The sequence below is a fragment of the Microbacterium sp. JB110 genome, assembly GCF_003335195.1.
Lineage (GTDB): Bacteria > Actinomycetota > Actinomycetes > Actinomycetales > Microbacteriaceae > Microbacterium.
The window spans coordinates 56,149-112,404 of the sequence record NZ_QPGM01000009.1 but is presented as its reverse complement, the minus strand read 5'-3'; the positions used below and the strand labels follow the sequence as shown (position 1 = coordinate 112,404).

Here is a 56,256-nt window from a genome sequence, read left to right as displayed (position 1 = left end):
GCCTTGCGCGGGCTCTTCAGGTTGCGCGAGAGCGCAAGCAGCACGGGGAAGCCGAGGCTCCCGATGAACACGCTGATCATCACCACGGTGAGGAAGTAGAAGTCGTTCGCGAACACGTCGAGACCACCGGCATTCAGCGTGAAGCCCGTGTTGGTGAACGACATCGCCGCGTAGGTCATGGCGTTCCACGTTCCCTCGACCCAGTGCACGTTCTGCGCGAGGGTCGACGGCAGGATGAGCAGTGCGACGACCAGCTCGACGATGAGCGTCGACAGCGCCACGGTGCGCAGCAGCAGGCCGACATCGCCGAGGCGCACCGCCTGCGACTCCGAGACGGCGCCGCCGTGTGCGCGCAGCGGGTTCGTGTCGCCGGCGGCGATCAGCTTGGCGCGCAGGCCCATGCGCTTGGAGATGATCAGCCCCAGCATCGACGCGAGCGTGAGAGCCCCCATGCCGCCGATGTTCACGCCGATGAAGATGACGATCTCGCCGAAGATCGACCAATGCGCGGTCATATCGACGCTGACCAGGCCGGTGACGCAGATCGTCGACACCGCGGTGAACAGTGCATCTGGGAGCGGAGTCGCCGTGCCGTCCGCAGCTGCGACCGGGAGCGCCAGCAGCGTTGTGAACACCAGAATCAGCGCAGCGAACACCAGAATCGCGAAGCGCGCCGGCGATCTGGTGGTGATGACGCGGAACCAGTGCCACATCGCTCGCATGATCGGTCGCATGCGCCCCGCGGCATCGGACGGCGCGGAAGAAGCGCCAGTCGGCATGCGAACCTCCTCGGACGAGAACGTCCTCTCCCTCAGACGAGGACTTCCTCATGGTACTCGGGTCGCGGGGCGGCTAACCTAACCACATGGCGGACATCTTCGACGTGATTGCGGACGGCACCCGACGCGACATCCTGCGGTTCCTGCTGAGCCGTGCGTCGGAGCCTGACGACGGCACCAGCGTGTCGCAGATCGTGGGCGAACTCGGCGTGAGCCAGCCGACCGTCTCGAAGCATCTGAAGGTGCTCCGCGAGAACGATCTCGTGCATGTCAGAGAGGACGGCCAGCGGCGGTTCTACAGCCTTGCGCCGCAGCCGCTCGAGGAGATCGACGACTGGCTCGTGCCGTTCTTCGTCGACGAGTCGGAGATCGCGGATGAGGCGGTCACGATGGCCGTGCCGACCCTGTCGGAGCCCGCAGTGCGCGCCGCCGACTCGATCGGCCGCGCTGCCGCAGGTGCGAGGAACGTGGTGCAGTCCGCCCTCAAACGCCTCGGCGCCTCCTGACTACTGCGCTGGGTCTGAGCACGCGCCTCGCGGCGTTCTCCTTGGTCGACGTGCAAAGCACGCCTCCTTCGTCGGACTTGCGCTGCACGCACTCAGGGCCCTGCGCGTGACGTAGGAAGGTGAGCACGCGCCTCGCGGCGTTCTTCTCGGGCGGCGCGTGACATTTGTCATTCCGGATGGGTGACGTGGGGGGATCGTGGCGGCGGACGCGGCTCCGCGAAGCTTGCGGCATGGAGAATTCATTGCGGGCAGAAGCAGTGCAGACGAAAACTGCGGCGTCGGCGCCGCTCGCCGTGTCGCTGCGCGGCGTCGTGAAGGAGTTCCGGACGGGCGGCGGCACCTTCCGTGCCGTCGACCGGCTCGACCTCGACATCCGGCAGGGGGAGATCGTCGCACTGCTCGGGCCGAACGGGGCGGGAAAGACGACGACGCTCGACATGATGCTCGGGCTCACGGCTCCGACCGACGGCGACATCGCGGTGTTCGGCGAAGCACCCCGACGTGCTGTGGCGGCGGGGCGCGTGTCCGCCGTGCTGCAGTCGGGCGGCCTGCTGCGCGACCTGACGGTGCGCGAGACCGTGACGCTGATCGCCTCGACCTTCCCCGACGCGCTGCCCGTCGACGAAGTGATGGAACGCGCCGACGTGATGGCGATCGGGGCGCGGCGGGTGTCGAAGTGCTCGGGCGGTGAGCAGCAGCGGCTGCGGTTCGCGCTGTCCCTGCTGCCCGACCCCGACCTGCTGATCCTGGATGAGCCCACGGCGGGCATGGACGTGTCGGCTCGCCGGTCGTTCTGGGACACGATGCGCGAGGACGCGCGCAGCGGGCGCACGGTGATCTTCGCGACGCACTACCTCGAGGAAGCCGACCTGTTCGCCCAGCGCATCGTGATGGTGGCAGGCGGTCGCGTCGTCGCTGACGGCACGACCGCCGAGATCAGGGCCGCCGCGACGGGGCGCCGCGTGCAGGCCTACGTCACCCCTGAGCGTCAGGCGGAGGCCGTCGCGGCGGTCGAGGCCCTGTCCGGCGTCTCCGAGGTCACCGCGAATGCCGGGCGCCTCGACATCCGAGCGGCGGACTCCGACGTCGTCGCCAGGGCGCTGCTGACCGAGATCGGCGCCCATGACCTCGAAATAGCTGCGGGAAGCATGGATGACGCGTTCCGCATGATCACGGAACGGGACGCATCATGAACGTCACCTACTTCGGCATCGAGCTCAAGCGCGTCGCGCGCGACTTCGTCACCATGTTCTTCGTGGCGGTGCTGCCCGCGTTCATGTACGTCATCTTCGGTGCGGCGCAGGACTACGGATCCACCGACATCGGCAACGGCAACGTCGCGGCCTACATCATGATCGGCATGGCCGCCTACGGTGCAGTGACCGCAACGGTGGGTGTCGGCGGCGTCGCCGCGGTGGAGCAGATGCAGGGATGGGGGCGCCAGCTCGGACTGACGCCGATGAGCGATGCACAGCGCGTCGTCACGAAGGCCGCTGTCGGGTTCGTGATCGCGATCATCCCCGTGGTGCTGATCTACATCATCGGTGCGGCCACCGGCGCAGAAGCCACCGCCGAGGTGTGGATCGTCAGCGGCCTCGTCGTGCTCCTCGGCGCCGCGATGTTCTCGTTCTTCGGACTGCTGGCTGGGCTGCTGTTCCGCAGCGAGGGCGCGGTCGGCGCGGCGAGCGGTTCGCTCGTCATCCTGGCGTTCCTCGGAAACCTGTTCTTCCCGCTCGAGGGCGTGCTGCTCGACATCGCACGGTTCACGCCGCTGTACGGCCTCGTCGCACTGGCCAGATACCCGCTCACCGACGGATACCTCGCCTCGCTGACGGGCACGGGTGAGCCGCCGCACGACGAACTGTGGGTGCCGATCCTGAACATCGGCGCCTGGGCGATCGTCTTCGTGGTCGCGACGATCCTCATCTCGCGCCGCGGCCGCGCCAGGCAGTAGAGCGGGCACAAGCCGGATCGAGTGCGTTGTATCCCGGGTCGAGATGGGCTGGACTGGCACCATGGGGAGTCGGAGGCTGTGAGGATCGATGGCTGAGACGAGCGAGGTGCCAACCGGTGCGCGCAGTGACGGCGCGCTCGCGCGCGGCGGCGATGCCGTGAGCACGCACGACCAGCGCGAGCCGTGGGCGCGGTTCGCGTGGGTGCTGGGCGCGGTGTGGGTCGTGTTCATGCTGTTCCCGATCAGCGCGGCGTGGGAGGCAGCGGTCTCCGAGCCGCAGCGTCTGATCGCCACGGGGCTGCTGATCGTCTACGCACTCACCTACATCGTCGTGTACATGTGGATGATCCGGTCGGAGAGCTGGGCCATCGCGAGTCGGCGCGGGTACATCGGGCTCGCGGTGATGGTGGCGCTGATGGCGGCAGCCGCAGTGCTCGTCGGGCCGGGAGCGCTCGGGGCCGGGGCGTTCCTGATCTCGATCGCGATGTTCTCCGGTACGCCCAGGCGGGCGATCCTGCTGGCCGTCACGCTGCTGCTCGCGCAGCACCTCCTGCTGACCGTCGTCCTCGCACTCACTCCAGATGGTTTCATCGAGTACGCCGTGCTGTACGTGCCTCCGGCGATCGTGTTCATCTTCACCGGCGTCATCCGGCTGATCAACGCGGCGCAGGAGCAGCACGAGGTCGTGGAACGGCAGACGGCGCTCGTCGCAGAGCGTGAGCGCGTGGCCCGCGACGTGCACGATGTGCTCGGCCACAGCCTGACCATCGTGACCGTCAAATCCGAGCTGGCGGAACGGCTGGTCGACATCGATCCTGAGCGTGCGAAGGCCGAGCTCGCGCAGATCCGGAGTCTGTCGCGCGAGGCGCTCGCCGAGGTGCGTGCGACGGTCTCCGGGCTGAGGGTCGCGCGCCTGGGCGACGAGCTGGCGGCGGCAGACGAGGCGCTGCGCGCTGCCGGAATCGAACCGGATCTCCCGACGGAGGCTGACGCGGTCGACCCCAGGTACCGCATCGTGGTGGCATGGGTGCTGCGCGAGGCGATCACGAACGTCGTCAGGCACTCGCACGCGCGACACTGCACCGTGCGGCTGCATGCCGACGGCATCGTGATCGATGACGATGGGCAGGGCATCCCGCCGGAGGTCGTCGCCGGGGGCATGCGCGGTCTCAGAGAACGCGTCGAAGTCGCAGGTGCCAGTCTCGAAGTGGGCGATGCGTACGACAGCGGTGCCGGGGACGGTCCTGGCACGCGCGTGGAGGTGCACTGGTGATCCGAATCCTTCTGGCGGACGACCAGGCCCTCGTGCGCGGTGCGCTCGCCGCGCTGCTGGGCCTCGAACCCGACATCGAGGTCGCTGCCCAGGTGAGTCGAGGCGATGAGGTGATCGACGCCGCGCGTGAGGCGGACGTCGACGTGTGCCTGCTCGACGTGGAGATGCCGGGCGCCGACGGAATCGAAGCGACGGCCGCACTGCGAACCGCGCTTCCGCACATCCGGAGCATCATCGTCACCACGTTCGGACGGCCGGGCTATGTCCGCAGGGCACTGGAAGCGGGCGCTGGCGGCTTCGTCGTGAAGGACACCCCATCGGGGGAGCTCGCGGAGGCGGTGAGGCGGGTGCACGCCGGTGAGCGGGTGATCGATCCTGCGCTGGCGACCGAGTCGCTGCTCGACGGGGCGAATCCGCTGACCGATCGCGAGCGGGACGTGCTTCTCGCTTCGGTCGACGGGGCACCCGTCGCTCAGGTGGCGGCTGCGGTGCACCTGTCGGCCGGCACAGTGCGCAACTATGCCAGCGCGGCGATCGCGAAGACAGGGGCGGCCACCCGCGTGGAGGCCGCCCGCATCGCCCGCGACCGCGGCTGGCTGTAGTCGCGGTCGCGGGCGGGTGCGCTATGCGGCGTTCGCCGAGCGCGGGGCGCCGATGCCGGGGTCGATCTGCGTCGGGCCGCTCGCCGACGGGCTCACGTCGAAGTCGAAGATCGCCGTCGGAATGTACACGGTCGAGCACGAGTTCGGGATGTCGACGACGCCGGACAGGCGCCCCTCGATCGGTGCGGCCCCGAGCAGCAGGTAGGCCTGCTCGGGGTTGTAGCCGAACTTGGTGAGATAGTCGATCGCGTGCAGGCAGGCCCGCTGGTACGACAGGTGCGAGTCGAGGTACCGCTGCTCACCGTCGAGCGTGACGGAGGTTCCGGAGAACGCGATCCACTCGCTGAAGCGCGGGTCGACGCGGCCCGGCATGAAGATGGCGTTCTCGGTGACGCCGTAGAGCTCCATCCCGTTCGGGATGACGTCGACGTGCAGGTCGATGAACCCGCCCATCTCGATCGCGCCGCAGAACGTGATCTCGCCGTCGCCCTGCGAGAAGTGCAGGTCGCCGAGCGACAGGTTCGCGCCGTCGACGAAGACGGGATAGAACACGCGCGTTCCCTTCGACAGGTTCTTGATGTCCTGGTTGCCGCCGTTCTCGCGCGGGGGAGCGGTGCGGGCGGCCTCGCCGGCGACGCGGTCGTGTTCGGTGCCGGTGAGGGAGCCGAGCAGAGCGCTGATCGGCTGCGGAGGCAGCGCCAGCGGCGGAACACGGTCGGGATCGGTGGCGATCAGGTCGCCCTCCCGCTTGTTCCACTTCGCCAGCAGCTCCGCAGACGGTGCCGTGCCCATCAGGCCGGGGTGGATGAGGCCTTCGAACGAGACGCCCGGAACGTGGCGGGACGAGGCGACCTGGCCATGGAAGTCCCAGATCGCCTTGTACGCGTCGGGGAACTGCTCTGTCAGGAAGCCGCCGCCGTTGTTGCGGGAGAAGATGCCGGTGCAGCCCCAGCCCTGACCGGCGAGCGGGCCGGAATCCTCGCCGGGGATCGGCCCGACGTCGAGGATGTCGACGATGAGCAGGTCGCCAGGCTTCGTCAGCGACGCGCGGACTTGCGGGCGAAGAGCCATCCGCCCCATGCGACGGCGACGATCAGGATGCCGACGCACCACACCAGCGACCACATCGGCTGCATTGCGGGGTCCGAGCTCATCAGCGCGCCCCGGATCGTGTCGCTCACGGGTGTGGCCGGCTGGAACTCGGCCACGGGGCGAAGCCAATCAGGGAGCGTGTTCAGCTGCACGAACCCGCTGGACAGATAGGGCAGGAACAGCAGGATGAACCCGTATCCGGTGGCCGCTTCCGGTGAACCGGCCGCCAGGCCGATCGCGGCGAACAAGTAGGTGATCGCGAGGATCCACAGCGCGATGATGCCGAACGCGGCGAGCCATCCGCCCAGTCCGGCCTCGGGCCGGAAGCCGATCGCCAGCGCGACGAGGATGACCACGGCCGTGGCGAGCAGGTTGCGGATCAGGCTCGCCACCACGTGCCCTGTCAGCACAGCGCTCGCTCTGACCGGCATCGTCCGGAACCTGTCGATGATGCCCCGGCGCATGTCGTTGGCCACGAATGTCGCCGTCGTTGCGGCGCCGAATCCAGCGCACGTCAGAATCGTGCCGGGCACCACGAAGTTCACATAGCCGCCCGTCGGGTCGATGGCGCCGCCGAAGACGTAGGTGAACAGCAGCATCAGCATCACGGGAAGCAGAATCGACATCAGCACCGATTCGGCGTCGCGGAACGAATGCCTCATGGCGCGGCCGATGAACACGAGCTCTGCAGTGAGGCCTGGCGGTCGGTGCCGGATGGAGATCGCCGGTGCGGTCTCGCGGACGGCTTCAGTGGTGAGAGAGGTCATGCGGTCGGCTCCTTCGTGAGGTCGCTGTGGGTGTCGGCGTTGCTGCGGCCTGCGGAGCGTGCATCCGGATCCGTCAGCGCGAGGAAGACGTCGTCGAGCGTGGGCCGGCGCAGGGAGACCGCGGCGTCGGCGAGGTTCGTGTCGGCGGTCGAGTCATCGAGTTCTTCGAGGGCGCGTCGTACGCCCGAGGCCGTGCCGTCGGTCGACAGCTTCTGCAACAGGACGCCGTCGTCGCCGTGGAGCTCGATAGTGGCGCCGCCGACGCGCTGCTTCAGCTCGCGAGCCGTGCCCAGCGCGACGATCGCTCCGTCCGAGAGCACGGCGATCCGGTCGGCGAGTTCGTCGGCCTCCTCGAGGTACTGCGTGGTGAGGAACACGGTGGTGCCGTTCGCGGCGAAAGAGGAGATCATGCCCCACAGCTCGCGACGGCTGCGTGTGTCGAGCCCTGTCGTCGGCTCATCGAGGAACAGCACCTCGGGCTGAACGACGAGGCTCAACGCGAGGTCGAGGCGACGGCGCATGCCGCCGGAGAACGTGGCGACGCGACGTCGAGCGGCATCAGTGAGGCCGAAGTCGACGAGGAGTTCGTCCGCGCGAGCATGGGCTGCGCCGCGGCCGAGGCCGGACAGGCGGCAGAACATGACGAGGTTCTCGTGCGCGCCGAGCGCCTCGTCGACCGCGGCCGACTGCCCAGTCAGCGCGATGCGCGCTCTGACGGCGTCCGGCGAGCGGAGCACGTCGCAGCCGGCGACGAAGGCTGTCCCCGAGTCGGGCTGCGCCAGCGTCGTCAGCACGTTGATCATGGTGGTCTTGCCCGCGCCGTTGGGGCCGAGCAGGGCGAAGATCTCTCCGGGCGCGACGCGCAGGTCGATCCCGTCGAGCACGGTGTGCGGCCCGAAGCCCTTGCGCAGGCCGTGCACATCGATGACGGCGGTCATGAGGATCCTTTCGTTCTGTGTATGCATGAAACTGTTTATGACGGTAACACACTGTTTATAACGTACACAACGTAGGATTCTGAGTATGGATGATTCCGAACCCGTCGAGCTCCCGCGCGGCATCGCGCTCGCGTGGGGCGTGGCAGCGAATCCGCAGCGCGGTCCGAAGCGCGAGATGAGTGTGGAGCGCATCGTCGAGACGGCGGTGGAGCTCGCCGATGCGGAGGGGCTCGGCGCGGTGTCGATGGCCGCGGTGGCCAAGCGGCTCGGGTTCACTCCGATGTCGCTGTACCGCTACGTCAGCGCCAAGGATGATCTCCTGCTGCTGATGCAGGAGGAGGCGACAGGGCCCCCGTCCGGCGACTTTCGCGAGGTCGATGGCTGGCGGGAGAAGCTCCTCGTGCTGTTCCGCGAACAGGTCGGGGTGTTCATCCGGCATCCGTGGCTGCTGTCGCTGCCGATCAGCGGCTCGCCGGTCACGCCGAACGGCTCGTTGTGGGTCGAGGCAGGGCTGACCGCGCTCGAGGGGCTTCCCTTCGAGAGCGACGAGCGCATCGCGATCGTCCTCGCCGTCAGCGGGAGCGCGCGCTGGAACGGCATGGTGGTCGCGGGGTACTCGGATCAGGAGCGGCGCACGGGGCTGTCGGCGCAGGAGATCGCCGAGCGGGAGAGCGCATTGTTCGACGCGGTCATCTCGGCTGACGAATACCCGCGCCTGCGTGCCGCGATCGACGCGGGCGTCTTCGTGTCGGAGCACGATCCGTTCCGCTTCGGGGTCGACAGGCTGCTCGACGGCGTCTCCGCGTACCTCGCCGGCCGCGAGAGCGGTGCTCCGGCCGCGCTCGTTCCCGAATGGGCGGAGCCGGATGATGCGGACGTCGCCGACGACAAGCGCTATCGAACTGCGGTGAAGGCCACGGCTGAGGCGGAGAAGGGCGTGCGTCAGGCGGAGAAGCTGCTGCGCCAGGCGCGCAAGCAGCAACGGCTGGCGCTGCGCGAGGCACGGGAGCGTGCGACGCCGTAGGGCTCGAGGAAGATAACGGTTCGTGATTCACGCTGGTCACTCGGGTTTACATGAGCCGTATTCTGCCCCTAGAGTGAGTGGTTAGATCCCGGGGAGGAATCACTTCAACATGGCTGAGTTGCCCGACGTGCGTTTTCTCACGGTCGCTGAGGTCGCCGACATCATGCGCGTCTCCAAGATGACCGTGTACCGTCTCGTGCACTCAGGCGATCTCCCCGCCGTGCGCTTCGGCCGCAGCTACCGCGTTCCCGAGTCGGCGGTCACTGCCGCTCTCGAATCCCCGCTCGACAACCGCGACAACCTCGCCGGCTGACCCGCACGCGCTCGGCCTCGCACTCCGTTGCCGAGATGCGCACTTCTCGCCGAAATGCACCGTTCTCGACGCGGATTCGTCGAGAACGCGCGCGGTTCGGGATGTGAGCATCCGGATGCGATCGAGCTCGATCTGTGCGGGAACTGCGTCGCACATTCGTGTGCCTGACCGTCCGGTGACAAGTGTGGCGGGTGGATGCGCTAGGATCGTCCGAGGCACTTTTACCTGCCGTGCCCGTTCCCGGACGTCGGCACCTGATGGGTGCCGAGCGTCCAGCCCCTAGACATAGCGAGGTTTCCGTGGGTTCAGTCATCAAGAAGCGCCGCAAGCGCATGGCGAAGAAGAAGCACCGCAAACTGCTTCGTAAGACTCGCCACCAGCGTCGCAACAAGAAGTAACTGCGACGAGTCCAATCACGCCGGTGCCCGTTCGGGCCCGGCGTTTTTGGTGCGCGCGCGTCCGCCTCCGCGTCCGCCTTTTCTTCATTTCTGGCACATCTCCGGGTGGGTGCAGCACCGGAGATGTGCCAGAAATGAAGAGTTGTGCGGGTGCGCGCGCTATGCCGTGGTGAGGATCCGGTGCGTGGTGCGGGCGGCGAAGCGGAGCGCATCGACGGGAACGCGCTCGTCCGCGGCGTGGAACTGGCCGTACACGTCGAAGTCGTCCGGCACGCGCAGCGGGACGAAGCCGTAGCCGCGCACCCCCAGCTTCGCGAAGTGCTTGTTGTCGGTCGACGCGGGCAGCAGGTACGGCACGACCACGCCATCCGGATCCTCCTCGACCAGTGCGCGCGAGATCGTTCCGACGAATTCCGCGTCGATAGGCGAGGAGATCGGCGAGATCGAGATGTCCCAGTCGAGGTCGATGTCCTCGCCGGCGAGGCGGAGGAGCTCGGCGCGCAGCTCGTCCTCGCTGCCAGGCAGTGCCCGCACGTCGAGCTGCGCGTGCGCTGCGGCCGGGATCACGTTGAACTTGCCGCCTGCTCGCAGCACCGTCGGGGCGGCGGTCTGCCGCGCCGAAGCCTGGATCAGTCGGCCGGTGAAGCCGAGTTCGTCGAGCTGAGCGTCGAGGCCATCGTCGGTGAACTGGGCGCCTCGGGCCTCGCCGACGACCCGCAGGAATGCGTCGAGTGCCTGTGTGCGCACGACGGGGAAGCGGTGCTCGCCGATGCGCGCGGCGGCGCCGGCGAGTCGCGTGACGGCGTCGGTGGGCCGCGGCCTCGAGCCGTGACCCGCTTCGCCGTGAGCGGTCAGCCCCACGTGACCCACGCCCTTCTCCGCTGTCGCGAGCAGGTACGCGCGCCGGTCGGGCAGGATCGGCACGGAGAAGCCGCCGACCTCGCTGATCGCATCGCCTGCGCCGTCGAACAGCTCCGGCCGGTTCTCCACGAGCCACTTCGCACCCCAGGTGCCTCCCGCCTCCTCATCGGCGAGGAAGGCGAAGATGAGATCACGCCGGGGCAGTGTGCCTGCGCGAGCGAGGTCGCGCGCGATCGCGAGGATGACGCCGGCGAAGTTCTTCATATCGACAGCGCCGCGACCGTAGAGCATGCCGTCGTGGATCTCCGCGCCGAACGGCGGATGGGTCCAGTTCTCGGCGTCGACGGGAACCACGTCGAGATGGGCGTGCACGATGAGGGCCTCGGCATCCGGATCGCTGCCAAGCATACGTGCGACGACGCTTCCCCGTCCGGGGACCGGTTCGACGAAAGTCGTGGCGATCCCGACCTCCTCGAGCTTCGCCTGCACGAACCGCGCCGCCCGCGTCTCGCCGTCGCCGATCGTGGCCGGGTCGCCCGTGTTGACCGAATCGATCCGGATCAGCTCCCTGACGAAATCGACGGCCTCGTCCTCAACCGAAGTGCGCATCCTTCCACCGTAGAGGCACGCGCGGGCACGGCTTCCCCGCCGGGATGAGTATGACCGTTCGGGTTTCGCCCGGAATCGGTGGAATCGTACTCGTCTCGCCCGGTTGTACTCGTCTCGGGCATCGCGCGCGGGGTGGGCCAGCGCGGACCACGAGATGCGCCGTTGCGGTTCGTCTGATCGACCACAACGGCGCATCTCGGCGATATCGGCGCATCTCGGCAGCGGGGTGCCGAATGTTTCGAGGCTGTAAGGATTGCGGGCGCGCGTAGGCGAGAGCGGTAGTTTCAGGTCATGAACGAGGCGGAGAGCGGCGTGCGGGAGGCACCGGATGCACCAGGGCCGACGCTGCGGGGCGGTAGAGCACGCGCGGGGCGCGCCGTGGTCGCCGGGCTCGTGTCGGTCATCGCCGCGGCCGGGGTCGGCGAGCTGCTCGCCGCGCTGTTCGCCAGTGAGGCGAGCCCGTTCGGCGCGATCGGAGCCGTCGCCGTCGACCTCGCGCCGGCGTGGGCGAAGGATCTCGCGATCGCGCTGTTCTACACCAACGACAAGAACGCGCTCCTCGTCGGCATCGCGATCGTACTGCTCCTGGTCGGCGCGGCGGCGGGCCTCGTCGAGCGACGCGTACCCTTCCTCGGCCGATCGATCGTCGCGCTCCTCGGTGCCGCGGGCATCGCGGCTGCGGCCACTCGCGTGAACGCTCCGGAACTGTTCTGGGCGCCGTCGCTCGTCGCCGGCGCGCTCGCCTTCGTGACACTCGGGCTGCTTCTGCCGCCCCATCAGGCAGGCGAGACGGGCGACCCGCTCTCGCGCCGAGGCTTCCTGATCGGCAGCGCCGCAGCCACCCTCCTCGGTGTGATCGGCACGGCGGTGGCCACGGGGGTCCGGGCGGGCGGCCAAGCCGTGAAGGCGCTGCGCGACGCGGTCACGCTCCCGGCGGCGCAGGCGACGGCCACGATCCCGGATGCCGCTGAGCTGAACATCGACGGGCTCGCCAGAGTCGTCACGCCCAATGCCGACTTCTACCGCATCGACACGGCGATCGTGGTTCCGGAGGTCGACCCGGCCACGTGGTCGCTGCGCATCCACGGCCTCGTCGAGAACGAGATCACCATCACCTGGGACGAGCTTCTCGCCCTGCCGCTCTCCGAAAGCGTCGTCACGCTCTCCTGCGTGTCGAACCAGGTCGGCGGATCGCTCGTCGGCAACGCCGTGTGGCTGGGCCATCCCATCCGGGAGCTGCTCGCGCGTGCGGTGCCGCTGCCCGAGGCGGACATGGTGCTCTCGCGCTCGCACGACGGGTTCACCGCGGGCACGCCGCTCGAGGCGCTCACCGACGACCGCGACGCGCTGCTGGCGGTGGGGATGAACGGCGAGCCGCTGCCTCTGGAGCACGGCTTCCCCGTCCGGATGGTCGTGCCTGGCCTGTACGGCTACGTGTCGGCGACGAAGTGGGTCGTCGAGCTCGAGGTGACGCGCTTCGACAGCGCTCGCGCCTACTGGACGGACCGCGGCTGGTCGGAGCGCGGCCCGATCAAACTGCAGTCCCGCATCGACGTGCCGCGCCAGCGCGATGTCGCCGTGGGTGAGCAGGTCGTCGCCGGAGTCGCCTGGCAGCCGCATACCGGAGTAGCCGGAGTCGAGGTGCAGATCGACGACGGGCCGTGGCAGTCCGCGTCGCTTGCGACCGCGATCTCCGACGACACGTGGGTGCAGTGGTCGCTGCCGTGGACGGCCGAACCCGGAAACCACACCATCCGCTGCCGAGCCACGAGCACCGACGGCGAACGCCAGACCGACGCGGTCGCCCCGCCCGCACCCGACGGTGCGAGCGGCTGGCACAGCGTCGTGGTGCAGGCGAGCTGAGGGCCTTCGGCGCGCTCGCCTGACGCCAGATGTCGGTCACGCGGCGCTCAATCAACATCTGGCGTCAGGTGAGCGGCCCAGCTGTGAGAATCGTCCTATGGGCGCGTTTGAGGAGCTGATCGAGGAGGGACGGGCTGCCGATGTCACCGGATGGGACTTCTCCTGGTTGAACGGCCGAGCTGCCGAGGAACGGCCGGGGTGGGGCTACGCACGTCTGCTCGCCGAACGTCTGCGGAGCGCTTCGGCGTCGCTGGACATCCAGACCGGCGGGGGAGAGGTGCTCGCCGAGGCCGAGAGCTTCCCGCCGGTCGCCGTTGCGACCGAGTCGTGGCCGCCGAACGTCGCGCACGCCACGCGGCTGCTGCATCCGCGCGGAGTCGCGATCGTCGCCGACCCGGATGAGCCGCCGCTGCCTTTCGCCGACGGCGCCTTCGACCTGGTCACCAGCAGGCACCCTGCGACGATCTGGTGGGAGGAGATCGCGCGCGTGCTCCAGACGGACGGCACCTACTTCGCCCAGCATGTCGGTCCCGCCAGTGCGTTCGAACTGATCGAGTTCTTCCTGGGTCCGCAGCCGGAGGCGCGGCAGGGTCGTCGACCCGAGGTCGAGGCCGCCGCAGCACAGGCGGCAGGACTGGAGATCATCGACCTGCGCACCGCGACGCTGCGCATCGAGATCCGCGACATCGCCGCCGTGGTCTACCTGCTGCGCAAGGTGATCTGGTGGGTGCCGGGGTTCACCGTCGACGCGCATCTCGATCGCCTGCGCGACCTGCACCGACGCATCGAGGCCGACGGCCCCTTCATCGCCCACTCCACGCGCCACCTCATCGAGGCGAGGAAGCCGGCTTCCGGCGCGCTCACCTGACGCCACATGCTCCTCGCGCGCCTTGTGACCAACATCCGGCGTCAGGTGAGCGGTTCACCGGCGGGCAGCACCACGGTCATCCGGAAGCCGTCGTCGAGGTTCTCGGCGCCGACTTCGCCGCCGTGCGCCTCGACGATGCCGCGCACGATCGCGAGGCCGAGGCCGGCTCCCGCGGCCTCCTGCTCCGCGGAACGGGCCGTGTTCGCACGCCAGCCGACGTCGAACATCCGGCCGAGGTCCTCGCTGGACACGCCACTGCCATGGTCGAGCACGCTCACGACCAGTCGCTCGTCTCCGAGCGTGTGTGCCGAGACGACGATCTCCGACCTTGCGGGAGCATGCCGCACGCCGTTGGCGAGCAGGTTCCCGATCGCGCGGGTCAGCTCGCGCGGGTCCGCCCAGACCAGATGCGAATCGATGCCGCTCTGACGGATCCGGATGCCGCGCTCGGCCGCGGTGGCCTGCACATCGACGACGGCATCGGAGACGAGATCGAGCAGCACGACCGCCTCACGACTGAGCCGCATCGTGCCGCTTTCGAGCTTGGAGAGCTGGAACAGGTCGTCGACCATCCGGTTCACGGTGTCGACCCTGCTCCGGATGATCCGCACGGACTCGACCGGATCGTCGACCATGCCGTCCTCGAGTGCCTCGGTGACCGCCCGGATGCCCGCCAGGGGCGTGCGCAGGTCGTGCGAGATCCAGGCGAAGAACTGCCGCCTGGATGCGTCGAGGTTCGCGATCTCCTCGCGCGCGGCTGCCAGCCGCTCCGACGTGTCGGCGAGCTGGGCAGACACGTCGTCGAACTCCCGCCATCCTGGCCGGGCGTCGTTCACCACGGCACCATCGCCGACGCGTTGCGCCTTCTCGATCAGCGCGGCGCTGGACGCCTTCGCGGTGCGCCGGATGATGAACCAGGCGGCCGTCAGACTGACGACGGCCGACATCCCGATCACCCAGACCAGCACGGCAAGATCGTGCGTGGAGAAGAACATCTCGGCGACGATCGCGACGGTCGAACCCACGATCGCGAGGATCGCCGCCGCCACCACGATCGTGAACTGCGAGGCGATCGAGCCGCGGCGGTTCACGCGCAGCGCGACCAGCGCGAGCGCCATCACCAGCACGGTGCACGCGAGGGTCGTCAGCGCGATGGTGACGTAGTCGCCTGGCGCGAGCATCATCTCGTCCACGATGCACCTCCCGTGTCGTTCCAATGTGGCGGCCGACGCGGGGCCGGATGATCCGGACCGCTCGTGTCGCCGGATTCCATCGGAGCCAACGCCTGCTCTCCGACATCCGGGTCCCGCTCGTCCTGGGCGTTCGGTCCCTCGCCGCCGTCGTTATCCGGCGTCGCATCGCCGCGCGGCGCGAAGCGGTAGCCCCTGCCCCACTCCGTGCGCAGGAACGCGGGGAAGCGCGGGTCGGGCTCGATCTTCTCGCGCAGTCGGCGAACGTGCACGGTCACCGTCGCGGCATCGCCAGCGCTCCACTGCCACACGTCCCGCAGGATCTCGTCGCGGGTGAGCGGACGATCGGGATGGCGGGCGAGATAGAGGAACAGCTCGTACTCGCGCGTGGTGAGGGCGAGCTCGCGCCCCGAGATCCAGACGCGGCGGTGGGCGGGATCGACGCGGAAGTCGCCCGCCGTGAACACGGCGACGGGATCGGCGGCGCTGCGGCGGCGCAGCAGCGCCTGCACACGCAGCTGCAGCTCGCGCATGGCGAAGGGCTTGGCGAGGTAGTCGTCAGCGCCGTGCTCGAGCCCGTCGATGCGGTCGTCGACAGCACCGAGGGCGGTGAGCATCAGGACGGGCAGATCGGATCGGGCGCGCACATCGCGGGTGATCTCGTCACCGCTGAGGCCCGGCAGCATCCGGTCGACGACGATCGCGTCCGGCAGCTCCTGAGCGAGGGCGCGCTGCGCGCTGAGGCCGTCGGAGTACAGCGAGACATCGAGCCCGGATGCCCGCAGATAGTCGCCGACGACGGTGCGCACCGTCGGGTCGTCCTCGACGACCATGACCCGTGGTGCGCTCTCCATGATCTGAGGCTAGTCCCCGCGTCCGGTCGGGCACCGGTTCCTTACGGGTCTGAAAGAAGTGGGGTCGCTGCTCGCTCCAGTTGGTTCTCTGAGGGGAACGAGCTGCGAGTCGCAGCGAAACGAGAGGAGTGATCCGGATGCGCAAGACGGTCATGATGGGAACGGCACTGCTCGGACTCTCCGTGCTGCTGGCGGCCTGCGTCGGCGCCGATGAGTCGATGGACGACGAGGAGATGGGCGGCACTCCGTCCAGCGAACAGATGGATGAGGAGTCGATGGACTCCGGCGACGAGACGGATGACGAGTCGATGGACGACGAATCCATGGATGAGCCGATGGGCGAGGCGCGCAGCGGAGCATTCGCCGGCGACATGATGGTGGCAGGCTCCGTGGCAGTCGCGGACGGCGAGGTGGTGGTCACGGACTTCTCGGCTGACGGCGAGGGTCTGCACCTGTACCTGGCGGAGGGCGACGACCAGATGGCCGCAGAGGCCGGTCTCGATCTCGGCGAGCTCACCGGCGACGCCGAGCAGACCTTCGAGGTCATGGACGACGCCGCTGACTTCACCCACGTCGTGGTGTACGAGCCCATGGAGGGCGAGGTCCAGGCAGTCGCCGAGCTGATGTAGATCTCCTCTGAGCGCTCCGGTGTTCGGCGGGGCCTGCGACCGTCGATCGACCTCGAATCGCGATCTCACGTCGATTTCCAGCACCGGAGCGGCGTTTGGGGAGGACAATGGTGGCATGCAGGAGATCACGGTTGCCGAACTGAAGGCGCGCGAGAACACACCCCTCATCGACGTGCGGGAGGAGCATGAGTTCGCCGCGGGGCGCGTGCCCGGCGCGATCAACGTGCCGATGTCGCAGATCCCGCAGCGATTCGACGAGCTGCCGCAGGAATTCGACGTCATCTGCCACCTGGGCGGGCGCTCCGCCCAGGTGGCACAGGCGCTCGAGCCGCACGGCTACGAGGCGACGAACGTCGCCGGCGGCACGGACGCGTGGATCTCCGCCGGCTACGAGGTCGAGAGGTGACCGACATCACGATCATCAGCAAACCGGACTGCCACCTCTGCGATGTGGCTCGGGACGTCGTCGAGCACACCATCGCCGACCTGCCTGACGCAGTCGCCGACGGGATCGCCGTCACGGAGCGTTCGATTCTCGACGATGACGAGCTGTACGCACGGTGGTGGGAGAAGATCCCCGTCGTACTGATCGACGGCGAGCTGCACGGGCACTGGCGCGTGTCGCCGGAGCGGTTGCGCGCCGCGCTCACCGGCTGACGAGCGCCGCACGTACGATGGGTGAATCCGCCGCCCCCAGAGTTCCGGAGGAACCCCATGATCCGTCACCTCGCGCTGTTCACGGTCATCGACGAGAAGCAGGCCGAGAAGGATGCACTGATCGCGGAGGCGGCAGTGAGGCTCGCTCCGCTTGTGGGGCAGGTGCCGGGACTGCGGTCGATAGCGGTGCACACGGATGAGCTGGGGGAGGGCAACTACGACTTCACCATCATCGCCGACTTGGACGACCTCGACGCCGTGAAGGTCTACGCCACCCATCCCGCCCACGTCGAGGCCGCGTCGTTCATCGGGACGTTCCGCGGCCAGCGAGCCGTCGTCGACTACGAGATCTGAGACGCCCGCGAACGCACCGATTGCGGCGTCGACCTCAGCCACCCCTGCGGCGGACCTCACGGGAGGGGACTGCCGAATGTCGCAGGCTCGTCCTACTCTGTGATCATGACAGACGAGGCGGTCGATCCGGGCGGAGCGGACCGACGCACAGACGACGCGGCGAGCGAGGAATCACCTGAGCCGCCGCCCGGCGGTATGCGCACGTTCCTGCACATTCTGCTGAACACTGCGCTCGCCAACGTGACGACGAGCTTCCTCTGGTTCGCGCTGACGTTCTGGGTCTACCTCGAGACGAAATCCGTTCTGGCGACCGGTGTGATCGGCGGCGCATACATGCTGCTCGTCGCCGTGTTCAGCATGTTCTTCGGCACGCTCGTCGATCGGTTCCGCAAGCACACGGTCATGCTGTGGGCCACGGCAGGCACGTTCGTGGTGTTCTCCGTCACCGGTGCGATGTACCTCACGCTTCCCGAGGCCGCCCTGCTCGATCTGACCGCACCGTGGTTCTGGTTGTTCGCCACGATCATGCTCACCGGCGCGGTCGTGGAGCAGCTGCGCAACATCGCGCTGTCCACGACAGTGTCACTGCTCGTGCCCGGCCCGCGACGGGCGAACGCGAACGGCCTGGTCGGCACAGCGCAGGGACTGGCATTCATCGTCACCAGTGCGCTGAGCGGGCTCGCGATCGGCTTCATCGGGATGGGCTTCACGATTCTGATCGCCGTGGTGTTCATCGGGCTGACGCTCGTCCACCTGATGCTGCTGCGCATTCCGGAGCCCGTCATCGTGCACGGCGAGGGCGGCACCAGGCTGGTGGACATCCGGGGCGGCTGGCGTGCCGTCCGCTCCGCACCAGGCTTGGTCGCGCTCGTGCTGTTCACGACACTGAACAACCTCGTCGGCGGCGTCTACATGGCGCTGATGGACCCGTACGGGCTCGAGGTGTTCGGCGGCGCGAAGCTGTGGGGCATCGCGCTCGCGATCGCGTCGACCGGCTTCCTCATCGGCGGTGCGCTGGTGGCGAAGTTCGGGCTCGGGCGCAATCCGATTCGCACCATGCTCGCGCTGGCCGCGCTCGTCGGCGTGCTCGGCGGCACCTTCGCGCTGCGGGAATGGTGGTGGCTGTACGGCGTGGGCATCCTGTTGTTCATGGTGACGATGCCCGCGATCGAGGCGGCCGAGCAGACCGTCATCCAGCGAGTCGTGCCGTTCCGTCAGCAGGGGCGCGTGTTCGGCTTCGCGATGACCTTCGAGGCAGCGGCGGCTCCGGTCACCGCCTTCCTGATCTCCCCGCTCGCCGAGTTCTGGGTCATTCCCTACATGCGCACTGACGCCGGTCACGGCACGTGGGGCTGGCTGCTCGGAGACGGCACGGTGCGCGGCATCGCCCTGGTGTTCCTCTTCACCGGGCTGGTCGCCGTCGTACTCGCGCTCGCCGCATTCATGACGAAGCAGTACCGGATGCTCTCGGCCCAGTACGCCGAGGTCGCGGCCGCCGACAAGGCCGCCGACGAAGGGAGCTGAACCGCGCCGCGACCCGGACCGGGCGGCTGGCCGCGTGCGCCGTCGCGCGGACGACCGCGCGAGTGCCTACGAAACACGCGAGTGCCTACGCTGTTGCATAGGCACTCGCGAAGAACGTAGGCAGTCGCGGAGGCGCCGCCGGCGTCGAGGGCTACTCGTCGTCGTCGTCGGGGTCGGCGTCGACGCCGGCTTCGGCGCGCTGGGCCGCGGTGATCGGGGCGGGAGCAGCGGTGAGCGGGTCGAAGCCGTTGCCGGTCTTCGGGAACGCGATCACCTCACGGATCGAGTCGGCGCCGGCGAGCAGGGAGACGACTCGATCCCAGCCGAGCGCGATGCCGCCGTGCGGCGGGGCGCCGAACGCGAACGCGTCGAGCAGGAAGCCGAACTTCTCCTGCGCCTCGGCCTCGCCGATGCCCATCACATCGAAGACGCGCTCCTGGATGTCGCGGCGGTGGATGCGGATGGAGCCGCCGCCGATCTCGTTGCCGTTGCAGACGAGGTCGTACGCGTAGGCGAGCGCCTCTCCCGGGTCGGTGTCGAACGTGTCGAGGTACTCCGGCTTGGGCGATGTGAACGCGTGATGCACAGCCGTCCACGCCGAGTGACCGAGGTCGACGTCGTCGTCCTCACCCGTGGGCTTGAACATCGGTGCGTCGACGACCCACACGAAGGCCCAGTCGCCTTCCGCGATCTGCCCCGTGCGGTGAGCGATCTCGACGCGGGCGGCGCCGAGCAGCGCGCGCGCGTCGCCTGTCGAGCCTGCGGCGAAGAAGACCGCGTCGCCCGGCTGCGCGCCGGTGACCTCGGCGAGGCCCTCCCGCTCCGCATCCGAGAGGTTCTTGGCGACGGGTCCGCCCAGCGTGCCGTCCTCGGCGACCGTGACGTAGGCCAGACCCTTGGCTCCGCGTGAGCGCGCCCAGTCCTGCCACGCGTCGAACTGGCGACGGGGCAGCGAAGCGCCGCCCGGCATCACCACGGATCCGACGTATTCCGATTGGAAGACCCGGAACGGGGTGTCGGAGAAGTACTCCCGCAGCTCGACGATCGCGTTGCCGAACCGCAGGTCGGGCTTGTCCGAACCGTACAGGCGCATCGCGTCGGCGAACGTGATCCGTTCGATCGGAGTCGGAATCTCCACGTCGATCAGCTGCCACAGCGCCGTGGCGAGCTGCTCGCCGAGCGCGATGACGTCCTCCTGGTCGACGAAGCTCATCTCGATGTCGAGCTGCGTGAACTCCGGCTGCCTGTCGGCGCGGAAGTCCTCGTCGCGGTAGCTGCGGGCCAGCTGGTAGTAGCGCTCCATGCCGGCCACCATGAGCAGCTGCTTGAACAGCTGAGGCGACTGCGGCAGGGCATACCACGATCCAGGGTTCAAACGTGCGGGAACCACGAAGTCGCGGGCGCCCTCCGGGGTGGAGCGAGTCAGAGTCGGGGTCTCGATCTCGACGAAGTCGTGCTCGTCGAGCACGCGCCGAGCGGCCTGGTTGGCCTTGGAGCGGAGTCGCATGGCCGCCGCGGGGCCGGGGCGGCGCAGGTCGAGGTAGCGGTGCTTCAGGCGTGCCTCTTCGCCGACCGTCTCCTGGCCGTCGAGCGCGGTCGAGACCTGGAAGGGAAGCGGCGCAGACTCGTTGAGCACCTCGACGTCGGTGGCGATGACCTCGATGTCGCCGGTGGGCAGGTTGGAGTTCGCGTTGCCGTCGGGGCGGGCCGAGACCTCACCTGTGACCTTGAGTACGAACTCGCTGCGCAGCGGGTGCGCGACTTCTTCGTCCCGGATGACCACCTGGGCGATGCCCGACGCGTCGCGAAGGTCGATGAAGGCGACGCCGCCGTGATCGCGTCGGCGATCCACCCACCCCGAAAGGGTGACGGTCTGGCCGATGTGCGAGGCCCTGAGCGAGCCGGCGTCATGAGTGCGGAGCACGGATGTTCCTCCTGGTAAGAACGGGATCGCACCAGTCTATCCTCGGGCCTGGTGCGCCGAGCACTCCCGCGGCCGTGCTCGCTGCGGCCCGAACTGCGGCGCTGACCGCGTGCGCGCGCCTCGGCATCCGGCGCATCCCGCCGTTCTCTCGGGTGCGCTCGATACCCTCGTTGTCGACGTGCGGACCGTCCGGTGCCGTGCGCCCGAGTCGAGACTGAGGCTGATGACTGCACACACCACGCTGACCCGTCCAGCGAAGCCGGTTCACACTCCCATCAACATCGTCCGGGGTTTCCTGGTCGGACTGGCCGAACTCGTGCCAGGCGTCTCCGGCGGCACGATCGCGCTGGTGCTCGGAGTGTACGAGCGGGCGCTGCTGTCGGTCACCGCGCTGGGCCGCGCTGTGAAGGTGCTGGTGCGCGGCCCTTCGCGTGCTGAGGGCTTCCGCACGAACATGCGCGAGGTGGAGTGGTGGCTCGTCGTTCCAGCGCTCGCCGGTATGGCGGCCGCGGTGCTGTTCGCCGCAGGCCCCGTCTCCGCGCTGGTCGAGGCACACCCCGAGAACGCGCGCGGACTCTTCTTCGGCCTCGTCGCGGTGAGCCTGGTGGTCCCCATCCGGATGCTCCCCGCGGGCGGCGGGGGAGCGAGCCGCATCGTCATCGGCGCACTCGCGGTCGTCGTCTCCGCGGTCGTCTCGTTCGTGCTCGTCGGGTTCGCCTCCAACTCCGACATCGAACACCCGCAGTGGTGGTTCGTGCTGCTCGCCGCGGCCGTCGCGGTCTGCGCGCTGGTCGTCCCCGGTGTCTCTGGTTCGTTCTTCCTGCTCGCGGTCGGCCTGTACCACCCGACGCTCGAGGCCGTCGACGGCCGAGACCTCGGGTACATCGGCGTGTTCGCGCTCGGCGCCGTGATCGGCCTGCTCACCGTCGTGCGGGGAATCACGTATCTGCTGTCCACGCACCGGTTCGGCACGCTGCTGGTGATGCTCGGTCTGATGCTCGGTTCGCTGCGTGCACTGTGGCCGTGGCAGGGAGGACCGGGCGGCGCCGACGGCCACGGAACGCTGTTGGCTCCGACCGATCCGGCCGGCCCGATTCTGTGGGCTGTGTTCGGTGCGGTGCTCGTCGGAGCGCTGATCATCGCGGAGTCCGTGGCCGGACGTCGAGCACGCTGACACCGGCCGTCGGGATATCCCCACCGACGATTGACCGGCCCGCCCCGATGTGCGCCGGCCTCCGGATCCATACCTTAGATGTATGACCACGACATCCGTGCCCACCGGGGCCACCCATCCGGTGACGCCTCCCCAGGCCTCGGCGGCGCCCGCCGCGGCCTCACAGCCGAATAGGCGCTCGATCGCCGGCCCGCTGACAGTGCTGCAGGCGATCTGCCACATGGCTCTGCTGGCGGGCTACGGCCTGGCCGTCTTCATCTCGTTGGCTACCCTGCTCGGCACCGGTGTCGGCCTTGCGATCATCATCGTCGGCTTCGCGCTGCTGCTCGCGTTCGTCTACCTGCTCTACGGTGCGGCGTTCATCGAGACCGCACGCGTCGAGGGGCTGTACCGCTTCGGCCTTCCGACGCTGCTGCCGCGGCGTTCGCCGAAGCGCGGCTTCCCCGGGTTCCTGCACACCGTGTGGCTCCAGTTCATCGACGGCGGCACCTGGAGGGCCATCGCGCACCTCGCCATCGGCACTGTGCTCGGCTACGTGGTGTGGTCATTCGCGATGACCTTCGTGTATGCCACGACTGCGGCATTCGCCCCGCTCTGGGGCGGCGAGGTGCGGGTGTTCGGCTTCCACTTCGATGTGCCGCTCGGCTCCCTCGCCGCTGCGATCATCGCCGTGGTCAGCCTCGCAGCGCTGTACGGGGTGGCGCTGCTGCACGGTGCGATGTCGCGCGTGATCGTCGCGCCGATGCGTGAGGCGCAGCTGGCGGCGCAGGCGCGCGAGGCGTCCTACCGCGCCGAGCAGGCAACGGCCCAGGCGTACAGCGCAGCCAGCCAGCGCGCCGACGCGATCCGTGCGGGGGAGCTGGAGCGCACCCGCATCGAGCGCGACCTGCACGACGGCGTGCAGCCCAGGCTGGTCTCCGTCGGCATGACCCTCGGGCTCGCGCAGAACAAGATCGACTCGGACCCGGATCAGGCGAAGGGCCTCGTCGCGGAGGCTCATACCTCCACGAAGGCGGCGATCACGGAACTGCGCCAGCTGGCCAGAGGAATCCACGCATCCGTGCTCGATGACCGCGGCCTCGACGCCGCGCTCTCGGCGCTCGCCGGTCGCTCGCACATCCCGGTGCATCTCGACGTGCGGGTGGAGGGCGATCCGGGCCGCGACGAGCAGGCCGCGATGTACTTCGCGATCGCGGAGAGCCTGACCAATGCGGCTAAGCACTCCCGCGCAACCGAAAGTCGCGTGATCGTCCGTTCGCGTCCGGATGTCGGGCAGCTGTGGGCGAGGATCGAAGACAACGGCGTGGGCGGTGCCCGCATCGTTCCGGGCGGGGGCCTGGATGGAATCCGCAGCCGGATCACGGCGCTGGGCGGAACCGCGCGGCTGGAGAGCCCCAACGGGGGACCGACATCGCTGGAAGTGAGCGTGCCATGCGCATTCTGATCGTCGAAGACTCCGTGCTCCTCCGGGAGGGTCTCACACGGCTGCTCGCCGACGCGGGCCACGAGGTCGTCGCCGCGCTGCCGGACGCGACGGACGTCACCTCGGCGGTCGCCCGTACGGTGCCCGACCTGTGCATCGTCGACGTCCGCCTCCCTCCGACGTTCCGCGATGAGGGCATCCGGGCGGCTCTCGAACTGCGTCGGCGCGACGCGAACCTTGCCGTGCTGGTCTTCTCGCAGTACGTCGAGGAGCAGTACGCGAGTGACCTGATCGCGCAGCAGGGCGGGGCCGTCGGATACCTGCTCAAGGACAGGGTCACCGATGTGGCCGAGTTCCTCGAGTCGATCGACCGGATCGCTGAAGGAGCGACCGTGCTCGACCCGGAGGTCGTGGCGCAGCTGCTGACCAGGCGTTCGCGCGACGAGAAGATGCAGCGCCTCACCGAGCGCGAGCGCACGGTGCTCTCGCTGATCGCGGAGGGCAAGAACAACGCGGGCATCTCGAAGGTGCTGTTCATCAGCGCAGGAGCCGTCGAGAAGCACATCACATCGATCTTCCAGAAACTCGACCTGGATCAGGACGACCAGGGCAACCGCCGCGTGCTGGCGGTGCTCGCACACATCGAGGCGATGGGGGAACCGACCCCCGCGGCACCGCAGGCACCACGCGCCGGAGAACCGCACCAGACGGGAACGAACTCATGACGAATCTCACCCCACCGCCGGCCGACGGCGGAGAACTGCAGAACACCGGACCGGTCGGCGGAGCTCCCGGATCGAACACAGCGGGCCAGGAAACCCAGGGAGCAGCGGGACAGCCCGCTGGAACCTGGCAGTCGGCGGGTGCCGGCGGGCCGGTGCCGCCTGACGCCCCGGCAGGACCGGGTCAGACGGCCGGAGCGGGAGCTCCTGAGCCCGGGCAGAGCGACGCAGCGCGCCTCGGTACGCGAGCGGTTGCGATCACCGCGACCGTGATCGGGGCGGCTTCGCTGCTGTTCGCGGGAACCGGTGCCGCCTTCAGCGCCGTGAACGAGACGCTGTACGTGGCGCAGACCCAGGACCAGGGCGCCGACGGAGTGATTTCGCTCGACGCGAGTGCGGCGGGCGTCACCGATGTCGACATCGACCACTCCTTCGGCAGTATGCGGGTGCGTTTCGACGACGTCACCCGTGCCGAGCTGGAAGCCACCGGAATGAACTCCGAATGGCGCCTCGAGCGCGAGGGCGACACCCTCACGGTGCGTCGGAACGTCGACGGCCTCGGCTGGGGCGACTGGAGCTGGTTCGGCTCGGGCTGGGGCGACGACCGCCGTGCCACGCTGACGCTGCCTGACAGCATCGCCGGGACCGATCTCGACATCACAACCGGTGCGGGAGAAGTGCTGGCCGAGGGCGAGTTCGGCGAAGTGTCCTTCGACATGGGCGCGGGCTCGATCGAGATCGAGGGCACGGCGGACACCGTTGAGGGCGAGATCGGTGCGGGGCAGGCCATCCTGGAGCTTGCCGACGTGCGCCGACTCGGGGTCGACGTCTCGGCAGGGGATCTGCATGCGAGCCTGACGGGAGAAGCGCCGGAGGTCGTGCGCCTCGAGGTGAGCGCGGGTGGTGCGGATGTCACACTTCCCGACGTGCCGTACGACGTGCGGCAGGAGGCGTCCGCCGGAGATATCGATACGCACAATCTGGAGATCGCGAGCCGGTCGGAGAACCTCATCGACGCGCGAGTGTCCGCCGGCGGGATCAACCTCCGCGCGGACTGAGGGCCGGGGTCCGACCCCGCCGTCGGGATGCGCCGCCGTGGTCCGTGAGGATGACCACGGCGGCGCGTTTCGGCGGGAGATGCGCGGTTCGCGGGGCGGACGCAGAGCTCGAAGCTAGGTCGTGTCTGATAATTCGTCGGCTACTGCGCTGGGCGCTGTGCTCGGCGCTTCGCGCCTTCGACGCTCAATCGCTCGTCACGAAAATGCGAGCATTCTCGCTCCTCGCTCAATCGCGTGCACCGGCTCGCGTCGTTCTCGTCGGTCGACGATGGCTCCGCATCGCCTCCCTCCTCGGCCTAGCGATCCAGCACACATCGCCCGGGGCCCACGCCGCCCCGAGAGGCTCCGCGCGATGCGAAGCAGCGCGTGGAGGGGCGGTGGGGACTCGCAACGCCGCGAATTATCAGACACTCCCTAGCCGTTGCGAGCGCGGCGAGCAGTGCGAACCCCCGCGGCGATGAGGCGCCAGCCCACCAGGAGGGCCAGCAGGGTCAGCGTCGCGACGATGACGAACGCCATGGCGGTGCCGCCACCCGTCGCGGCGCGCAGCAGCAGGCCGCCGACGACCGTGACGGCCCACACCGGCAGGCCCGTGCGCACCGGCCCCGACGGTGCCCGCCACGCGAGCGAGACGACCCAGCCGACCACGAGCGCCGCGAGGAACGGCCACGCCACCTCGGCGAGACCGGCGGCCGAGAACCCGCCGTGGTGCTGCATCATGCCGACGGCGGCGAAGGCGGCCACGGCGACGGCGTCTCCGACGAACGCGAGAAGCTTCATGCTCCGAGCGTAGGAGACGAGCTCTGATCATCCGGACCATACACTGGGGCAGGTGACGGCGAAGCGACTCCATCTCGTGCGGCACGGCGAGGTGCACAACCCCGACCGGGTCCTGTACGAACGGATCCCCGGCTACGGGCTCAGCGACGACGGGCGCCGGATGGCTCAGGCCGCCGCTGACCACGTCGCCGGTCTCGGCCGGGAGGTGACCGCACTGGTGCGCTCGCCGCTGCAGCGCACCGCGGAGTCCGCCGAGCCCTTCGAGCGTGCGTTCGGCCTCACGGCGACACCGGATGAGCGGGTCATCGAGCCGTGGAACGCCTTCGCCGGCAAGGTCATGCGCACCGCAGTGCTCAACCCGCTCAACTGGCCCAAGCTCATCCGGCCGTCCGTGCCCAGCTGGGGTGAGCCGTACCGGCAGATCGCCGAGCGGATGCGCGAGGCGCTCGACGATCTGTGGCTGAACACGCCGGACGGCGATGCCGTGATCGTCTCGCACCAGGCGCCGATCTGGATCACTCATCTCGCCACCGCAGGCGAGAAGCTGCCGCACGACCCGCGCACCCGCCGGTGCGCGCTGTCGAGCGTGACGTCGTTCGAGCGCGGCCGCAGGACCTGGCACGAGGTCGACTACGCCGAGCCCGCAGCCACCAGCGGCGCCGTCGACGTGGGCGCGGTCTGACTGACCTTCCGCGGCCCGAGTCCTTCACCGCGCGTCCGGCGACACGATCGCCGTCGATCAGGCACGCTCCGCCCGCGCATGCGCGCAGCATCCCGGGCGCGCAGCATCCTCGCCGGTCCGGATGAGCGCTGTGCATCGACGAGCGGACTCACCGGGCACCCAGGTCGCACCGAACCTGCACTCGTAGGATGGCGGCGTGACTCGTCGCCCCCGGATTGCCGCCGTCGCGGCTGTGCTCGTCGCCGGCACCGTACTCGCCGGGTGCTCCTCGGACCCGGTCGCCGATCAGTACCTCAGCGGCGAGAACAAGGGGTACATCGCCAGCGACTTCCGCGTCGAGGAGATCCCGAGCGACCAGCGCGGTGAGCGGGTCGAGTGGGAGGGCGAGACCGAGCACGGCGATGAGCTTTCCAGTGCGGATACCGCCGGAGACGTCACTGTCGTCAACTTCTGGTACGCCGAGTGCGGGCCGTGCATCGCGGAGGCACCGGATCTCGAACAGGTCTGGCAGGACTACCAGGACGAAGACGTGCAGTTCGTCGGCGTCAACACCTACAACCAGGCGGCGACGGCCGCGAGCTTCGCGCGCGACAACGACGTCAGCTACCCGAGCATCATCGACGTGAACACCGGCGCGGTGAAGCTCGCCTTCGCAGCCGAGACGCCGATCCAGGCGACCCCCACGACGCTGGTCCTCGACCGGGAGGGCCGCATCGCCGCGCGCATCATCGGCCAGCTGAACGGTCCGAGCGTGCTCTCGACCCTCGTCGGCGACGCCCTCGAAGAGCGGTCGTAATGCACCGATCCGGATCGGAGGCCGCCTGATGGACGCGGGAGCACTCGTCTTCGACGGCGCGCTGTGGCTGGCGCTGCCCGTCGCGCTGCTGGCCGGAGTGCTGTCGTTCCTCTCGCCGTGCATCCTGCCGCTCGTCCCCGGCTACCTCGGCTTCATCGCCGGCACCGTCGCGCCGAAGAACCAGGTCTCGGTGCTGCCCAGCGACGGTGCCACCGATGCCCCATCACGGGGTCGGTTGGTCGGCGGGGTGCTGCTGTTCATCGCCGGCTTCACGCTCGTGTTCGTCACGGTGATCGTGCTCGGCGGAGTGGCCGGCGGTGCCATGAGCCAGTTCAACCTGCAGTACGGCGACCTCGTCACGCGCATCCTCGGCGTCGTCGTGATCGCACTCGGACTGGTGTTCCTCGGTCTGTTCGGCTTCGCACAGCGGATCGCACGGCCGCAGATCAAGGGCAACATCGGCCTCGTCGGTGCCCCGCTGCTCGGCATCGCGCTCGGCCTCGGCTGGGCCCCCTGCATCGGTCCGACGCTCGCGGCGATCTTCGCTGTCGCCTACAACACCGAAGACGGCCTGCGTGCCGGGCTGCTCGGCCTGGTCTACTCGCTCGGCCTCGGCATTCCGTTCGTGCTGCTCGCCCTCGGCTTCGGGTGGGCGTCGCGATCTGTCGGCTTCCTCCGCCGCCACGTGCGAGCGATCAACATCATCGGCGGCGCGCTCCTCGTCGCGCTCGGCGTACTGATGGTCAGCGGCGTGTGGACCATGCTCATGCTCCACCTGCAGGGGGTGTTCGCCAGTGTCCCGACCATCCTCTGACGACCCGGAGCAGACCGACGGGATGCGCCGGAACGCGGATGCCCCTGACGAGTCGAAGATGAACCCGGACTCGTCCGACCCCCGTCGCCCCAGCGACCATTTCGAATCTGCCGAGCCATCGGCATCCGGTGCCTCTGCGGCATCCGGAGCCGTGTCTCCCGCACTGGGCGTCGTCGGCTGGGCGCGCTGGGCGTGGCGCCAGCTCACCAGCATGCGCACGGCGCTGGTGCTGCTGCTCCTGCTCGCGGTCGCGGCCGTGCCCGGTTCGCTGTTCCCGCAGCGCTCAGCCGATCCGAACGGCGTCACGCAGTACCAGAGCGACCATCCGGACATCTTCGGGTTCCTCGACGACATCTCGATGTTCGACGTGTATCACTCTCCGTGGTTCTCGGCGATCTACATTCTGCTGTTCGTGTCTCTGATCGGCTGCATCCTGCCGCGCACGAAGCACCACCTGAAGGCACTGCGCTCGCGCCCACCGCGCACACCGGCGCGGCTCGGCAGGCTGGCCGACTTCCGCTCGGAGACGGTCGATGTCGACGCCGACGAAGCGATCGACGCAGCGGCGAAGCAGCTGCGCGGCGCCGGCTACCGCATCGAGCGCTACGACTCCCCGGCCCGCGGCAGGCGCCCCGCGACCAGGAGCGTATCGGCCGAGCGAGGCTACCTGCGCGAGACAGGCAACCTGCTCTTCCACGCGGCCCTTGTCGGTGTGCTCGTCGCCGTCGGCGTCGGCGGAGCGTACAAATACACGGGACAGCGCGTCGTCGTCGAGGGCACGACCTTCGTCAACACGCTGCTCGACTACTCGTCGATGAACCGAGGACAGGCCGTCGCGGAGGACGCGCTCGAGCCGTACGCCATGACGCTCGACAGGTTCGACGTCACCTACCAGCCTCCCGGCAGCAACGCGATGAGCCAGGCGGGCGACTTCGCGGCCAACGTCACGATCCGGCGCCCAGGCGGGGACGAGACATCCGGGGTCGTGAAGGTGAACAGCCCGCTGACGATCGGCGGCGACAGCATCTATCTGCTGGGCAACGGCTACGCCCCCACGATCACGATCCGCGACGCCGACGACGAGATCATCTACCACGATTCCGTGGCCTTCCTCCCGTCGGGCGATGCGCAGATGACGTCGCAGGGAGTGGTGAAGGTCGCAGACGGCCTGCCGGAGCAGCTGGGCCTCGTGGGCTTCTTCTATCCCACCGTCGCAGAGCTGGAGACGGGCGCATACGCCTCGCAGTACGGTGACCTGGTCAACCCGCTGCTCACTCTCGACGTGTACGCAGGCGATCTCGGCATCGACGACGGCACGCCGCGCAACGTGTACGCGCTCGATCCGACCGGGATGGACCAGCTCACCGGCGGCGACACCGGCGTGGAATCGATTGAGCTCGCGCCGGGAGAATCGGCCGAGCTGCCTGACGGTATGGGCTCCATCACGTTCGAGGATGAGACACCGGAAGGTGCTGACTCCGCGCAGGGTTCGACCGAGTCGGTCAAGAGGTTCGCATCGCTGCAGGTGCATCATGACTCCTCAGCTGTGTGGGTGCTCGTCTTCGCGATGCTTGCAGTGCTCGGGCTGCTCGTCGCGCTGTTCGTGCCGCGGCGGCGGATGTGGGTCAAGGCCGTCGAGACGGAATCCGGCGTCGAACTGGAGTACGCCGGCCTCGCCCGCGGCGAGGACCCGACGCTCGCCGCCGCAGTCGATCAACTGGCGGAGAAGCACCTCGCCGGTCTCGGCGTCGCACCGGAGGATCCGGATGCGGTGGTCGAGCCGGAAGAGCCGGATGACACGCACGATGCAGGCGGCCCTGCGGCATTCGATGGAGCGGGCGCCGCGGATGGGACGAGCGCTTCGGCGACTCCTCCGCGACCGGCGTCGGAAACACGGGAAACCTGAGCTTTTCGCCCGTGACGGCTGGGGGCAGGCGGCCGTGTCGATCGTCGACGTCTCGCCCGTCCAGCCGAGCAGGTGGCATTCCTCCCTGCCAGGACGCAGGTGCCGAAGCGTAGGCTTCTGCACATGCCCGACGTCGTCTCCCTCGACACATACTCCGTGATTCTCGTGTGGACCGCGATCGCGATCTACACGCTCGCGTTCATCGTCTATGCGGTCGACCTCTCGAGGCGATCGCAGGAATCGATCGAGCAGCACGACGCGGCAGAGTCGCGTCAGCGCGAGAAGGTGGGCGCGCTGAACGCCGCCTCGGCGTCTCCCGTCGGCGTCGACTCGCGCGCGGCCGACTCGAGCGCGGCTCCCATCGGTGCGGCGAAGGCCCCGCGCCGAGTGTTCAGCCGCATCGGAACAGCCCTCACCGTGCTGGGCTTCCTCATGCACCTCGGCGGGACGCTGCTGCGCGGCATCGCCGCCGAGCGGGTGCCGTGGGCGAACATGTGGGAGTTCGCCATGACGGGCACCCTCCTGATCATGGCGGTGTACCTCGGCGTGCAGTTCTGGAAGGACCTGCGCTTCCTCGGCACGTTCATGACGGGGCTCGTGGTCGTCCTGCTCGGGGCATCGTCGACCTTCTACGTGGCGATCGTGCCTCTGATGGACCCGCTGAAGTCGGTGTGGCTCGTCATCCACGTGTTCGTGGCGTCGCTCAGCACAGCGTTCCTCGCACTCGCCTTCGGCCTCAGTGTGATGCAGCTGCTGCAGGCCCGCCGCGAACGGCTGGCGGTCGTCGCGGCGGAGAACGGCGGCGGACCCAAGCGCAGCTTCCTGCGCACGCTGCCGTCGGCCGAAGCGCTCGAGGGACTCGCGTACCGCCTTGCGATCATCGGCTTCATCCTGTGGACATTCACTCTCATCGCCGGAGCGATCTGGGCGCAGGACGCGTGGGGCCGCTACTGGGGCTTCGACGTGAAGGAAGTGTGGACCTTCATCATCTGGGTGCTCTACGCCGGCTACATCCATGCTCGCGCGACCCGCGGCTGGCGCGGCACCCGCTCCGCCTGGCTCGCGATCGTGGGCTTCGTCGCCGTGATCTTCAACTTCACGATCGTGAACATGTACTTCGACGGACTCCACGCCTACTCGGGATTGTAGAAACGCGTGCGCTCACCCGCGGAATTCAGGAAGATCCGCGTCTTCTCTGATGCCCGCGGGTGGAGCAGTCCTGGCTTCTGCGTGACCTCCTAGTCCTCGTGCGCGGTTCCGGATGTCCGGATGCTGCGGGTGCCGCATCACGGATGCTGAAGGTGCCGATTCGAGGGAAGCGGGGGTTCCATCGTGGGTGAGATTCTGGCATGGTAATTTGTGACAGCGCTGTCACACTCCGTTCACCGGGTGTTCTCATGAAGGTCGTGTGGGGTCCCTAGGTTCGAGGTTCTGGCAGTCGTCTGCCCTGACGCCCGTTTCGCCCCGACCCCTCGGAGACTTCCCTATGCCTTCCCCTGAACCCGTGCGGCGCCGCGGCCGCATCGCTGTGGCCGCCGGTGTGATCGGCGCGCTCGCCGCCGCATCCGTCGTCACCACCGCCCCCGCTGCGATCGCCGCAGAGGACTCGTCGCTGTCGGCCTTCGATGCCGTCGACCAGTTCATCGGAACCGGGATGGATGAGAGCAACAACTCTCGTGGCAACGATCACTACGGCAACACCTTCCCAGGGGCGACCGTGCCGTTCGGCATGGTGCAGTCGAGCCCGACGACCTACCAGTCGGACAACGGCGAGCAGTTCGGCGGCTACAAGTACGAGGCGGACGAGATCCGCGGCTTCGGCATGACGCGCCTGTCGGGAACCGGCTGCCGCTCGAACTTCGGCGGCTTCGACTTCCCCGTCATCCCGTTCTCGGGCGAGCTCGCCGACGACTCGCTTCCCAGCAATCCGGCGACCGACATCTCCGAGTACTTCCTGCCGTTCGCACACGACGACGAGACCGCAGAGCCCGGCTACTATTCCGTCGCGCTCGACTCCGGCGTCGAAGCCGAGCTGACGAGCACGACCCGCACGGCAGTGAGCCGCTACTCGTTCGACGCCGACGCAACCCTGCTCTTCGAAGCCGGGGGATCCAACAACGAAGTCCACGCATCCGATATCGCCTTCGACCCCGACACAGGAGAACTGAGCGGAACGGTCAGCGCGAACATCGTCTGCAACGGCGGCGGGCAGTACACCGCGCACTTCTCCGCTACGTTCGATCAGCCCGTCGAGTCCTACGGCGTCTGGACGCCGGATGGGCTGGAGTCGGGCGGAACCTCGGCCGATGCCGCTTCGAAGCACGGAGCGGGCGCCTGGGTGAGCTTCGCCGACGGTGCCGACGTGACGGCGAAGATCGGTCTCAGCTACGTCTCGGTCGACGGTGCCAGGGCGAACGCAGAGGCGGAGACCGCCGACCTCACCTTCGACGAGGTGCGCTCCGACGCGGCGTCGACATGGCAGGAAGCACTCACCACGATCGATGCGACCGGCGGCAGTGACGACGATCGCATCACCTTCTACACCGCGCTGTACCACGCGCTGCTGCACCCGAACACGTTCCAGGACGTCGACGGAACCTACATCGGCTATGACGGCGAGAGCCACACAGTCGAGGAAGGCCGCGACTTCTATGTGAACTTCTCCGGCTGGGACACCTACCGCGGGCAGTCGCAGCTCGTGGCGATGGTGTACCCGGATCGCGCCAGCGACATAAACCAGTCGATCGTCGACATGGTCGAGCAGTCGGGGCAGTGGACCAGCTGGCCGAGCTACAACCAGGTGCAGACGAAGATGAGCGGCGATTCGCTGCAGAACATCGTCGCGGCGACCGACGACTTCGGTGCCACCGACTACGACCGCGAGACCGCGCTGGCCACGATGGTCGAGACGCAGACTCTGCCGATGACGGACTCCGCCCGTTCCGACGGTGTGATGTACGGCATCCACGGCTGGGTCGACGGCGACAGGCAGGGCGCGGCGACCTCGCGCACCCTGGAGTACGCGACCAACGACTTCGCCATCGCGCAGCTGGCGCAGCGCCTCGGCGACGATGCGGCGTACGAGACGTTCTCGACGCGTTCGCAGAACTGGAAGAACGTCTTCAACTACGCTCGCGAGCACATCGACGCCCGCAACCGCAACGGCTTCCTGAACACCTCGCTCACCACGCAGGGGGCGCAGTTCGAGCAGTCCACCGGGCTGCAGTACGGCTTCAACGTGTCGCACAACATGGCGGCGCTGATCGAAGCCCGCGGCGGAACCGAGGCGGCCACCGCCGACCTCGACGCGCTGCTCGTCGACCTCGACGGCGGCGCCTTCAGCGACACCGCCTACCTCGCCAACCAGCCCAGCTTCGGCCTGCCGTGGGTCTACAACTGGCTGCAGGCCCCGCACAAGACGACCGACACCCTCTATCGCGCTGCCGACGAACTGTTCCACACCGACCCCGACGGTCTGTACGGCAACGATGACCTCGGCTCGATGAGCGCCTGGTATGTGTGGGCGAACCTCGGCATCATGCCGGCCATCTGGGGCACGGCCGATCTCGTCGTGTCCGCACCCATGTTCGAGCACATCGAGATCTCGCCCATCGGCGCCGAGCGCACGATCACCATCGACGCACCGGGCGCCGGCGAGGACCGCAAGTACACCACCGCACTCTCGGTGAACGGAACCCCGCAGACCGCATCGTGGCTCTCGCCCGAGTTCGTCCGCTCCGGCGGCACGCTCGATTTCACGATGAGCGCAGAACCCGGATCGTGGGGCACCGACGCGGACGACGTGCCGCCGTCGTATCCGGCAGGAACCGACAGCCCCAACTCGGTCGGGATCACCGACGACGGAGCCGTCAACATGGGCGGCCTCGACGCGGGAGGCATCGGCCTGTCGCGTCAGGACCTCGAGGACGCGGGCGTCACCGGCGGCACCCAGCTGCCGATGGGGGAGACCGGGGTCAGCTTCACCTGGCCGGACACGGCCGCAGGCGAGGTCGACCACTGGATCCCCAGCGGCCAGGTCCTCGAGTTCGGCGACATCGAGGCATCCGGAGTGTCCTTCCTCGGCCTCGCAACGAACGGGCCCTCCCGCGGCACGGCGTCGGTGACGTACGCCGACGGCTCGACTCAGGACGTCGACGTCCGCTTCACCGACTGGACGTCCGGCAGCATCGAGCCGGGCAACATCCGGATGATCGATCTCACGAAGCGCAACAAACTCGACGGCGGCCACGACACCGCGGCGCCGACGCTGTACGGCACGGCCGTCGTGCCGCTCGACGAGAGCAAGAAGGTGCGCAGCGTCACCCTGCCGACAGAGGTCTCCCGCGGCATCATGCACGTCTTCGACGTCGCGCTGCAGCCGATCGCCGATGATGACGAGCCGACGGAGCCGGAGCTGCCGACCAGGCCGGACCCGATCGACCCCACCGAGCCGACGACGCCCGAGCCCGTCGACATCGACGGCACGGCCGTCATGGACGCGGATGCCGCATGGCGCTTCCATGACGCGGAGGAGGACCCGGCTGCTGGCCTCGACGACAAGACAGCATGGACCGCGGCCGACTTCGACGATTCTGCGTGGAAGACCGGAACGACCAGCTTCGGCGCGAAGCGCGGAGAGATCGCCGACCTCGGCGGAGGATTCACTCCGGAGACCCTGGTGTCGCAGTACAAGGAGGACGGGGACAACGTCGAGGCGATGTTCTTCCGCAGCTCGTTCGAGCTGTCGGACGACGACCTCGAACTGATCACACAGCTGAACGGCGAGCTCGCCTACGACGACGGGGCCCGCGTGTACGTCAACGGTGAGATGGTCGGCGGATTCCGCGACGCACGCATCGACGACGGTGAGGGCAACATGGTCTATGCGGGCGACAACGAGTCGGCCCCGAGCACCGATGCGTTCAGCGTGCCGGCGGAGCACCTTCAGGCAGGGACCAACGAGATCGCGGTCCAGGTGCACAACACCAACGCCGGCAGCTCCGACATCTACATGCAGCTGCTCTCGCTCATCGTGGTGGCGAAGGACGCGCCAGCGGCGATCTCCGACGTCGTGCTGAGCCCCGGCGCCGACCAGACGCAGCGCAACCTCACCTTCTACACCGACCGCGATGTCGACACCCAGGTGCAGATCGCGCCGGTGGATGCGCGCACCGGGGCGGAGTTCCCCGTCGCGGGGGCCCGCGTCATCGACGCCGCAACGGAGGCGACGCGCGACGGCCGGTTCTCGAACCGTGCCGTGCTGGACGCCCTCGACGAGGACACGAGCTACATGTACCGCGTCGGCAGCGACGATTCCGGGTGGTCGCGCTCGTACGAGCTCTGGACGGGCACGTACGACAGCACGCACAGCTTCGTCTTCCTGGCCGACTCGCAGATCGGCGCATCCGGGAGCTGGGAAGCCGACGGTGAGCGCTGGGCGGCCGCGCTGGATCAGATCGACACGCACGAGAAGGACGCGTCGATGATCGTCAGCGGGGGCGACCAGGTCAACTCGCACCGGTCGGAGGACGAGTACCGCGTGCTGCTGGAGCCGGAACTGCTGACGCAGCTGCCCTTCGCGTCCACGATCGGCAACCACGACAATCAGTCCGACCAGTACAACTCGCACTTCTTCACGCCGAACCAGTCGGAGACGCACGGCTACGAAGACGCCGAAGAGCGCGCGGGCGGCGACTACTGGCACATCTACAACGGCGTGCTCTACCTGAACATCAACACGAACGCGCGCAGCGAGAACGAGGAGGACCACATCGCCTTCATGCGGGAGGTCGTGGAGGAGCAGGGCGACAACGCCGACTGGATCGTCGCGGTCATGCACCACTCGCTGTACTCGGCGGCGTTCCACTCGCTCGAGCAGGACGTGATCGAGCGTCGTGAGGCTCTGTCGCCCGCGTTCAGCGAGCTGGGGGTCGACCTGGTGCTCGCAGGCCATGACCACAGCTACACGCGCAGCTATCTGATGGAGGGCACCTCGCCGGCCGGCGATCTCGAAGCGCAGGAGGAGTCGGGCGTGACCCTCGCAGCGGAGGAAGGGCAGGTGCTCTACGTCACGGGCAACTCGTCGACGGGCAGCAAGTTCTACGGCATCGACGAGGACTCGCCCGAGGCTGCGGTGAAGTTCCAGTCGAACGAGCCGCAGTACACGGATGTCGATGTCTCGCCGGACGAGGTCACGCTCACCACGTACAAGACGATGGATCGAACGGTCGTCGACGAGGTGACGCTGACCCGCACGGTCGACGATGAGACCGGCCCGGTGCTCTCGGGCGTGGATGCGACGCAGACACCGCAGGGCCAGCCGTTCGACGTGCTGACCGGCGTGAGCGCGGTCGACGAGGTCGACGGCGACGTCACGGACGCGATCGAGGTGACCGGTGAGGTCGACACACGGGTGCCTGGCGAGTACGCCATCACGTACTCGGCAGTCGACGAGTCGGGCAACGAGACGCGGGCCGAGCGCGCCGTCACGGTGACCGCGGTCGAGCCGACGTTCATGGGCGTTCCGGATGCGAGGACGGTCGTCGAGGGTGAGCAGTTCGACGAACTCGAGGGCGTCTCGGCGATCGACGCGAACGGCGACGACATCACGGATCGCATCGAGGTCGAGATGACGTCGACTCAGCAGACCGGGCCGGCCCGACTCGTCGCGCCGGCGGCGGGCGACTACGCCCTGGTCTACTCCGTCACGGATGAGTACGGCACGACCGCGACGGCCGAGACGGCTGTGACGGTCGAAGCCGCCGAGGATCCGAGCGACCCCGACGACGGCGGGGGTGACGGTGACGGCGACGGAACCGACGGTGGGACTGACGGTGACGGCACCGACGGCGGCAGCACCGACGGTGACGCTACCGACAGCGACGACACCGGGACCGACGGTGACGCGACCGACGGTGGCACCGACGGCGGCACCGACGCTTCGGACGGCACCGACGAGCTGCCGGCAACCGGCGGGACGGTCTCGGCAGCGTGGGGAGTCCTCGGAATCCTCGCCCTGCTCACCGGAGCGGGCATCCTGCTCGGCCGCCGCGTGACGCGCGCCTGACACGACACACACGTCGCCCCCTGGCCCGCAACCGCGGACCAGGGGGCGACGTGCGTCAGGCGCTCAGTGCGCCATCGCTGCACGCGCACCTATCGCTCACTGGGTCCGATCGGCCGGTGAGCTCGGTGCGTCTGCCGGAAACGATGGCGGTCTCAACCGGTAAACGCACCACCCGCCTACTCTGTCAGGTCTTCGTGCCGTAGGTGCCATGTCTGCGGTAGCGAGACCCAGCGATGCCGCCCCCGTATCCTCGAGGGATGAACATGAGTCGTGGTCGCGCAGTTGGGAGTGCTTTCTCCGCGAAGGAGAAGACGGTGCTGGATCTTCTGTGCAGCGGGGATCACCCGTACCGTGAACTGGCTCGCGAGCAGCTCCGCGTCGCGTCGTGGGGTGGGTACCAGCTCGACGAGTGCGACTGCTTCCTTATCTCGGTTCCCAAGTTGCCGAAGGCAGCCCGGATCAGGCACGGTGGCGGACCGTTCTCTACCTTGGATGTCTCGCGCGCCGGAGAAGGGCTTGGCCAGCTCGATCTATGGGTCGTCGACGGTTACCTGCACTCCGTTGACTACATGACCTACGACGATCACGAGATGCTGCCTGACCTCGAAGATGACACTCTCGAGCCGCTCTACTGAGCCGTTTAGGCGAGCCTGCAAGCACGAAGTCGTTCGCGGCTGCTCAGCCAGTCAAGGACCTGGCGTGGACGTGTGTTGATCTTGTTCGCGATCTGATCGAGTTCGTCTTGAGTGAAGCGGTACAGGTCGGCGTTCTTCGCCAGGTACTGGCGTAGGAGCCGGTTGGTGTTCTCGTTCGAGCCTCGTTGCCACGGTGAGCGAGGATCGCAGAAGTAGACGTGGATGCCGAGGTCGTGGGCGAGTTGTTCGTGCTCTGACATCTCTCGACCTCGATCCCAAGTGATCGACCTCAACAGTGATTTCGGCATGCCGCGGAGGTTCTGGACGAGCGCGGCGCGGACGTCTGGGCCCTTGATGCCATCGAGCTTGACGAGGCGAACGATCCTGGTGGTGCGTTCCACGAGGGTTGCCACGGCGCTGGGGCGTCGCCCCATGACGAGGTCCCCTTCCCAATGCCCTACCTCGGTCCGGGTCTCGATCTGCTCTGGTCGATCATGGATAGAGACCATGTTCCGCAGCCGGCCCCGCCCGTGCCCGGTACGACGCGCTTTCCTCGAGGTGCGCATGCCGCGCCCCGACCGCAGATGCGTCTTCAGCGTCGAGGGGAGCGACAGGCGCGAGCTGATGTAGAGGGTCCGGTAGATAGCCTCGTGCGAGATCCGTACTCCCTGTGCTGAAGCCGGAGTCAGTCGGAGCCATGCCGCGATCTGCTGCGGCGACCAATCCGCCATCAGCTTCTCCTGCACGATGCTCCGCAGGTCATCGTGCGTTTCCAGCTTGCACGGCTTCGGACGCCTCGCGTTCTCCCACGCTCGTCGATCGGCTGCCGCAGCCCGGTACTGCGTAGGTCCACCGTTACGGGCGATCTCCCGCGAGACCGAGGAAGCAGACCGGCGCAGGCGAGTCGCGATAGCGCGCGCGGAATCACCGGCCGCGAGTCCGCGGGAGATTTCCTCTCGTTCAGTGAGCGACAGTCTCAGCGGTGCCCGTGAACGCGCTGCCGGGCGGATCCCGCCGGTCACTGCCAGGAGCCGACGCACCGCCTCACGGTTGCAGCACACAGCCCGGGCGATAACCCGGACCGGCTCGCCCGCGCGCCATCGTTCCCATACCGCGTCCTGCTGTTCGAGACTCAACACCATGCCCGGGCCTCCTCGCCGATCTATCCGCATGCTTCCACCACTGGGTGGTGCGTTGACCGGTTGAGACCGCCATCGTTATCGGCAGCAGGATGTTGTCTCGAAGGTTTCAACAGCCATCACCACTGAGGACGGGTTTGCTTGACGCGCGTTCAGGTTCACGCACGGGGCCCCAGCCGAGATCGGCTGGGGCCCGAGAAACAGCAGGTTTGAGCTCAGGTCACGCGACGAGAACGATGTCTACTTTTGTACCGACGACGTTTCCGCCGAGTTCGATGAGAACGCTGGGTCCGTAATGGCGGTCGGTGCACTGAGAGGAGCTGCCCCAGCAGAGCTTCGCTTTGGCTCCAGAAGTGACCCAGAAGTTGCCACGATTATTCCAGGTGCCCGCGGTGATGCCGTGAGAAAAGCCGACGCTCGCGGAGGGTGGGCCTGAAGGTAGAGCAACTCCGTACCAGCATCCGCGGACGTTAGAGCAGTTGGGGTACGCGGTTCGCGCCGAGGGGTTGGAGCTCTCGGATTCTTCGAGTGCGGCCGCGAGCGAGTCGGGAAGCACCTGGACGCTGGTGGGCAGGCCAGTCTCGTCGTCGATGGTGACTCGGATAGGCGTGTCTGAATCGAGGAGTGCTACTTCTGCTTCGGTCAGGTGGGAGTTGTCCACGGCCGGTGCCAGTGCGGTCAAGGGGGTGGCCACGATGATCGCGGCAGCCACGGCCAGAAAGCCGATTACGGGCTTGATCTTCATTTTGTTCCTAAGTGATGTGAGAGTGCGGCGGTCGCTGTCACGGCCTGGACAGCATCCAGCTGACGAAGTAGGTGGCGAACGCGGCCACCAGGACAGTGACGACCAGAACGAAGACGAATTTAATTCGTGGACGTTCGTGAGCGGATGCGAGGAGCGCGATCCCTGGGATGGTGGCGATGAGAAGACCGCTGGCGATGGAGAACAGCAGTGATACCTGGTCGAGGACGTTGACTGCGCCGGGGCCTTCACTCATGTAGTCGAAGTGACCTTCGACGGAAGAAGCGATTGAGGCGGAAATCGCAAGTAGGATGCACGCCGCGAGCCCCGGGATCAGAATCGCGGCGACGCCTATCTTGCTGATCTTTCGTAGCTTCCGCGTGTGGGTTACGTCTGTCATGGTTTCGTCTCAATCTCTGTAGGTCCGCAAGTACTAGCTTGCGGACTGACTCGCCCCGGCGTGTCCGGAGACTGGATTCCTTGGAAGGATCAGTCTCATGGCACGACCCAGCAAATACCCCGCCGAGCTGCGTGAGCGCGCGGTCCGGATGGTCGCGGAGGTCCGCGACGATCATCCGAGCGAGCTCGCCGCGATCCGGCATGTCGCCGGGCTTCTCGGCATCGGCTCCCCGGAGACGCTGCGGACCTGGATCCGGCGGCGCGAGATCGACGCGGGCGAGCGTCCTGGGGTGACGACCGAGCAGGCCGAGGAGAACAAGCGCCTCAAGCGCGAGAACGCCGAGTTGCGGCGGGCGAACGAGATCCTGAAGGCCGCGTCGGCTTTCTTCGCGGCCGAGCTCGACCGGCCACAGAAGCGATCGTGAGGTTCATCACCGATCACAAGGACCGAGCTGATGGAGGTCTGCGGTGGGGTGTCGAGTCGATCTGTGCCGTGCTCGCCTCGCATGGTGTCGGGATCGCCCCATCGACCTACTACGACGCGAGAGATCGCGGCCTGTCGGCGCGTGAACAGCGTGACGAGAGGTGGAAGGACATCATCTTCACCACCTGGGAGAAGCAGCGTCGTCGCCTCGGGGCGCGCAAGCTCTGGCTCCGGCTGCGCCGAGACGGCCACTCCATTGCCCGCGTCACCGTCGAGCGCCTCATGCGCGAGCTCGGGATCAGCGGTGTGATTCGTGGCGGCCGCAAGAAGCCTGCCGATACCGGTGAGCGGCAGACGCGGCCGGCGGACCTCGTCGACCGGCACTTCCGTCGGTTCCGCACCGATCAGCTGTGGGTGGCGGATTTCACGTATGTGTGGACGTGGACGGGCTGGGTGTATGTCGCGTTCGTGTTCGACGCGTACTCACGCCGCGTCCTCGGATGGCGGGCCGCGACATCGATGGCGACGCCGCTGGTGTTGGACTGTCTCGAGATGGCACTGTTCACGCGCCGCCGCGAGGGCGCCACCGGGTTCGCGGGGCTGACGCATCACACGGATGCCGGGTCGGTCTACACGTCGATCGCGTTCACCGAGCGCCTCGCCGACGAACATATCGACCCGTCAGTCGGCAGCGTCGGTGACGCGTATGACAACTCCCTCGCGGAGTCCCAGATCGGGCTCTACAAGTCCGAGCTGATCCATCTCGAGGGGCCGTGGCGGGACGTCGCGCATGTCGAGGCCGCGACCGCGGAGTGGGTGTCGTGGTTCAACACGGAGCGGATGCACGGCTCGCTCGACGACCTCACCCCGAGCGAGGTCGAGCAGATCGACTACGCTCGCCACCAGTCGTTGGAAACAGCGGCCTGACACCAGTCAATAACTCTCCGGACACGCCGGGGCGAGTCAGTTCGAGTTCCTGGAGGATCTGCGGGAGGGCGTCGTCGAGAGGCTGGTCGTCGCGGTCGGTCCAGGAGTCGCCCCAGAAGGTGACGCCTCTGTTGTCGATCCGGATGCCGAGGCGGCCTGTGGGGATGTAGTCCCATTTCGGGAGCGCGTATCCCCTGACGGCCCGGGCGAGTTCGCTCTTGGTGGCGACGTGTTCGACTTTCTCGGTGAGCTGGTAGATGCTCAGCCGGTACTCGTCGGGTCCGAGCGTGATCTTGATGTGTCCGGTGTTCTCCTCGGTGCGCTGCACGTACCCCCAACGGTCCTTCCGCGGCGCTGGAATCGCCACGACGGTGTACTCGCGGTGTCGCGCTTCCACAACGAGCGCTTCTACGAGGCGCAGGGCTCGGTTCTTCTCCGCCGCCCGGATGTCAAGATCGTCGCGGGTGCCGAGCGCCTTGATGACATCGGAGGGGCCGCGGAGAGCGCCCGGCACCGGAATCGGGTCCAGGGTGCGGGTACGCCACTCCGGCAACAGTTCGAGGGTGACGTGAGCGGTGCGGGTGGGGTAATCGCTGCTGACGGTGACTTGCATGCCGTCGGGGATCTTCTTGAACCTGCCCGCGGTCAATGCGAGCTGCCGGTAGCGCTGCACCTGGCCGTACTCGACCTCGATTCGATGGTCCTCAGCGGCCGTGAGGGTGTTCATCATCGCGTCCGTCGGCCCCACCCGTGGCGGCTTTCGCGGCTTCCGCTCCGCCACTGCCTTCGACGCGGGAGCGGGCTTTGTTCTGGCTGTCGGTCTCGGACGTGGGGCGGACGTGGCGGCCGGGTCGTCATCGCTGGGCGGGTAGTCGCCGTGCTCGAGGTGATAGGCGCCGCCCGTCGTGAGCGTGGCTCGCCAGTTCTTGCCGTGGCCGGACACGTCGACGAGGCCGCGGTTGTGGAGAGCGCGGGCGACGATGCGGGGCCGGTAGTCCTCGTAGACACCGTCGGGCGTGCCGTCACGAATCCAGGTGAGGATCTCCAGCTGTAGGTCGTTCAGAGGGATACGCGCCATGCGTCAATCCCGCCAGCTCGTCGCGATCGCCGCGTACGAGTCCGGGCACAAGTCCGACCGCGTCAAACGCGCCAACAAGCGCCTCGCGGAACAAGGCGCGTGGCACGGCCCTGCCCGGTACGGATACGGACCCGGCGGGGTCCTGATCCCGGAGCAGGCGGCGGTGATCCGGCAGATGGCCGACCGGTTTCTCGCCGGCGAGTCCCTCCGCTCCATCACCGCCTGGCTGAACCGCTCCGGCATCCCGCCGCTGCGCGCGGGTTCCGGGACGTCGGGGCTGTGGCATTCGTACACGGTGCGCAGCGTGCTGTCCTCCGCTCGCATCTCCGGGCAGCGCGCCTACGCCCCCGACACCCGCGCGGACCCCGCAGGTGGGCGGGAGATCCTCGGCCCGGGTGATTGGGAACCGATCATCACCCCGGAGGAGACCGCGCAGATCCGCGCGATCCTCGCCGACCCCACCCGCCGCCGCACCACTCCGGCCCGCCCGACCCTGTTGGGCGGGATCGCACGCTGCGGGAAGTGCGGCGCCGGGCTCACGATCGCCGGGAAGCTCTCCCCCACCGGCAACACCCAACGGTACACCTGCCAGAAGGATCCTTCCCGTCCGGAGCGCGGTGGGCTGAGCATCAACGCCGCCCACCTCGACGACTACATCACCGAACGCGTCCTGCACCGCCTGACCCGCCCGCGGCCGTCGTCGGACAAGGAGTCAACCTCGGCGCTCCTCGGACGAGTCGTGGAGATCAACACGCGCCTCGGGCAACTAGAGCAGGACCGTGCGGAGCGCTTCATCACATCGAGTGAGCATCGAGTAGCTCGCTTGGTCGCCGAAGATGCACTCCGCGAGACCGAACGACAACTCGTCGCCACCGAAGACGCGGTCGCCCTGTATGCGGCCCCGATCGGTAACCGGGAAGCGCTCAAGGACTGGTGGCATGCCCTCGATGTCACCGACCGACGAGCCGTGATCACCACCCTCATCACCCGGCTACGGATCGCCCCCGGGAAACCAGGCCGCAGCTTCGACCCGACGCGGGTGCTCATCACCTACCGCCCTTGACCCACCGCACACTCGTGGTCCGGTCTGGCGCTCTCGCGTCCGCGAGAAGCCGGGGGGCGCGGGCTGCGCCCACACCGGAGTACCTCATCACCACCACGACGGCCCTGATCTACCTGCGGATCTCCGCGAACCGCACCAGCGAACACGCCTCCATCGAGCAGCAACGAGCCGACTGCACCGCACTCGCAGGCCAACTCGGCTACACGCGAGCGATCGAGTTCGTCGATGAAGCCATCTCCGCGTACCAGGACCGCGCCCGACCCGGATACCAGCAGCTACTCCATCAGATCCAAGAGTCCGAGGCGGGAACGGTGATCGTTTGGCATCTTGATCGCCTCTACCGCAAGCCGCGAGAACTCGAGCAGCTCCTCGACCTGCTCGACATCCACCCCATACGCGTCGAGTCCGCTCAGGGCGGGTCCTTCATCGTGACGATCCGGTCAGCTCTCGGGTGGCCGCTGTTCGTGAGCGGGCTGCTGGTGCTGCTCGCCGTCATCGTCCTCGTGACCGCAGCAAACCCATATCGGAGGGTCAGCGGCGACGCGGAACTACCCCGACACATCTTCCACCTCTCGCCCGAGTGATGGGACGAAGGAGCCACCGTCACGCTCGCAGTGCAACGGTGCCGCAAGAAGCAGTTCATCGCTGAGAACCGCTGGGGCAAGCGATCCCGGCTCGTCTACTTCTTCCCGCAGCGCCCGACGCGCCAGCAAGCGCTAGGGCAGACGCTCTCCGGTCGACGACGCCCCCGATATCTTTACGAGCTTGAAGTGCTGTCACCCTTCGACGCGGTGTACGAGCGCGTAGCCGCCAGAGCCACCACGGAGGACCTCACCGCGCGCGTGGTGCGCAGACAGCCCGCGCCCGCGTGGTCGCGGCGCCGTCTTTGACACGTAGGTGTCAATTGACTCTCACGACAGCGCCCCAAATCCTGCATCGAAGGGCTTGGGGTTGCGCTCCCCAGGTTCGCGGTCGACGCTGCCGACGGCGTCCAGTGCCTCGCCGAGTCGGGTGCGGTCCTCGCCACGGAGTGTGATGAGCCGCCACGTCGGCATTCGCGAACCATCCGAAGAACCTGTCGGCGCCGGCCGCGTCGAGAAAGATGTTGGCCCCGGGCCGAACTGGTTCGCAGTTCGCCCTTGGGTATGGTCCTCCCTTGGACGTCCTTGGAGGCGATCGAGCACAGGCACCGCCCCAGCGCGAACGCCGCCAGCCCGACCAGGATCACGACCCCGGCGACCAGGCCCTGCCCGAGCGCGGCGGTTCCGGCGATCACTCCCGCCGAAGCGGCCTGCACCAGAGCGCCGGAGATGAACACCCACTTGCGGAACCGCACACGGACGATGAGTGGCGTGAGGAACGCCTGCGGGAGCATCGAGAGCGACTCGCGGATCGGCACCAGTAGGCCCGTCAGCGCCACGGGAACGCCGAGGGCGTTGAACAGCCACGGCAGCACGGTCGAGGCGTTGACGATCTGATCGCCCGAGGACTGGAGCGCGTTGGCGGCCACCAGTCGAAGTCCATTGGGCGCGAGATTGCGTCGCACCTCAGGATCGAGCTCCTGCTCGGCCCGCTTGTCCCGGTGCAACACCGCCGAGTAGATCCGCTCCCCAGCGCTCATACCCGGGAATCTAGACCGCGCCCGCGACATCCGCGAGACCTCTGTTCGACGCTCGCGTCTGCGCGCGGAACTCCATCCGTTATGCCCCGTGTGCGCATAGTCCCACGACACGTCGGGCGGGCTGGTAGCGTGTAGCGCATGGCCGCCGCGCAGCGCATGCCTCTGACGCCGTTCGTCGACGTTCTGCCGTTGCCCGAGCGCCTGCTCGCGCGCGATCACAACGGCCGTCTGACGGTGCGGATCCGTACCGGCTCACACAGCTTCCATCGCGATCTGCCCCGGTCGCGTGTGTGGGGCTACGACGGCACGCTCCCAGGCCCGACGATCGAGGCTGAGCGCGGCCACCCGGTCCGCGTCGAGTGGCGCAACGAGCTTGACGGCGGGCTGCCCGTCATCGTAACGATGGCCGGCGACGAGGTCGACGCCGACGGTGTGCCTGTGCAGTGCAGTCCCGGTCTGAGCGGCGGCACGCCGGACCCGCACGCCGCGGCGCTGACGGGACACTCGGTCGTGCACCTGCACGGTGGCCTGACACCGGCCGTGTACGACGGCTGGACCGAGAACCTCTTCGCACCCGGCCAGCTCGCCGTATTTGACTACCCGATGGACCAACGCGCGACGCTGCTCTGGTACCACGACCACGTGATGGGCGTCACTCGGTTCGACGTATACGCCGGGCTGGCGGGACTGTGGATCATCCGCGACCAGCGCGAACGTGACCTCGGGCTGCCCGAGGGACCACCGTACGAGGTGCCGCTGCTGCTGCAGGACCGTAACTTCGGACTCGACGAGGGCGGTCGGCTGACCGGCCAGCTGGTGCACAAGACCGACCCTGGGGTGATGGAGGCCTTCGCGCCGTTCACGGTCGTCAACGGCAAAGTCTGGCCTATCCTCGACGTCCAGCCCGCCACGTACCGCTTCCGCGTGCTCAACGGCTCCAACGCCCGCACCTTCCGGCTCGTGCTGCTGCGAGACGGCGTGCCCGAATTCGATCGCATCACTCAGATCGGCACCGACTCGGGCCTACTCCGCGAGCCCGTCGCGCTGCCACCCGACGGGCTGGTCCTCGCCTCAGCCGAGCGCGCCGACCTGCTCGTCGACTTCTCGGACCTTCAACCGGGCACCGAGCTCACGCTCTACAACACCGCCGGCGCTCCGTTCGATGGCGCGCCCTTTCCCGCCGCTGATGCCGCCGATGCCGCGGATCTCGACGCGCTGCTGCCGTACCCCCAGGTCATGCGTTTCCGTGTCGTCCCGGGCCCGGTCGCGCACCGTCCGGTGCCCCGCGAACTGGCGACCGACTTCGCCCTGCCAAAACCCGAGGAGCTGGACGCGGCGCCGCGGCGTGCCATCGCGCTTGTCGAGCGCGAGTTCGAGGACGTACCCAACATGCTGACCATGCGTGAGCTCGCCGTTGTCGACGACGAGGACGAGACGACCGGTCCGCTGATCACCCTCACCGACGGCGACCACACGACGCGCTACCGCGCGGTTGCCGCCCACTTCGAGGACACCGCCACGTTCTTCCCGATGCTCGGCCAGTACGAGATCTGGCAGCTCATCAACCTCACCGATGACACGCACCCCATCCACATCCACCTCGATCCCTTCCAGGTCCTCGCGCGCCGGCCCATCGGCTGGGAGATCCCCGACGACGGCATCGGCGATCTCGACCTCAGCGCGCGGATCACTCTCGGTCGCGACCCCGACGACGAGCTCGACCACGTCATCGACGCCAACGAGCGCGGGCTCAAAGACACAGTCCGCGTCAACCCCCACGAAATCGTCGAGATCGCCGTCCGGTTCCACGCCTACAGCGGCCGCTACATGTACCACTGCCACATCCTCGAGCACGAGGATCGCGATATGATGCGGCCCTTTGTGACCATGCCTCCCGAACTCATGCCGTTCATGGCGTGACCCTGGCACGTCAGGAGCGCCAGGGAATACAAATCGATTCGCCATGTTGAAGTGGGAGACGGGCAGCCACTTCTGCTGGCCCTGCACTGTACGACGCGCCAGGCCCGCGAACATCGAATCTGCTGGGCGCCCGTTCGCGTTTGAGAAGGAGTATGAGAATGGCTATTCAGGATAAGGTCGCATTGGTCACCGGAGCCGGGCAGGGGATCGGGCGCGGCATCGCGCTTCGTCTCGCCGCCGACGGTTTTGACATCGCCGTCGCGGACATCGAGCCGCAGCGCGAGAAGGGTGATTCGGTCGTCGCCGAGATCGAGCAGCTGGGCCGAAAAGCGGTCTTCGTCGCTGCGGACGTGTCGAAGCGCGACCAGGTCGTTGCCGCTGTCGACGCAGCCGCCGAACAGCTCGGCGGGTTCGATGTGATCGTCAACAACGCCGGCATCGCCCAGATCAAGCCCGTACTCGAGATCACCGCCGAAGAGCTCGATCAGATCTTCCGGATCAACGTCGACAGCGTGGTCTGGGGCATCCAGGCGGCCGCAGCGAAGTTCGAACAGCTCGGTCACGGTGGAAAGATCATCTCCGCGGCATCCATCGCGTCGATCCAGGGGTTCCCCATCCTCAGCGCGTATTCGGCCTCGAAGTTCGCCGTTCGCGGCTTCACCCAGGCGGCCGCGCAGGAGCTCGCTCCGAAGGGCATCACGGTGAACGCTTACGCGCCCGGCATCGTCGGCACCGGCATGTGGGAACTCATCGACGCCGAGCTCAGCAAGATCAACGGCAAGCCACTCGGCCAGAACCTCAAGGAAAACGTGGAGGGCATCGCGCTCGGCCGCATCGAGACCCCCGAGGACGTCGCGAAGGTCGTGTCGTTCTTCGCCGGCCCCGACTCGGACTACGTCACCGGCCAGGTGCTTCTCGTCGACGGCGGCATGCTTTACAACTGAGTCATCACTGACCGTCTCACCACCCGCCGCGCGTCGGCGTGTGACCCTCCCGGACGCCCTCCGGTATCGGCAGCTCAGCCCGCAGACCGAGCAGTCGGAAAGGCCTCGTGAAGATCAGACGAAGTCACGACCGGATCGTACTCACCTGCCCCTCGACGCGACCTGCGTCGGGGGGCTTTTTCGCGCCCACAAATCGGCGCCCAGTGGTGCAGCCACCTCGATACGCCTGTACTGAATTACATATCGAACGCGTCAGCCGCAACCTCCGCGAGCTCGAGGTCAGGGCGCGCACGCACGTCCGGCGGGTTCTGCCTGCCGGGACGCTCACCGCGCGTCGAGGGCTCCCGGCGAATGTGGTGTTCGCAGCCGCCTTGTCCATGGCGTTCTTCACCGCAGACCTGTTCATTCCGCTCGCCCTTACCAGCGTGCAAGGGATCAGCGCTACACTCGCCGGGATCGTCCTGACCGCAGGCATCATCGGGTGGACCGCCGGCGCCTATGCCCCCGCCCGGCTCCTGAAGTGGGGCATGACCAAGGGGGGGCATCGCGCGCCTCGGAGCGATTCTCGTCATCGCGGGTTTGACGGTGATCGGTGCCGTGATCCTCACCACCGTCCCCGTCCCCGTCGCCGCCGTGGGCTGGATCATCGCCGGGCTCGGCGCCGGTCTCGGTTTCACGATCAACTCCATCGCCGTCCTCGATGATGCCGCTGGCACGGTCGGGCGCGCCTCATCGCAGATGGAGCTCGGCAACCAGGCCGGCATCGCCATCGGCACCGGGCTCGCCGGTGCCCTGGTCGCCACCATGGGCGCCACTGCAGCCGGACTAAGCGGCGTCCTCGTCGTCGCTGGGGCCGGCGTCGTACTCGCTCTCCTCGCCTCCACGAGGTTCGCCGAAACCCACCCACCCTTGACTCCCCCCGAAAGATGATGCTGACTTGGACTCGAAGTCCGAGCACGAAAGGAGAACACAATGACCATCAACGACATCGGGCCCCGCCCGAACGCGTTCGACATCGAAGAGGCCACCCGGCGGAACGAGAACTACCGCAGCGTCGCGTGGACCGGGAAGTATTTGCAGGTCACGCTGATGTCTATCCCGGTCGGGGAGTCCATCGGCCTGGAGGTCCACCAGAACACCGATCAGTTCCTGCGCCTCGATGCCGGACAGGGCAGGGCCGTCATGGGCCCGGCCAAGGACCGGCTCGACTTCGAGCAAAACGTCTCGGATGGGTGGTCTGTCCAGGTCCCCGCCGGCACCTGGCATGACGTGATCAACACTGGCGACGAACCGCTGCGCCTCTACGCGATTTATGCCCCGGTGCACCACGCACCTGGCATCACCCAGAGAACCAGCGACAAGGCAGAACAAGACGAAGCGACCGGTAAGGACGAGCCTCCCGCATGGACCGTCCAGCCCGAGGACAGCGCGCCGGACGAGCACGCCAACTGACGTCTACTTGTGTCACCGCTCCGTAAGGATGTTGCGGACGAGGATCGTCTTGGTCCACCCCGGGCAGCGCGCCACGCTCCCGCCCCTCACGCTGGTAGGTCTGACGATCACGGATGTCGAGGACCTCGACTGGGCCTCGTGTCAGAGTGTCGGCAAGGCCGCATGGTTCCTCGGGCAGGCCAACACTGTGCCCTGTCTGCGACACCGTGCGATCACAGAACGCCGCCACAAAGCGTCAAACTCCACATGGGCCGCCCCCGTTGTTAGGTCCGGTCTCTGTGTGAGTCGTCGGGTTCCATTTCGTGGGTGCAGTGGCGAGCATAGTCGGCCGGGGTGAGGTAGCCCAGCGCCGAGTGGCGTCGCACGGTGTTGTACTCGACCTTCCAGTCGCCGATGACGACCTGGGCGTGCAGCAGTGAGTAGAAGCTGTTGATGTTCAAGCACTCGTCGCGCAGGCGGGAGTTGAACGACTCGACGTAGCCGTTGAGCCACGGCGAGCCGGGCGGGATGTACGACAAGCCGGTGCGGGTGCCGGCCCAGTCGGCGATCGCCTGGCTGATGAACTCGGGCCCGTTGTCGCTTCTGAGGACCGCGGGCGGGCCGTGCAGCTTGACGAGGTCGTCGAGATGGTCGGTGAGACGGTCGGCGGTGATGGAGCGTTCCACGAGCCCGCCGAGGCAGACCCGGGTGTGCTCGTCCACGATCGACGCGATCTTGATCAGACGCCCGGCCTCGTCGACGTCGAACTGGAAGTCGATGACCCACACCACGTTCGGGGCGCACGCCTTGGGGGCGTCCGCGGTCGAGGAGCCGATGCGCTTACGGCGACGTCGCTGGGGCACGCGTAGGCCTTCCTCGCGCCATAGCCGCTGGATCTTCTTGTGGTTGACCTGCCAGCCCTCGCCGCGGGCGTCGTGGTACGCGCGCCGGTAGCCCCAGCGGGGGTGCTTCTTCGCGTAACCGCGCAGCCATTCACGCAAGGCGGCGTCGGGGTCGGCGACGGTAGCGGCCTTGAGGGTGCGCCGGTAGGCGGACCTGGATAGCCCGGTCAGCCGGCACGCCATCCGCTCGCTCACCCGCATCTTCGCGATGAGGTGAGCGACGGCGGCGCGCCTCCTGCCCGGGCCTAGAAGTTTCCCTCTGCCAGCTCCTTCAGCGCCGCCTTCTCCAGCTCTGCTTCAGCGAGCAGACGCTTGAGGGTGGCGTTCTGCTTCTCGAGCTCGTTGAGGCGCTTGGCGTCGTCGGCCTTGAGCCCGCCGTACTGGTTGCGCCACCGGTAGTACGTCTGTTCCGACACGCCCAGCTCGCGGCACACCGCCGCGACGTCCGCGCCATCGGCCAGCATCCGGTCGGCCTGTCCGAGCTTGCGCACGACCTGCTCAGGCGTGTGCCGCTTCCTCGTGTTCGTCATGATGAGACCAGTCCTCCTGCCCGCAGCAGCGAGCATCAAGACGACTCACACAACGACTGGACCTACATCACGGGGTCAGCCCAATCGCCCACGGTCATCGTGTCGGTCGATCACACCGTCTCGCCGCGCCGCACTGCTGCCAGGATCGGACGGGTCGCGTCAAGTGCAAGGCGCATGAGGCAGAAGCCTGCCGCGAAAGTGCCGATCAGCACCACGACGGAGAACGGCGAGATCACCTGCCCCGCGCCAGCGACGGGCAGAGAGAACACCACGCCGACAGCTGCACCGCTTACGGCGGCGAGACGGAGCGGCACCATCACCGCGAGTCGGCGCGCACGTCGAATCTCGTCGCCCGGCATGCCGAGCCGATCGAGAGCCGTGATGAGCGCGCGATCCTCGAGCACGGCCGCCGCCTGCGTGACACCGGTCGACGCAGCCAGCACGACGAAGCCGCAGACCAGCGTGACCGCGATCCCGGTGCGGATATCGGGGTAGAGCTGGTCGCCGCTGTTGTCGGCCATCATGCCGAGCCCGATGCCGCCGACGACTGCGATGAACGAGACCATCGCGATGGCAGAGACGCGCCGCCACGCGCTCGCGGAGTGCTCGGCGAGCTCCCTTCCGGCGATGAGCTTCGCGGCGGTCTTCGCGTGCCTGGCCATGTACCGGCCTCGCGCCGCCAGGATCGGAGATCCGACCATGTTCACCACTGCCATGGCGCCTGCGAACAGAACCGCGAGCACGACGCCGAGCATCATCGGGCCCACGAGCACGAGGCCCCCGGCCGTCAGCATCGCGACCAGCCCGCCGGCCATGCAGAGCATCGCCAGCCCCGCGACGATGAGTTTGGTCCGTCGCGGCGCGGGGTCCTGACGGCGGCGCACACCGAGCGGCGTCAGACGCACCTTCTTCAGGCTCAGGTGTGCGCTCACCATGGCCAGCGCGACAACGATCGCGACGACGAGGATCGTGCCACCGACCCCGGCGCCCACAGCACCCATTCCAACAGGACCGCCGAAGAACGGGATCAGCCCGATCAGCGGCAGCAGCACGAGATACACAGCGACACCGCCCAGTGCGCCGACAGCGGCGATCAGCCCAGCCTCGATCACCGTCATCCTGGAGACCTCAGCGCTGCTGGCACCGAGCAGCCGCAAAGTGGCCAGGCGGTCGTCGCGATTTCGGCTGGACAGGCGTGCTGCAGCTGCACCGAGTGTGAACACCGGGATCGCGAGCAGGATGAGGGCGACGGTTCCGAGCACGCCGTACACCGGATCTGCCACCGCTGTCGGATGCGTGAGGAACATCTTCGCGCCGCCGCCGACGGCGAGCAGCACCGCGGTCACTGCCGCGAACGCGACGATCGGCAGGACGAGCGCTGCAAGGCCCTGTCGTGAAGGGCGGGTGAGCATGAGGGTCAGCGTTGCCAGCCGGCGTAGCTCATCGCTGCGAGGTGCGACTGCGACGGCGGTCATCGTGCGCTCCCCGCCTCGGCACGCTGCTGGGGAGCGAAGCTCTCGCCCACGAGCCGGCCGTCCTGCATGTGCAGCACACGGTCGCAGCGGCGGGCGACGTCGGCGTCGTGCGTCACGACGACGAGACCGCGGTTCTGACGCGCGGTCGATTGGAGCAGAGCGGTCATCACGTCGGTCGAGGTGGCCGAGTCGAGCGCGCCGGTGGGCTCGTCGGCGAACACCATGGGCGCACCGTTGACCTGGGCTCGGGCTATCGCCACCCGCTGTGCCTGCCCGCCGGAGAGCTGGCCGATCCTTCGGTCCTGCATCCCGTCGAGTCCGAGGTGTGCGAGCCATTGGGCGGCACGGTGCTCCGCGTCAACACGGGGAGCGCCTGCCATGATCAGCGGCAGCGCGGCGTTCTCCACAGCGGTGAGCTCAGGCAGCAGCAGGTGGTCCTGGAAGATGAACCCGATGCTTGAGCGACGTACTGCGGAGCGTGCATCCTCGTCCATACCGACGAGCTCGATGACGCTGCCGTTCGGTCGGGTCATGCGGATCGAGCCGGAATCAGGTGAGATCACGGCCGCGAGGCAGTGCAGCAGTGTGGTCTTGCCGGATCCGGAGGCACCCATCACCGCGACAGCTTCGCCGGCTCGGATGGAGACGTCGACGCCTGCGAGTGCGAGCACATCGCCATAGCGCTTGGTCACGCCGACAGCATGCAGAAGGGTGGGGCTAGTCGTCTCGTTCATGGACCCAGCCTCCAATCTGCTCCGTGCGCGACACATCCGCCTCAGGATCCAGAACGGGTCCGTCTGCGGGATGACATCGAAGGGACACCCCGCACACTGCCCCTATCGGAAGCCTGCACGAGCCGTCCAGAGGCGATGGCGTCTGTGCGCCGGCGAGTCGCGGCCAGCACACGCCGGTCGGTGAACGAAATCGATGTGTAGACCGACCCGGCATCGGTGTGATGCGTGAGTCCGGCGAAGCCGGTGGCGCCTTCGCGCCTCGCTGCTGCACGCGCAGGTCATCATCGGCGACTGGAAGGACGAGTACAACCACCACCGCCGGCACTCCTCGCTCGGCTACCTACCCCCAGCCGAGTACGCTCGACAGTGCACCCATCAAATGGAAACCGACGACTCACAGAACGTCCGGACCGAATGAAGGGGGCGGCTCACGATCACAGGCGCCCGGGGCGCAGACGTCACCATGCCACTCCCGCTGCACCTCGACTGCATGGCGTCCTTGACGGCGACCGGCCCGCGGGGATCGCAAGCAGCTCGGAGCCTGGCGGCTGCCTCCGGAGCAACCGCGCTGCCAGTCCCATCGGACGGCGATGCCCGGCGACGCGCTACGGAAGGTGCCTGCGCCAGCTCAGAGCGACGATGCTGAAACTGATGAGCGCAAGAACCGCGCCGATGACGAACATGACCGTGTACGGGAGCCACGCACCCACTAGCGCAAGAACGGCCGGGATGAAGAATCCGATGTAGGTCAGCGAGTAGTACACGGCCGTGAGCCCCGCGAGATCGTCGGGGCCGGCGATACGCTGGATCTCGCGGAGACCACCAACGAGCAAGAGTCCATACGCAGCCCCGAGCGCGGCAGCGGCGACGACGACCCACGCCAACGAGTCGAGACCGACCGCGACGGCCGCCAGCACCATCCCCACGACGGTGACTGCGAGCGCCAAGCCGACACCGCGGGCCGAGCCGGGGTCATCGAAGCGGCCCGCAATCCGCTGCGCGCCGACGCCGCATCCTAGTGCGATCACACACAGGAGCCCGCTCATCGCGATCTCCAAGCCCGGAGCCTTCGACATCATCAGGCCAGGCAGTATCGCGTAGGCACTGGCCGCTGTGCCGAAGACCCAGGGCGCCATGGGCACGACGACGAAAAGGAAGCGACGATGCACAGCGGACGGAATCTTCAAGTCCTCGAGTAACGGCCGACCGTCATCACTTGTCCGCCTACTCTCCGGCACCCGCCACAGCAGCGAGAATGATGCGATGGCTAGCACGATGTGCACGAAGTATGGGCTCTGCTGCGGTGCGGGCCCGAATTGCGCGAGCGCCGCAGCAACCCCCGCGCCCAGGGCAAAGCCCGCTGTGAGGGCGAGCGCCGCGCGCCCTGCGCCGCTCCCTTCCCGGGCTCCGGTGTCGAACGGCGCCTGCGACAGCTCCTTCACCCAGGCAGTCCCCACCACCATAACCAACCCCAGCGCCACACCCGAGAGAACTCGCCCGGCGAACAACACGGTCGGCGATGAAGCGCCCAGCGCGAGCAGAACGCTCCCAGCGACAGCGACGAGCGGAGCAGGAAGGAAGAACGGCCGGCGTCCGAATCGGTCGGAGAGAGGGCCTCCGAGGATCAGAGCGGGCACGATACCGAGAACGTACGCACCGAGCAGAACGTCGAGCACGAGAGGCGTCATCTCGTCCTCCTGTCGGTACATCACCAGCAGGGGGGTGAATTCGTTACCACCCCACGCGACCGCGAAGAGCGCCGCGCACACGGCCATCCAGGGGCGGATGCGGTGCCGAGGACCCGCATCCGGGATCGGGAGGGAGTCCGTGATACTCATGGCAACAGCTCCCGATGTGTACGCCGGATGTGAGATTCGAGCGCGATTCGGAATGCGTCGCTATGCGCACCATCGATCAGCCGCGCGAGCTCGGTGTGGTCGTCGAGGACCCCCTCGAGGCGGTCCGCGCGCTTCCACAGCGATCGCGCCGTCATCCGCCTCTGCCGATCGCTCAACGACGCGAAAAAGTCCGATAGCAGACGGTTTCCGCCGGCATCGACGACCGCAGCGTGAAAGTCCGCGTCCAGGACCGCGAAGCCGTGAAGGTCTTCCCGCGCAGCGGCATCACGCTGCCCCCCGAGGATCGTCTGCAGTCGCTCGACAAGTTCGGAACGCAGCCGGGCATCGCCCGAGACCCGGGAGACGGCATCCGACTCGAGGAGAACGCGCGCCCGCACGATCTCCTCGCGTTCGTGTGGCCTCACCTCAACGACGAACGCACCGCGCTTGGGGTACAAACGCAACCACCCCTCGCCCTGCAGTCGCAGGAACGCCTCACGCACCGGAGTGCGACTCATACCAAGCTCGTTGGCCACCATCCCCTCGCTGATCATGCTTCCCCCAAGTAACGCGCCATCCAAGATCTGGGCACGCAAATGGTGGTAGGCAACCTCGGACGCGGATGCATGGCTAGCGGCACCAGATTCGGTCACGCTTGCCCCCCCCCCTTGTTTCTGAATACAACATAGATACTAGTCGCATACTCTACAAAAGACAACAAGAGAATGGCGGGGTGTTTTTACGGCGCGGCCTGAGCCAGCCTGGGCACAGGTTGTGGGAGTGGACCTGCCGAAAACGATGGCGGTCTCAACCGGTAAACGCACCACCCGCCTACTCTGTCAGGTCTTCGTGCCGTAGGTGCCATGTCTGCGGTAGCGAGACCCAGCGATGCCGCCCCCGTATCCTCGAGGGATGAACATGAGTCGTGGTCGCGCAGTTGGGAGTGCTTTCTCCGCGAAGGAGAAGACGGTGCTGGATCTTCTGTGCAGCGGGGATCACCCGTACCGTGAACTGGCTCGCGAGCAGCTCCGCGTCGCGTCGTGGGGTGGGTACC

The 56,256-nt window shown here is 67.8% G+C and carries 53 protein-coding genes and 1 pseudogene (2 of these 54 cut by a window edge); 35 read left to right on the top strand and 19 right to left on the bottom strand.

Annotated elements, in window-relative coordinates; genetic code table 11:
- Positions 1 to 779: the 5' portion of a TrkH family potassium uptake protein gene (locus CIK77_RS15005; RefSeq protein ID WP_441895042.1), read on the bottom strand. The gene continues 694 nt to the left of window position 1, outside the view; 779 of the gene's 1,473 nt are visible here — the first part of the coding sequence; it begins with the start codon at positions 777 to 779; its stop codon lies beyond the left edge, outside the window.
- Between the two features lie 86 nt (positions 780 to 865).
- Here CIK77_RS15005 and CIK77_RS15000 point away from each other — a divergent pair, with 86 nt between their 5' ends.
- The 5 genes from CIK77_RS15000 to CIK77_RS14980 all read left to right on the top strand — a co-directional run bounded on the left by CIK77_RS15000 (position 866) and on the right by CIK77_RS14980 (position 5,114).
- Positions 866 to 1,285 carry an ArsR/SmtB family transcription factor gene (locus CIK77_RS15000; RefSeq protein ID WP_087054926.1) on the top strand — a complete coding sequence of 140 codons (420 nt, stop codon included), beginning with the start codon at positions 866 to 868 and terminating at the stop codon, positions 1,283 to 1,285.
- A gap of 230 nt (positions 1,286 to 1,515) precedes the next feature.
- Entirely contained in the window at positions 1,516 to 2,478 is a 963-nt protein-coding gene (locus CIK77_RS14995) for an ABC transporter ATP-binding protein (RefSeq protein WP_087054927.1), read from the top strand.
- Positions 2,475 to 3,239 carry an ABC transporter permease gene (locus CIK77_RS14990; RefSeq protein ID WP_087054928.1) on the top strand — a complete coding sequence of 255 codons (765 nt, stop codon included), beginning with the start codon at positions 2,475 to 2,477 and terminating at the stop codon, positions 3,237 to 3,239. The genes CIK77_RS14995 and CIK77_RS14990 overlap by 4 nt, the downstream gene beginning before the upstream one ends.
- Before the next feature lie 88 nt (positions 3,240 to 3,327).
- The gene (locus tag CIK77_RS14985; protein ID WP_087054929.1) at positions 3,328 to 4,512 is read left to right on the top strand and encodes a sensor histidine kinase; all 1,185 of its coding nucleotides are present in this window, start codon (positions 3,328 to 3,330) and stop codon (positions 4,510 to 4,512) included.
- Complete coding sequence (locus CIK77_RS14980) at positions 4,509 to 5,114, top strand: response regulator transcription factor (RefSeq protein WP_212647485.1); 606 nt, start codon at positions 4,509 to 4,511, stop codon at positions 5,112 to 5,114. The genes CIK77_RS14985 and CIK77_RS14980 overlap by 4 nt, the downstream gene beginning before the upstream one ends.
- 21 nt (positions 5,115 to 5,135) lie before the next feature.
- Here the strand turns inward: CIK77_RS14980 and fmdA are convergent, their stop codons facing one another.
- Genes fmdA through CIK77_RS14965 form a run of 3 tightly spaced genes read right to left on the bottom strand, consistent with a single transcriptional unit; the run spans position 5,136 to position 7,911 of the window.
- Positions 5,136 to 6,185, bottom strand: a complete 1,050-nt coding sequence (gene fmdA, locus CIK77_RS14975) for a formamidase (RefSeq protein WP_249268586.1) — start codon at positions 6,183 to 6,185, stop codon at positions 5,136 to 5,138.
- Positions 6,152 to 6,973, bottom strand: coding sequence for an ABC transporter permease (locus CIK77_RS14970; RefSeq protein ID WP_087054932.1), 822 nt, complete (start codon positions 6,971 to 6,973; stop codon positions 6,152 to 6,154). Before CIK77_RS14970 ends, fmdA begins: the two co-directional genes overlap by 34 nt.
- A complete protein-coding gene (locus CIK77_RS14965) occupies positions 6,970 to 7,911 on the bottom strand; it encodes an ATP-binding cassette domain-containing protein (protein ID WP_087054933.1) in 942 nt (313 codons plus the stop codon). Before CIK77_RS14965 ends, CIK77_RS14970 begins: the two co-directional genes overlap by 4 nt.
- 85 nt (positions 7,912 to 7,996) lie before the next feature.
- Between CIK77_RS14965 and CIK77_RS14960 the strand changes: the two genes are divergently transcribed.
- The 3 genes from CIK77_RS14960 (at position 7,997) to CIK77_RS14950 (ending at position 9,646) form a co-directional block, all read left to right on the top strand.
- Entirely contained in the window at positions 7,997 to 8,935 is a 939-nt protein-coding gene (locus CIK77_RS14960; protein ID WP_087054934.1) for a TetR/AcrR family transcriptional regulator, read from the top strand.
- A gap of 109 nt (positions 8,936 to 9,044) precedes the next feature.
- A complete protein-coding gene (locus CIK77_RS14955; RefSeq protein WP_087054935.1) occupies positions 9,045 to 9,248 on the top strand; it encodes a helix-turn-helix domain-containing protein in 204 nt (67 codons plus the stop codon).
- A gap of 299 nt (positions 9,249 to 9,547) precedes the next feature.
- Positions 9,548 to 9,646: a 30S ribosomal protein bS22 gene (locus CIK77_RS14950; protein ID WP_003792170.1), complete on the top strand. Its 99-nt coding sequence runs from the start codon at positions 9,548 to 9,550 to the stop codon at positions 9,644 to 9,646.
- Between the two features lie 159 nt (positions 9,647 to 9,805).
- Here CIK77_RS14950 and CIK77_RS14945 read toward each other — a convergent pair whose 3' ends face one another.
- Entirely contained in the window at positions 9,806 to 11,116 is a 1,311-nt protein-coding gene (locus tag CIK77_RS14945) for a M20/M25/M40 family metallo-hydrolase (protein ID WP_087054936.1), read from the bottom strand.
- Between the two features lie 291 nt (positions 11,117 to 11,407).
- Between CIK77_RS14945 and CIK77_RS14940 the strand changes: the two genes are divergently transcribed.
- Together CIK77_RS14940 and CIK77_RS14935 are read left to right on the top strand one after the other, a co-directional pair.
- Entirely contained in the window at positions 11,408 to 12,979 is a 1,572-nt protein-coding gene (locus tag CIK77_RS14940; RefSeq protein ID WP_087054937.1) for a molybdopterin-dependent oxidoreductase, read from the top strand.
- A gap of 97 nt (positions 12,980 to 13,076) precedes the next feature.
- Positions 13,077 to 13,847 (top strand): class I SAM-dependent methyltransferase, encoded by a 771-nt coding sequence (locus CIK77_RS14935; RefSeq protein ID WP_087054938.1) that lies wholly within the window; start codon positions 13,077 to 13,079, stop codon positions 13,845 to 13,847.
- Between the two features lie 41 nt (positions 13,848 to 13,888).
- Here the strand turns inward: CIK77_RS14935 and CIK77_RS14930 are convergent, their stop codons facing one another.
- Both CIK77_RS14930 and CIK77_RS14925 read right to left on the bottom strand, forming a co-directional pair.
- Positions 13,889 to 15,031, bottom strand: coding sequence for a sensor histidine kinase (locus CIK77_RS14930; protein ID WP_212647489.1), 1,143 nt, complete (start codon positions 15,029 to 15,031; stop codon positions 13,889 to 13,891).
- Positions 15,028 to 15,891: a response regulator transcription factor gene (locus CIK77_RS14925; RefSeq protein ID WP_087054939.1), complete on the bottom strand. Its 864-nt coding sequence runs from the start codon at positions 15,889 to 15,891 to the stop codon at positions 15,028 to 15,030. The genes CIK77_RS14930 and CIK77_RS14925 overlap by 4 nt, the downstream gene beginning before the upstream one ends.
- 137 nt (positions 15,892 to 16,028) lie before the next feature.
- Here CIK77_RS14925 and CIK77_RS14920 point away from each other — a divergent pair, with 137 nt between their 5' ends.
- The 5 genes from CIK77_RS14920 (at position 16,029) to CIK77_RS14900 (ending at position 19,055) form a co-directional block, all read left to right on the top strand.
- Entirely contained in the window at positions 16,029 to 16,520 is a 492-nt protein-coding gene (locus CIK77_RS14920) for a hypothetical protein (protein WP_087054940.1), read from the top strand.
- A gap of 115 nt (positions 16,521 to 16,635) precedes the next feature.
- Complete coding sequence (locus CIK77_RS14915) at positions 16,636 to 16,926, top strand: rhodanese-like domain-containing protein (RefSeq protein WP_087054941.1); 291 nt, start codon at positions 16,636 to 16,638, stop codon at positions 16,924 to 16,926.
- Positions 16,923 to 17,177 (top strand): glutaredoxin family protein, encoded by a 255-nt coding sequence (locus tag CIK77_RS14910; RefSeq protein WP_087054942.1) that lies wholly within the window; start codon positions 16,923 to 16,925, stop codon positions 17,175 to 17,177. The genes CIK77_RS14915 and CIK77_RS14910 overlap by 4 nt, the downstream gene beginning before the upstream one ends.
- A 57-nt stretch (positions 17,178 to 17,234) precedes the next feature.
- Positions 17,235 to 17,531 carry a Dabb family protein gene (locus tag CIK77_RS14905; RefSeq protein WP_087054943.1) on the top strand — a complete coding sequence of 99 codons (297 nt, stop codon included), beginning with the start codon at positions 17,235 to 17,237 and terminating at the stop codon, positions 17,529 to 17,531.
- Positions 17,532 to 17,636: 105 nt separating this feature from the next.
- Entirely contained in the window at positions 17,637 to 19,055 is a 1,419-nt protein-coding gene (locus CIK77_RS14900) for an MFS transporter (RefSeq protein WP_442923151.1), read from the top strand.
- A 151-nt stretch (positions 19,056 to 19,206) separates the two neighbouring features.
- On the opposite strand, the gene aspS is transcribed toward CIK77_RS14900, so the two are convergent.
- The gene (aspS, locus tag CIK77_RS14895; protein WP_087054944.1) at positions 19,207 to 20,979 is read right to left on the bottom strand and encodes an aspartate--tRNA ligase; all 1,773 of its coding nucleotides are present in this window, start codon (positions 20,977 to 20,979) and stop codon (positions 19,207 to 19,209) included.
- 223 nt (positions 20,980 to 21,202) lie between these two features.
- Here aspS and CIK77_RS14890 point away from each other — a divergent pair, with 223 nt between their 5' ends.
- The 4 genes from CIK77_RS14890 to CIK77_RS14875 all read left to right on the top strand — a co-directional run bounded on the left by CIK77_RS14890 (position 21,203) and on the right by CIK77_RS14875 (position 25,356).
- Entirely contained in the window at positions 21,203 to 22,153 is a 951-nt protein-coding gene (locus tag CIK77_RS14890) for a DUF368 domain-containing protein (RefSeq protein WP_087054945.1), read from the top strand.
- A gap of 82 nt (positions 22,154 to 22,235) precedes the next feature.
- Entirely contained in the window at positions 22,236 to 23,597 is a 1,362-nt protein-coding gene (locus CIK77_RS14885; RefSeq protein ID WP_087054946.1) for a sensor histidine kinase, read from the top strand.
- Positions 23,585 to 24,301, top strand: coding sequence for a response regulator (locus CIK77_RS14880; RefSeq protein WP_087054947.1), 717 nt, complete (start codon positions 23,585 to 23,587; stop codon positions 24,299 to 24,301). The genes CIK77_RS14885 and CIK77_RS14880 overlap by 13 nt, the downstream gene beginning before the upstream one ends.
- Positions 24,298 to 25,356 carry a hypothetical protein gene (locus tag CIK77_RS14875; RefSeq protein WP_087054948.1) on the top strand — a complete coding sequence of 353 codons (1,059 nt, stop codon included), beginning with the start codon at positions 24,298 to 24,300 and terminating at the stop codon, positions 25,354 to 25,356. The genes CIK77_RS14880 and CIK77_RS14875 overlap by 4 nt, the downstream gene beginning before the upstream one ends.
- A 414-nt stretch (positions 25,357 to 25,770) precedes the next feature.
- Here the strand turns inward: CIK77_RS14875 and CIK77_RS14870 are convergent, their stop codons facing one another.
- Positions 25,771 to 26,136 (bottom strand): DUF3054 domain-containing protein, encoded by a 366-nt coding sequence (locus CIK77_RS14870; protein ID WP_087054949.1) that lies wholly within the window; start codon positions 26,134 to 26,136, stop codon positions 25,771 to 25,773.
- 52 nt (positions 26,137 to 26,188) lie between these two features.
- Between CIK77_RS14870 and CIK77_RS14865 the strand changes: the two genes are divergently transcribed.
- The 7 genes from CIK77_RS14865 (at position 26,189) to CIK77_RS14835 (ending at position 38,035) form a co-directional block, all read left to right on the top strand.
- Positions 26,189 to 26,818: a histidine phosphatase family protein gene (locus CIK77_RS14865; protein ID WP_087054950.1), complete on the top strand. Its 630-nt coding sequence runs from the start codon at positions 26,189 to 26,191 to the stop codon at positions 26,816 to 26,818.
- A gap of 196 nt (positions 26,819 to 27,014) precedes the next feature.
- Positions 27,015 to 27,614 carry a TlpA family protein disulfide reductase gene (locus CIK77_RS14860; protein ID WP_087054951.1) on the top strand — a complete coding sequence of 200 codons (600 nt, stop codon included), beginning with the start codon at positions 27,015 to 27,017 and terminating at the stop codon, positions 27,612 to 27,614.
- Between the two features lie 28 nt (positions 27,615 to 27,642).
- Complete coding sequence (locus CIK77_RS14855) at positions 27,643 to 28,428, top strand: cytochrome c biogenesis CcdA family protein (protein ID WP_087054952.1); 786 nt, start codon at positions 27,643 to 27,645, stop codon at positions 28,426 to 28,428.
- Between the two features lie 22 nt (positions 28,429 to 28,450).
- A complete protein-coding gene (resB, locus tag CIK77_RS14850; RefSeq protein ID WP_249268596.1) occupies positions 28,451 to 30,334 on the top strand; it encodes a cytochrome c biogenesis protein ResB in 1,884 nt (627 codons plus the stop codon).
- Between the two features lie 123 nt (positions 30,335 to 30,457).
- Positions 30,458 to 31,483 carry a c-type cytochrome biogenesis protein CcsB gene (gene ccsB / locus CIK77_RS14845; protein WP_087054953.1) on the top strand — a complete coding sequence of 342 codons (1,026 nt, stop codon included), beginning with the start codon at positions 30,458 to 30,460 and terminating at the stop codon, positions 31,481 to 31,483.
- 337 nt (positions 31,484 to 31,820) lie between these two features.
- Positions 31,821 to 37,400: a GH92 family glycosyl hydrolase gene (locus CIK77_RS14840; RefSeq protein WP_087054954.1), complete on the top strand. Its 5,580-nt coding sequence runs from the start codon at positions 31,821 to 31,823 to the stop codon at positions 37,398 to 37,400.
- 314 nt (positions 37,401 to 37,714) lie between these two features.
- Positions 37,715 to 38,035 carry a hypothetical protein gene (locus tag CIK77_RS14835; RefSeq protein WP_087054955.1) on the top strand — a complete coding sequence of 107 codons (321 nt, stop codon included), beginning with the start codon at positions 37,715 to 37,717 and terminating at the stop codon, positions 38,033 to 38,035.
- A gap of 5 nt (positions 38,036 to 38,040) precedes the next feature.
- Here CIK77_RS14835 and CIK77_RS14830 read toward each other — a convergent pair whose 3' ends face one another.
- The 3 genes from CIK77_RS14830 to CIK77_RS14820 form a co-directional block, all read right to left on the bottom strand.
- The gene (locus CIK77_RS14830) at positions 38,041 to 39,177 is read right to left on the bottom strand and encodes an IS30 family transposase (protein ID WP_087054967.1); all 1,137 of its coding nucleotides are present in this window, start codon (positions 39,175 to 39,177) and stop codon (positions 38,041 to 38,043) included.
- Positions 39,178 to 39,394: 217 nt separating this feature from the next.
- Positions 39,395 to 39,919 (bottom strand): hypothetical protein, encoded by a 525-nt coding sequence (locus CIK77_RS14825; protein ID WP_087054957.1) that lies wholly within the window; start codon positions 39,917 to 39,919, stop codon positions 39,395 to 39,397.
- Positions 39,920 to 39,956: 37 nt separating this feature from the next.
- On the bottom strand, positions 39,957 to 40,316 hold the full coding sequence (locus tag CIK77_RS14820; protein ID WP_087054958.1) for a hypothetical protein: 360 nt from the start codon (positions 40,314 to 40,316) through the stop codon (positions 39,957 to 39,959).
- Positions 40,317 to 40,413: 97 nt separating this feature from the next.
- Here CIK77_RS14820 and CIK77_RS14815 point away from each other — a divergent pair.
- Positions 40,414 to 41,666 (top strand): IS3 family transposase gene (locus CIK77_RS14815; RefSeq protein WP_087054959.1). Its coding sequence is split into 2 segments (ribosomal slippage): positions 40,414 to 40,696 and positions 40,696 to 41,666, totalling 1,254 coding nucleotides; the frame shifts between segments, so codons are not numbered across the junction.
- Here the strand turns inward: CIK77_RS14815 and CIK77_RS14810 are convergent.
- The gene (locus CIK77_RS14810; protein WP_087054960.1) at positions 41,602 to 42,744 is read right to left on the bottom strand and encodes a hypothetical protein; all 1,143 of its coding nucleotides are present in this window, start codon (positions 42,742 to 42,744) and stop codon (positions 41,602 to 41,604) included. The genes CIK77_RS14815 and CIK77_RS14810 overlap by 65 nt on opposite strands.
- Here CIK77_RS14810 and CIK77_RS14805 point away from each other — a divergent pair.
- On the top strand, positions 42,743 to 43,807 hold the full coding sequence (locus CIK77_RS14805) for a recombinase family protein (protein ID WP_087054961.1): 1,065 nt from the start codon (positions 42,743 to 42,745) through the stop codon (positions 43,805 to 43,807). The genes CIK77_RS14810 and CIK77_RS14805 overlap by 2 nt on opposite strands.
- Positions 43,804 to 44,391 (top strand): recombinase family protein, encoded by a 588-nt coding sequence (locus tag CIK77_RS14800; protein ID WP_170934126.1) that lies wholly within the window; start codon positions 43,804 to 43,806, stop codon positions 44,389 to 44,391. The genes CIK77_RS14805 and CIK77_RS14800 overlap by 4 nt, the downstream gene beginning before the upstream one ends.
- Before the next feature lie 173 nt (positions 44,392 to 44,564).
- Here CIK77_RS14800 and CIK77_RS17750 read toward each other — a convergent pair whose 3' ends face one another.
- Positions 44,565 to 45,428: a hypothetical protein gene (locus tag CIK77_RS17750; RefSeq protein WP_181861421.1), complete on the bottom strand. Its 864-nt coding sequence runs from the start codon at positions 45,426 to 45,428 to the stop codon at positions 44,565 to 44,567.
- Positions 45,429 to 45,566: 138 nt separating this feature from the next.
- On the opposite strand from CIK77_RS17750, the gene CIK77_RS14785 reads away from it, so the two are divergent.
- The 4 genes from CIK77_RS14785 (at position 45,567) to CIK77_RS14770 (ending at position 49,744) form a co-directional block, all read left to right on the top strand.
- A complete protein-coding gene (locus tag CIK77_RS14785; protein WP_054682937.1) occupies positions 45,567 to 47,348 on the top strand; it encodes a multicopper oxidase family protein in 1,782 nt (593 codons plus the stop codon).
- 158 nt (positions 47,349 to 47,506) lie between these two features.
- Positions 47,507 to 48,292 (top strand): acetoin reductase, encoded by a 786-nt coding sequence (locus CIK77_RS14780; RefSeq protein WP_025104939.1) that lies wholly within the window; start codon positions 47,507 to 47,509, stop codon positions 48,290 to 48,292.
- A 597-nt stretch (positions 48,293 to 48,889) separates the two neighbouring features.
- Positions 48,890 to 49,222 carry a hypothetical protein gene (locus CIK77_RS14775; protein WP_140403531.1) on the top strand — a complete coding sequence of 111 codons (333 nt, stop codon included), beginning with the start codon at positions 48,890 to 48,892 and terminating at the stop codon, positions 49,220 to 49,222.
- Between the two features lie 42 nt (positions 49,223 to 49,264).
- Entirely contained in the window at positions 49,265 to 49,744 is a 480-nt protein-coding gene (locus CIK77_RS14770; RefSeq protein WP_025104937.1) for a cupin domain-containing protein, read from the top strand.
- Between the two features lie 263 nt (positions 49,745 to 50,007).
- Here CIK77_RS14770 and CIK77_RS14760 read toward each other — a convergent pair.
- From CIK77_RS14760 to CIK77_RS14750, 3 genes are all read right to left on the bottom strand, one after another.
- A protein-coding gene (locus CIK77_RS14760) for an IS3 family transposase (protein WP_087054963.1) occupies positions 50,008 to 51,155 on the bottom strand; the annotation gives its coding sequence in 2 pieces (ribosomal slippage) (positions 50,008 to 50,885 and positions 50,885 to 51,155; 1,149 coding nt in all).
- 110 nt (positions 51,156 to 51,265) lie between these two features.
- Positions 51,266 to 52,630 carry an FtsX-like permease family protein gene (locus tag CIK77_RS14755; protein WP_087054964.1) on the bottom strand — a complete coding sequence of 455 codons (1,365 nt, stop codon included), beginning with the start codon at positions 52,628 to 52,630 and terminating at the stop codon, positions 51,266 to 51,268.
- Complete coding sequence (locus CIK77_RS14750) at positions 52,627 to 53,364, bottom strand: ABC transporter ATP-binding protein (RefSeq protein ID WP_087054965.1); 738 nt, start codon at positions 53,362 to 53,364, stop codon at positions 52,627 to 52,629. The genes CIK77_RS14755 and CIK77_RS14750 overlap by 4 nt, the downstream gene beginning before the upstream one ends.
- 259 nt (positions 53,365 to 53,623) lie before the next feature.
- On the opposite strand from CIK77_RS14750, the pseudogene CIK77_RS14745 reads away from it, so the two are divergent.
- Positions 53,624 to 53,782: pseudogene (locus CIK77_RS14745) on the top strand (integrase core domain-containing protein); the annotation flags it as partial.
- Positions 53,783 to 53,969: 187 nt separating this feature from the next.
- On the opposite strand, the gene CIK77_RS14740 reads toward CIK77_RS14745, so the two are convergent.
- Together CIK77_RS14740 and CIK77_RS14735 are read right to left on the bottom strand one after the other, a co-directional pair.
- Positions 53,970 to 55,202: an MFS transporter gene (locus CIK77_RS14740; protein ID WP_087054966.1), complete on the bottom strand. Its 1,233-nt coding sequence runs from the start codon at positions 55,200 to 55,202 to the stop codon at positions 53,970 to 53,972.
- On the bottom strand, positions 55,199 to 55,855 hold the full coding sequence (locus CIK77_RS14735) for a GntR family transcriptional regulator (protein ID WP_058631431.1): 657 nt from the start codon (positions 55,853 to 55,855) through the stop codon (positions 55,199 to 55,201). Before CIK77_RS14735 ends, CIK77_RS14740 begins: the two co-directional genes overlap by 4 nt.
- 316 nt (positions 55,856 to 56,171) lie before the next feature.
- Here CIK77_RS14735 and CIK77_RS14730 point away from each other — a divergent pair, with 316 nt between their 5' ends.
- Positions 56,172 to 56,256: the beginning of a hypothetical protein gene (locus CIK77_RS14730; RefSeq protein WP_087054955.1), read on the top strand. Its footprint extends 236 nt past the window's final position; the window shows 85 of its 321 coding nt (coding positions 1–85); it begins with the start codon at positions 56,172 to 56,174; its stop codon lies beyond the right edge, outside the window.

Bases quoted from the DNA above. Each gene is read 5' to 3' on its own strand.
- CIK77_RS15000 (WP_087054926.1), top strand. From the start codon at position 866: ATGGCGGACATCTTCGACGTGATTGCGGACGGCACCCGACGCGACATC.
- CIK77_RS14995 (WP_087054927.1), top strand. From the start codon at position 1,516: ATGGAGAATTCATTGCGGGCAGAAGCAGTGCAGACGAAAACTGCGGCG.
- CIK77_RS14990 (WP_087054928.1), top strand. From the start codon at position 2,475: ATGAACGTCACCTACTTCGGCATCGAGCTCAAGCGCGTCGCGCGCGAC.
- CIK77_RS14985 (WP_087054929.1), top strand. From the start codon at position 3,328: ATGGCTGAGACGAGCGAGGTGCCAACCGGTGCGCGCAGTGACGGCGCG.
- fmdA (WP_249268586.1), bottom strand. From the start codon at position 6,185: ATGGCTCTTCGCCCGCAAGTCCGCGCGTCGCTGACGAAGCCTGGCGAC.
- CIK77_RS14970 (WP_087054932.1), bottom strand. From the start codon at position 6,973: ATGACCTCTCTCACCACTGAAGCCGTCCGCGAGACCGCACCGGCGATC.
- CIK77_RS14965 (WP_087054933.1), bottom strand. From the start codon at position 7,911: ATGACCGCCGTCATCGATGTGCACGGCCTGCGCAAGGGCTTCGGGCCG.
- CIK77_RS14960 (WP_087054934.1), top strand. From the start codon at position 7,997: ATGGATGATTCCGAACCCGTCGAGCTCCCGCGCGGCATCGCGCTCGCG.
- CIK77_RS14955 (WP_087054935.1), top strand. From the start codon at position 9,045: ATGGCTGAGTTGCCCGACGTGCGTTTTCTCACGGTCGCTGAGGTCGCC.
- CIK77_RS14945 (WP_087054936.1), bottom strand. From the start codon at position 11,116: ATGCGCACTTCGGTTGAGGACGAGGCCGTCGATTTCGTCAGGGAGCTG.
- CIK77_RS14940 (WP_087054937.1), top strand. From the start codon at position 11,408: ATGAACGAGGCGGAGAGCGGCGTGCGGGAGGCACCGGATGCACCAGGG.
- CIK77_RS14935 (WP_087054938.1), top strand. From the start codon at position 13,077: ATGGGCGCGTTTGAGGAGCTGATCGAGGAGGGACGGGCTGCCGATGTC.
- CIK77_RS14930 (WP_212647489.1), bottom strand. From the start codon at position 15,031: ATGATGCTCGCGCCAGGCGACTACGTCACCATCGCGCTGACGACCCTC.
- CIK77_RS14925 (WP_087054939.1), bottom strand. From the start codon at position 15,891: ATGGAGAGCGCACCACGGGTCATGGTCGTCGAGGACGACCCGACGGTG.
- CIK77_RS14920 (WP_087054940.1), top strand. From the start codon at position 16,029: ATGCGCAAGACGGTCATGATGGGAACGGCACTGCTCGGACTCTCCGTG.
- CIK77_RS14915 (WP_087054941.1), top strand. From the start codon at position 16,636: ATGCAGGAGATCACGGTTGCCGAACTGAAGGCGCGCGAGAACACACCC.
- CIK77_RS14905 (WP_087054943.1), top strand. From the start codon at position 17,235: ATGATCCGTCACCTCGCGCTGTTCACGGTCATCGACGAGAAGCAGGCC.
- CIK77_RS14900 (WP_442923151.1), top strand. From the start codon at position 17,637: ATGACAGACGAGGCGGTCGATCCGGGCGGAGCGGACCGACGCACAGAC.
- CIK77_RS14890 (WP_087054945.1), top strand. From the start codon at position 21,203: ATGACTGCACACACCACGCTGACCCGTCCAGCGAAGCCGGTTCACACT.
- CIK77_RS14885 (WP_087054946.1), top strand. From the start codon at position 22,236: ATGACCACGACATCCGTGCCCACCGGGGCCACCCATCCGGTGACGCCT.
- CIK77_RS14880 (WP_087054947.1), top strand. From the start codon at position 23,585: ATGCGCATTCTGATCGTCGAAGACTCCGTGCTCCTCCGGGAGGGTCTC.
- CIK77_RS14875 (WP_087054948.1), top strand. From the start codon at position 24,298: ATGACGAATCTCACCCCACCGCCGGCCGACGGCGGAGAACTGCAGAAC.
- CIK77_RS14870 (WP_087054949.1), bottom strand. From the start codon at position 26,136: ATGAAGCTTCTCGCGTTCGTCGGAGACGCCGTCGCCGTGGCCGCCTTC.
- CIK77_RS14855 (WP_087054952.1), top strand. From the start codon at position 27,643: ATGGACGCGGGAGCACTCGTCTTCGACGGCGCGCTGTGGCTGGCGCTG.
- resB (WP_249268596.1), top strand. From the start codon at position 28,451: ATGCGCCGGAACGCGGATGCCCCTGACGAGTCGAAGATGAACCCGGAC.
- ccsB (WP_087054953.1), top strand. From the start codon at position 30,458: ATGCCCGACGTCGTCTCCCTCGACACATACTCCGTGATTCTCGTGTGG.
- CIK77_RS14840 (WP_087054954.1), top strand. From the start codon at position 31,821: ATGCCTTCCCCTGAACCCGTGCGGCGCCGCGGCCGCATCGCTGTGGCC.
- CIK77_RS14830 (WP_087054967.1), bottom strand. From the start codon at position 39,177: ATGGTGTTGAGTCTCGAACAGCAGGACGCGGTATGGGAACGATGGCGC.
- CIK77_RS14825 (WP_087054957.1), bottom strand. From the start codon at position 39,919: ATGAAGATCAAGCCCGTAATCGGCTTTCTGGCCGTGGCTGCCGCGATC.
- CIK77_RS14820 (WP_087054958.1), bottom strand. From the start codon at position 40,316: ATGACAGACGTAACCCACACGCGGAAGCTACGAAAGATCAGCAAGATA.
- CIK77_RS14805 (WP_087054961.1), top strand. From the start codon at position 42,743: ATGCGTCAATCCCGCCAGCTCGTCGCGATCGCCGCGTACGAGTCCGGG.
- CIK77_RS14810 (WP_087054960.1), bottom strand. From the start codon at position 42,744: ATGGCGCGTATCCCTCTGAACGACCTACAGCTGGAGATCCTCACCTGG.
- CIK77_RS17750 (WP_181861421.1), bottom strand. From the start codon at position 45,428: ATGAGCGCTGGGGAGCGGATCTACTCGGCGGTGTTGCACCGGGACAAG.
- CIK77_RS14785 (WP_054682937.1), top strand. From the start codon at position 45,567: ATGGCCGCCGCGCAGCGCATGCCTCTGACGCCGTTCGTCGACGTTCTG.
- CIK77_RS14780 (WP_025104939.1), top strand. From the start codon at position 47,507: ATGGCTATTCAGGATAAGGTCGCATTGGTCACCGGAGCCGGGCAGGGG.
- CIK77_RS14770 (WP_025104937.1), top strand. From the start codon at position 49,265: ATGACCATCAACGACATCGGGCCCCGCCCGAACGCGTTCGACATCGAA.
- CIK77_RS14755 (WP_087054964.1), bottom strand. From the start codon at position 52,630: ATGACCGCCGTCGCAGTCGCACCTCGCAGCGATGAGCTACGCCGGCTG.
- CIK77_RS14750 (WP_087054965.1), bottom strand. From the start codon at position 53,364: ATGAACGAGACGACTAGCCCCACCCTTCTGCATGCTGTCGGCGTGACC.
- CIK77_RS14740 (WP_087054966.1), bottom strand. From the start codon at position 55,202: ATGAGTATCACGGACTCCCTCCCGATCCCGGATGCGGGTCCTCGGCAC.